The 55,242-nt window shown below is 69.0% G+C and carries 55 protein-coding genes and 3 pseudogenes (2 of these 58 cut by a window edge); 39 read left to right on the forward strand and 19 right to left on the reverse strand.

Translation table 11 applies throughout. From position 1 onward, the window contains the following. The 3 genes and pseudogenes from HJG44_RS00530 to HJG44_RS00540 all read left to right on the forward strand — a co-directional run. Positions 1-677, forward strand: the 3' portion of a protein-coding gene (locus HJG44_RS00530) for a Gfo/Idh/MocA family protein (protein WP_171216409.1). Its footprint begins 337 nt before the window's first position; 677 of the gene's 1,014 nt are visible here — the last part of the coding sequence; the start codon falls outside the window, past its left edge; its stop codon occupies positions 675-677. Between the two features lie 5 nt (positions 678-682). After that, complete coding sequence (gene dsdA / locus HJG44_RS00535) at positions 683-1,939, forward strand: D-serine ammonia-lyase (RefSeq protein WP_171216410.1); 1,257 nt, start codon at positions 683-685, stop codon at positions 1,937-1,939. A 92-nt stretch (positions 1,940-2,031) separates the two neighbouring features. Beyond that, positions 2,032-2,600: pseudogene (locus HJG44_RS00540) on the forward strand (hypothetical protein); the annotation flags it as partial. Between the two features lie 194 nt (positions 2,601-2,794). Here the strand turns inward: HJG44_RS00540 and HJG44_RS00545 are convergent. The 5 genes from HJG44_RS00545 to HJG44_RS00565 form a co-directional block, all read right to left on the reverse strand. Next, the gene (locus tag HJG44_RS00545) at positions 2,795-3,124 is read right to left on the reverse strand and encodes a hypothetical protein (RefSeq protein ID WP_171216411.1); all 330 of its coding nucleotides are present in this window, start codon (positions 3,122-3,124) and stop codon (positions 2,795-2,797) included. Further along, positions 3,121-3,699, reverse strand: a complete 579-nt coding sequence (locus HJG44_RS00550) for a Uma2 family endonuclease (RefSeq protein WP_171216412.1) — start codon at positions 3,697-3,699, stop codon at positions 3,121-3,123. The genes HJG44_RS00545 and HJG44_RS00550 overlap by 4 nt, the downstream gene beginning before the upstream one ends. 56 nt (positions 3,700-3,755) lie before the next feature. Then, entirely contained in the window at positions 3,756-5,252 is a 1,497-nt protein-coding gene (locus HJG44_RS00555; protein ID WP_171216413.1) for a CoA-acylating methylmalonate-semialdehyde dehydrogenase, read from the reverse strand. A 41-nt stretch (positions 5,253-5,293) separates the two neighbouring features. After that, positions 5,294-6,280, reverse strand: coding sequence for a complex I NDUFA9 subunit family protein (locus HJG44_RS00560; protein WP_246735983.1), 987 nt, complete (start codon positions 6,278-6,280; stop codon positions 5,294-5,296). A gap of 93 nt (positions 6,281-6,373) precedes the next feature. Continuing rightward, positions 6,374-7,357, reverse strand: a complete 984-nt coding sequence (locus tag HJG44_RS00565; RefSeq protein ID WP_171216415.1) for a Bug family tripartite tricarboxylate transporter substrate binding protein — start codon at positions 7,355-7,357, stop codon at positions 6,374-6,376. Between the two features lie 296 nt (positions 7,358-7,653). Here HJG44_RS00565 and rplU point away from each other — a divergent pair, with 296 nt between their 5' ends. From rplU to proB, 7 genes are all read left to right on the forward strand, one after another. Next, positions 7,654-8,040, forward strand: a complete 387-nt coding sequence (gene rplU / locus HJG44_RS00570; protein WP_171216416.1) for a 50S ribosomal protein L21 — start codon at positions 7,654-7,656, stop codon at positions 8,038-8,040. A gap of 28 nt (positions 8,041-8,068) precedes the next feature. Then, positions 8,069-8,335 (forward strand): 50S ribosomal protein L27, encoded by a 267-nt coding sequence (gene rpmA, locus HJG44_RS00575; protein ID WP_171216417.1) that lies wholly within the window; start codon positions 8,069-8,071, stop codon positions 8,333-8,335. Positions 8,336-8,516: 181 nt separating this feature from the next. Then, complete coding sequence (locus HJG44_RS00580) at positions 8,517-9,152, forward strand: GNAT family N-acetyltransferase (RefSeq protein WP_171216418.1); 636 nt, start codon at positions 8,517-8,519, stop codon at positions 9,150-9,152. A 67-nt stretch (positions 9,153-9,219) separates the two neighbouring features. Then, on the forward strand, positions 9,220-10,257 hold the full coding sequence (gene obgE / locus HJG44_RS00585; RefSeq protein ID WP_171216419.1) for a GTPase ObgE: 1,038 nt from the start codon (positions 9,220-9,222) through the stop codon (positions 10,255-10,257). A gap of 50 nt (positions 10,258-10,307) precedes the next feature. After that, complete coding sequence (locus tag HJG44_RS00590) at positions 10,308-10,586, forward strand: type II toxin-antitoxin system VapB family antitoxin (protein WP_171216420.1); 279 nt, start codon at positions 10,308-10,310, stop codon at positions 10,584-10,586. Then, entirely contained in the window at positions 10,583-10,981 is a 399-nt protein-coding gene (locus tag HJG44_RS00595) for a PIN domain-containing protein (RefSeq protein ID WP_171216421.1), read from the forward strand. The genes HJG44_RS00590 and HJG44_RS00595 overlap by 4 nt, the downstream gene beginning before the upstream one ends. After that, entirely contained in the window at positions 10,978-12,129 is a 1,152-nt protein-coding gene (proB, locus tag HJG44_RS00600) for a glutamate 5-kinase (protein WP_171216422.1), read from the forward strand. Before HJG44_RS00595 ends, proB begins: the two co-directional genes overlap by 4 nt. Here the strand turns inward: proB and HJG44_RS00605 are convergent. Beyond that, entirely contained in the window at positions 12,116-12,859 is a 744-nt protein-coding gene (locus HJG44_RS00605; protein ID WP_246735984.1) for a DUF72 domain-containing protein, read from the reverse strand. The genes proB and HJG44_RS00605 overlap by 14 nt on opposite strands. A 132-nt stretch (positions 12,860-12,991) precedes the next feature. On the opposite strand from HJG44_RS00605, the gene HJG44_RS00610 reads away from it, so the two are divergent. The 8 genes from HJG44_RS00610 to HJG44_RS00645 all read left to right on the forward strand — a co-directional run bounded on the left by HJG44_RS00610 (position 12,992) and on the right by HJG44_RS00645 (position 20,432). Next, positions 12,992-14,233, forward strand: coding sequence for a glutamate-5-semialdehyde dehydrogenase (locus HJG44_RS00610; protein WP_171217226.1), 1,242 nt, complete (start codon positions 12,992-12,994; stop codon positions 14,231-14,233). Continuing rightward, the gene (locus HJG44_RS00615; RefSeq protein ID WP_171216423.1) at positions 14,233-14,859 is read left to right on the forward strand and encodes a nicotinate-nucleotide adenylyltransferase; all 627 of its coding nucleotides are present in this window, start codon (positions 14,233-14,235) and stop codon (positions 14,857-14,859) included. The genes HJG44_RS00610 and HJG44_RS00615 overlap by 1 nt, the downstream gene beginning before the upstream one ends. Before the next feature lie 168 nt (positions 14,860-15,027). After that, positions 15,028-15,360 carry a ribosome silencing factor gene (rsfS, locus tag HJG44_RS00620; protein ID WP_430395029.1) on the forward strand — a complete coding sequence of 111 codons (333 nt, stop codon included), beginning with the start codon at positions 15,028-15,030 and terminating at the stop codon, positions 15,358-15,360. An 18-nt stretch (positions 15,361-15,378) separates the two neighbouring features. Further along, on the forward strand, positions 15,379-15,870 hold the full coding sequence (rlmH, locus tag HJG44_RS00625) for a 23S rRNA (pseudouridine(1915)-N(3))-methyltransferase RlmH (protein ID WP_171216424.1): 492 nt from the start codon (positions 15,379-15,381) through the stop codon (positions 15,868-15,870). Between the two features lie 11 nt (positions 15,871-15,881). Continuing rightward, positions 15,882-17,213 carry a murein hydrolase activator EnvC family protein gene (locus tag HJG44_RS00630; protein WP_171216425.1) on the forward strand — a complete coding sequence of 444 codons (1,332 nt, stop codon included), beginning with the start codon at positions 15,882-15,884 and terminating at the stop codon, positions 17,211-17,213. Beyond that, positions 17,213-18,556 (forward strand): S41 family peptidase, encoded by a 1,344-nt coding sequence (locus HJG44_RS00635; protein WP_171216426.1) that lies wholly within the window; start codon positions 17,213-17,215, stop codon positions 18,554-18,556. The genes HJG44_RS00630 and HJG44_RS00635 overlap by 1 nt, the downstream gene beginning before the upstream one ends. Before the next feature lie 146 nt (positions 18,557-18,702). Further along, positions 18,703-19,893 carry a divergent polysaccharide deacetylase family protein gene (locus HJG44_RS00640; RefSeq protein WP_171216427.1) on the forward strand — a complete coding sequence of 397 codons (1,191 nt, stop codon included), beginning with the start codon at positions 18,703-18,705 and terminating at the stop codon, positions 19,891-19,893. After that, positions 19,890-20,432, forward strand: a complete 543-nt coding sequence (locus tag HJG44_RS00645) for an RNA pyrophosphohydrolase (protein WP_346767054.1) — start codon at positions 19,890-19,892, stop codon at positions 20,430-20,432. Before HJG44_RS00640 ends, HJG44_RS00645 begins: the two co-directional genes overlap by 4 nt. Position 20,433: 1 nt before the next feature. Here the strand turns inward: HJG44_RS00645 and HJG44_RS00650 are convergent, their stop codons facing one another. Further along, positions 20,434-21,066, reverse strand: coding sequence for a LexA family transcriptional regulator (locus tag HJG44_RS00650; RefSeq protein WP_171216428.1), 633 nt, complete (start codon positions 21,064-21,066; stop codon positions 20,434-20,436). A 106-nt stretch (positions 21,067-21,172) separates the two neighbouring features. Here HJG44_RS00650 and HJG44_RS23315 point away from each other — a divergent pair. Both HJG44_RS23315 and HJG44_RS23915 read left to right on the forward strand, forming a co-directional pair. Next, a pseudogene (locus HJG44_RS23315) lies at positions 21,173-21,502 on the forward strand (DUF952 domain-containing protein); the annotation flags it as partial. A gap of 99 nt (positions 21,503-21,601) precedes the next feature. Beyond that, positions 21,602-21,931 (forward strand): PaaI family thioesterase, encoded by a 330-nt coding sequence (locus HJG44_RS23915; protein WP_281411469.1) that lies wholly within the window; start codon positions 21,602-21,604, stop codon positions 21,929-21,931. Positions 21,932-21,936: 5 nt separating this feature from the next. On the opposite strand, the gene HJG44_RS00660 is transcribed toward HJG44_RS23915, so the two are convergent. After that, entirely contained in the window at positions 21,937-22,203 is a 267-nt protein-coding gene (locus HJG44_RS00660; protein WP_171216430.1) for a DUF6460 domain-containing protein, read from the reverse strand. Then, positions 22,200-23,393, reverse strand: a complete 1,194-nt coding sequence (locus HJG44_RS00665) for a glycosyltransferase family 4 protein (RefSeq protein WP_346767055.1) — start codon at positions 23,391-23,393, stop codon at positions 22,200-22,202. Before HJG44_RS00665 ends, HJG44_RS00660 begins: the two co-directional genes overlap by 4 nt. Positions 23,394-23,510: 117 nt before the next feature. Between HJG44_RS00665 and HJG44_RS00670 the strand changes: the two genes are divergently transcribed. Beyond that, positions 23,511-24,296: an alpha/beta hydrolase gene (locus HJG44_RS00670; RefSeq protein ID WP_171216431.1), complete on the forward strand. Its 786-nt coding sequence runs from the start codon at positions 23,511-23,513 to the stop codon at positions 24,294-24,296. Here the strand turns inward: HJG44_RS00670 and HJG44_RS00675 are convergent. The 4 genes from HJG44_RS00675 to HJG44_RS00690 all read right to left on the reverse strand — a co-directional run bounded on the left by HJG44_RS00675 (position 24,289) and on the right by HJG44_RS00690 (position 28,046). Then, positions 24,289-24,552 (reverse strand): BQ00720 family protein, encoded by a 264-nt coding sequence (locus tag HJG44_RS00675; RefSeq protein WP_171217230.1) that lies wholly within the window; start codon positions 24,550-24,552, stop codon positions 24,289-24,291. The two genes, HJG44_RS00670 and HJG44_RS00675, sit on opposite strands and share 8 nt — an antisense overlap. Before the next feature lie 38 nt (positions 24,553-24,590). Then, positions 24,591-25,019 (reverse strand): Hsp20 family protein, encoded by a 429-nt coding sequence (locus HJG44_RS00680; RefSeq protein WP_171216432.1) that lies wholly within the window; start codon positions 25,017-25,019, stop codon positions 24,591-24,593. Positions 25,020-25,109: 90 nt separating this feature from the next. Next, positions 25,110-26,825, reverse strand: a complete 1,716-nt coding sequence (locus HJG44_RS00685; RefSeq protein WP_171216433.1) for a sensor histidine kinase — start codon at positions 26,823-26,825, stop codon at positions 25,110-25,112. A gap of 186 nt (positions 26,826-27,011) precedes the next feature. After that, positions 27,012-28,046 carry a cysteine synthase A gene (locus HJG44_RS00690; protein WP_171216434.1) on the reverse strand — a complete coding sequence of 345 codons (1,035 nt, stop codon included), beginning with the start codon at positions 28,044-28,046 and terminating at the stop codon, positions 27,012-27,014. 114 nt (positions 28,047-28,160) lie between these two features. On the opposite strand from HJG44_RS00690, the gene HJG44_RS00695 reads away from it, so the two are divergent. The 5 genes from HJG44_RS00695 to HJG44_RS00715 all read left to right on the forward strand — a co-directional run bounded on the left by HJG44_RS00695 (position 28,161) and on the right by HJG44_RS00715 (position 33,599). Further along, positions 28,161-28,472, forward strand: a complete 312-nt coding sequence (locus HJG44_RS00695) for a polyhydroxyalkanoic acid system family protein (RefSeq protein WP_171216435.1) — start codon at positions 28,161-28,163, stop codon at positions 28,470-28,472. 39 nt (positions 28,473-28,511) lie between these two features. After that, entirely contained in the window at positions 28,512-29,573 is a 1,062-nt protein-coding gene (locus HJG44_RS00700) for a malate/lactate/ureidoglycolate dehydrogenase (RefSeq protein WP_171216436.1), read from the forward strand. A gap of 174 nt (positions 29,574-29,747) precedes the next feature. Then, positions 29,748-30,269, forward strand: coding sequence for a translation initiation factor IF-3 (gene infC / locus HJG44_RS00705; protein ID WP_246735985.1), 522 nt, complete (start codon positions 29,748-29,750; stop codon positions 30,267-30,269). Positions 30,270-30,504: 235 nt separating this feature from the next. Further along, the gene (locus tag HJG44_RS00710) at positions 30,505-32,292 is read left to right on the forward strand and encodes a type I secretion system permease/ATPase (RefSeq protein WP_171216438.1); all 1,788 of its coding nucleotides are present in this window, start codon (positions 30,505-30,507) and stop codon (positions 32,290-32,292) included. Further along, positions 32,289-33,599, forward strand: a complete 1,311-nt coding sequence (locus HJG44_RS00715) for an HlyD family type I secretion periplasmic adaptor subunit (RefSeq protein ID WP_171216439.1) — start codon at positions 32,289-32,291, stop codon at positions 33,597-33,599. The genes HJG44_RS00710 and HJG44_RS00715 overlap by 4 nt, the downstream gene beginning before the upstream one ends. Positions 33,600-33,603: 4 nt before the next feature. Here HJG44_RS00715 and HJG44_RS00720 read toward each other — a convergent pair whose 3' ends face one another. Beyond that, the gene (locus HJG44_RS00720; RefSeq protein WP_171216440.1) at positions 33,604-33,930 is read right to left on the reverse strand and encodes an NIPSNAP family protein; all 327 of its coding nucleotides are present in this window, start codon (positions 33,928-33,930) and stop codon (positions 33,604-33,606) included. 118 nt (positions 33,931-34,048) lie between these two features. Here HJG44_RS00720 and HJG44_RS00725 point away from each other — a divergent pair, with 118 nt between their 5' ends. The 4 genes from HJG44_RS00725 (at position 34,049) to HJG44_RS00740 (ending at position 39,505) form a co-directional block, all read left to right on the forward strand. Beyond that, positions 34,049-35,206: a 2'-deoxycytidine 5'-triphosphate deaminase gene (locus tag HJG44_RS00725; protein ID WP_171216441.1), complete on the forward strand. Its 1,158-nt coding sequence runs from the start codon at positions 34,049-34,051 to the stop codon at positions 35,204-35,206. Positions 35,207-35,324: 118 nt separating this feature from the next. Further along, positions 35,325-37,199: an ATP-binding cassette domain-containing protein gene (locus tag HJG44_RS00730; RefSeq protein WP_171216442.1), complete on the forward strand. Its 1,875-nt coding sequence runs from the start codon at positions 35,325-35,327 to the stop codon at positions 37,197-37,199. Positions 37,200-37,250: 51 nt separating this feature from the next. Then, on the forward strand, positions 37,251-38,579 hold the full coding sequence (locus tag HJG44_RS00735; RefSeq protein WP_246735986.1) for an AmpG family muropeptide MFS transporter: 1,329 nt from the start codon (positions 37,251-37,253) through the stop codon (positions 38,577-38,579). Next, positions 38,579-39,505 (forward strand): class I SAM-dependent DNA methyltransferase, encoded by a 927-nt coding sequence (locus HJG44_RS00740; protein WP_171216443.1) that lies wholly within the window; start codon positions 38,579-38,581, stop codon positions 39,503-39,505. Before HJG44_RS00735 ends, HJG44_RS00740 begins: the two co-directional genes overlap by 1 nt. Positions 39,506-39,507: 2 nt before the next feature. Here the strand turns inward: HJG44_RS00740 and HJG44_RS00745 are convergent, their stop codons facing one another. Further along, positions 39,508-39,897 (reverse strand): type II toxin-antitoxin system VapC family toxin, encoded by a 390-nt coding sequence (locus HJG44_RS00745; RefSeq protein ID WP_171217232.1) that lies wholly within the window; start codon positions 39,895-39,897, stop codon positions 39,508-39,510. Continuing rightward, the gene (locus HJG44_RS00750; RefSeq protein WP_171216444.1) at positions 39,897-40,121 is read right to left on the reverse strand and encodes a type II toxin-antitoxin system VapB family antitoxin; all 225 of its coding nucleotides are present in this window, start codon (positions 40,119-40,121) and stop codon (positions 39,897-39,899) included. The genes HJG44_RS00745 and HJG44_RS00750 overlap by 1 nt, the downstream gene beginning before the upstream one ends. A 47-nt stretch (positions 40,122-40,168) precedes the next feature. Between HJG44_RS00750 and HJG44_RS00755 the strand changes: the two genes are divergently transcribed. The 3 genes from HJG44_RS00755 to HJG44_RS00765 all read left to right on the forward strand — a co-directional run bounded on the left by HJG44_RS00755 (position 40,169) and on the right by HJG44_RS00765 (position 43,883). Continuing rightward, positions 40,169-42,670, forward strand: coding sequence for a ligase-associated DNA damage response DEXH box helicase (locus tag HJG44_RS00755; protein ID WP_171216445.1), 2,502 nt, complete (start codon positions 40,169-40,171; stop codon positions 42,668-42,670). Positions 42,671-42,681: 11 nt separating this feature from the next. Continuing rightward, positions 42,682-43,377: a ligase-associated DNA damage response endonuclease PdeM gene (pdeM, locus tag HJG44_RS00760; RefSeq protein WP_171217233.1), complete on the forward strand. Its 696-nt coding sequence runs from the start codon at positions 42,682-42,684 to the stop codon at positions 43,375-43,377. 98 nt (positions 43,378-43,475) lie between these two features. Further along, positions 43,476-43,883, forward strand: coding sequence for a helix-turn-helix domain-containing protein (locus tag HJG44_RS00765; RefSeq protein ID WP_171216446.1), 408 nt, complete (start codon positions 43,476-43,478; stop codon positions 43,881-43,883). A 3-nt stretch (positions 43,884-43,886) separates the two neighbouring features. On the opposite strand, the gene HJG44_RS00770 is transcribed toward HJG44_RS00765, so the two are convergent. From HJG44_RS00770 to HJG44_RS00780, 3 genes are all read right to left on the reverse strand, one after another. After that, complete coding sequence (locus HJG44_RS00770) at positions 43,887-44,657, reverse strand: TIGR02186 family protein (protein ID WP_171216447.1); 771 nt, start codon at positions 44,655-44,657, stop codon at positions 43,887-43,889. Next, positions 44,654-45,574, reverse strand: coding sequence for a sulfite exporter TauE/SafE family protein (locus HJG44_RS00775; RefSeq protein WP_171216448.1), 921 nt, complete (start codon positions 45,572-45,574; stop codon positions 44,654-44,656). The genes HJG44_RS00770 and HJG44_RS00775 overlap by 4 nt, the downstream gene beginning before the upstream one ends. A gap of 152 nt (positions 45,575-45,726) precedes the next feature. Continuing rightward, positions 45,727-48,807 (reverse strand): SEL1-like repeat protein, encoded by a 3,081-nt coding sequence (locus HJG44_RS00780; protein ID WP_171216449.1) that lies wholly within the window; start codon positions 48,805-48,807, stop codon positions 45,727-45,729. A 259-nt stretch (positions 48,808-49,066) separates the two neighbouring features. Between HJG44_RS00780 and HJG44_RS00785 the strand changes: the two genes are divergently transcribed. The 6 genes and pseudogenes from HJG44_RS00785 to HJG44_RS00810 form a co-directional block, all read left to right on the forward strand. Further along, on the forward strand, positions 49,067-50,860 hold the full coding sequence (locus HJG44_RS00785) for an acyl-CoA dehydrogenase C-terminal domain-containing protein (RefSeq protein WP_171216450.1): 1,794 nt from the start codon (positions 49,067-49,069) through the stop codon (positions 50,858-50,860). Between the two features lie 70 nt (positions 50,861-50,930). After that, positions 50,931-52,139: an acetyl-CoA C-acetyltransferase gene (locus tag HJG44_RS00790; RefSeq protein WP_171216451.1), complete on the forward strand. Its 1,209-nt coding sequence runs from the start codon at positions 50,931-50,933 to the stop codon at positions 52,137-52,139. Further along, positions 52,136-52,735, forward strand: a complete 600-nt coding sequence (locus tag HJG44_RS00795; protein WP_171216452.1) for an isochorismatase family protein — start codon at positions 52,136-52,138, stop codon at positions 52,733-52,735. Before HJG44_RS00790 ends, HJG44_RS00795 begins: the two co-directional genes overlap by 4 nt. A 36-nt stretch (positions 52,736-52,771) precedes the next feature. Further along, positions 52,772-53,026 (forward strand): type II toxin-antitoxin system Phd/YefM family antitoxin, encoded by a 255-nt coding sequence (locus HJG44_RS00800; protein WP_171216453.1) that lies wholly within the window; start codon positions 52,772-52,774, stop codon positions 53,024-53,026. Positions 53,027-53,126: 100 nt separating this feature from the next. Beyond that, a pseudogene (locus HJG44_RS00805) lies at positions 53,127-53,468 on the forward strand (PIN domain-containing protein); the annotation flags it as partial. 69 nt (positions 53,469-53,537) lie between these two features. Continuing rightward, positions 53,538-55,242, forward strand: partial view of an FAD-dependent oxidoreductase gene (locus HJG44_RS00810; protein ID WP_171216454.1) — the 5' portion only. It continues 506 nt past the right edge of the window; the window shows 1,705 of its 2,211 coding nt (coding positions 1-1,705); it begins with the start codon at positions 53,538-53,540; its stop codon lies beyond the right edge, outside the window.

Here is a 55,242-nt window from a genome sequence, read left to right on the forward strand (position 1 = left end):
ACGCGGCGGCGAAGGCGGCCGGGCGCGTCCTCGTGGTCGGCCAGTCGCGGCGCCATTCGTCCGCGGTGGGCTACGTGCGGGACAACCTCGCGAGCTTCGGGCGGCTGCGCTCCCTTCAGGCGGCCTTTTGCATGTACTGGGACGGGCCTCAGGTGCCCTGGTGGGCGGAGCGGACGCCGGAGGAAGGGCTCGTCATCCCCCAGCTCGGATCCCACGCGCTCGACTTCGTGCAGCTCATCATGGGCGAGCGGCCGACGACCGTCTATTGCCAGACCCATCGCTGGCGCGACTGCTGGAAGGCCGAGGACGAGGTCATGATGCTGCTAACCTACCCGTCCGGCCGGCTTGCCACGGCGCTTCTCTCCTACAACCAGCGGCCCTTCTTCGAGCGGCACTTCCTCCTGTTCGACGATTGCTTCGTGGAGGTGCGGGATTCGAAGACGGTGCTGGTCGACGACCGTGTGGTCCTTGCGCCGCCGGAGGACGACCCCGACGGCGAGCTGATCACCAACGAGCTGTTCAAGAACCAGCTCCGGGATTTCGTCCTGGCGATCGAGGGCCGGCCGAGCCGCAGCGCCTTCGCGCCCGAGACGGCGCAGCAGATCGAGATCCTCGATGCGGCCCTGGCTTCCTCGCTCTCGGGCCAGCCCGTGCAGCTCGGGCCGCTGCCGGCGTGAGCGCCATGCTGTGGAAAGATGGCGTCCCGGCGGAGGTCCGCGCCGGGCGTCCGATCGTCTGGTGGAACGACCGGGGAGCGGCTCCCGCCCCGCCGACGGTGGATGTCGACGAAGCCTTGCGGGAGGTCGCGTGGGGCCGCCCGTTCCTGCGCGCCATCTTTCCCGAGCTAGAGGCGACCGAAGGGAGGATCGAATCTCCCTTGATCCCATTGGGTGGCGGCGGCTGGAGCGTTCCCGGCCCGCTCTATGCCAAAGCCGACCACGCCCTGCCACTCACCGGCAGCGTCAAGGCGCGCGGCGGCATGTACGAGGTCCTGGGACATGCGAAGGAGGTCGCCTGCGCGGCCGGATTGCTGCCGGAGGGGACGTCGTCCGAACTGCTCGCCTCGGACGCCGCCCGCACCCTCTTCGCGGCGCGCCGCATCGCCGTCGGCAGCACGGGCAATCTCGGCTACAGTATCGGCATCCTCGGCCGAGCGCTCGGCTTCGCGGTCGTCGTGCACATGTCGCGCGACGCGAAAGCCTGGAAGAAGGCCCGGCTGCGTGACATCGGCGCCACGGTGATCGAGCACGAGGGCGACTACGCTGCCGCCGTCGCCAGCGCGCGGGAGGCGAGCCGCGCCGACCCGTCGAGCTATTTCGTCGACGACGAGAGTTCCCTGCCGCTCTTTAAAGGCTACATGTGCGGCGGCTTGGAGCTTGCCGACCAGCTAGCCGCCTTCGGCCTCGTGCCTTTGCCGGAACGGCCGCTCGACGTGCTGATCCCCTGCGGAGTCGGAGGGGCTCCGGCTGGCATCGCTTATGGCCTGAAGCACGCTTACGGCGAAGCGGTCCGCCTTATCCTGGTAGAGCCGACGCAATCGCCCTGTGTGTTGATCCGGCTCGCGGGTCTTGGCGTCATGAAATCCGTCTACGATGTCGGGCTTACGAACGCCACCCTCGCGGACGGCCTTGCGGTTCCGAGCGCCTCCGAACTCGCCTGCGCGATGGCCGGCGCCCTGATCGGGTCCGTCGTTACGGTGTCGGACGAGAGCCTCCTCGCCGCCTGCCGGGCTGCCTGGAGGGATCATGGCCTCAAGCTCGAGCTGTCCGGAGCCGCGGGTCTTGCCGCGCTCGGCGCATTCTACAATGATCTCAGGAGGCGAGGTGGGCCGGATCCCACCGCAACCATTGTTTGGACGACAGGCGGGGCGCACCTTCCGGAATTTGAGTTTCGAGCAATGCTTGCCGCGGCTGGGACCTCGGCTGCGCAGGTCGACTAAGAGCCCGTCCCGAAAGGGTTGCGTGATCGGGCAGACTTGATTCCAGAAGGGTGCTGAAGCCTGACCTGGATGCGCCATGTGGCCCCCGAGACCTGCGTCTGTGCTGGCAGGAGGTGATTGACCAGGCCGTGGCGCTCATCGCGATCGAGGCGACGCACTGGACGGCCCGCCGCCATGGTCAAGGCCGTCGGGATCAGCGTCTCGTCGGTCCAGCGCATCTGGAAAGCGCACGGGCTCAGCGACGAGACGTTCTATACGCTATGGCGGGATGGAAGTCTCCGACGCTCGGCGGCTGAAGGCGCTCGACGAGGAGAACCGCAAACTGAAGAAGCTCCTGGCTGAGGCGATGCTCGACGCGGCGACGCTGCGCGAGGCTCTCGGAAAAACTTCTGATGCCGGTGCGCGGAGAACAGCCGTGACCTGGACGATCAAGGAGAAAGGCTATTCGCAGCGGCGCGCCTGCAGGCTGATCGGCATGGAGCCGAAGACGTCTCGCTACGTGTCGACCCGGCCTGAGGACGTCGGCTTGCGAGCACGCCTTCGAGCTCTGGCAGCGGAACGGCGGCGGTTCGGCTATCGACGGCTGCACATCCTGCTGGGGAGCGAGGGTGTCACTCTCAATCACAAGAAGCTCTTCCGGCTCTCTGCTTGCGGCGGACTCGAAAGGCCGGTTCGTCAATCTTGAGATCAAGCCGCACTTTCCAGCGACCCGCCTCAGCGCCCGATCAGGCTCCTCGCCACGATCAGCCGCATGATCTCGTTGGTGCCTTCCACCTGAGCCATGACGCAAAGCCCATGCTATCAGAACAGATAGCAAGCGGGACGCGTCGCGTCGAGCACGGCTTCGGCCCCAGGTCACCTAAGCGCATCCACCTCGCATTTGGCATAGGCGGCAGCAGCCGTGACATAGGCGTTCAGCTTGGCGACATAGGCTTCGGCGGCGCTTTTGAAGGCCGGCACCTGCGCATTGTACGCCGTCACCTCGTCGTTGAACTTGTATGCCTCCCAGCCGAGGCAGCCAGGCGTGCCGGGCTGCTTGTCGACGCAGGGTCCCTTGACGGGCGCAGGCAGCTTGGCCGGGCGGGCGGCCGGGTCGGGAGGGGCCGGGGCGGTGCAGGCCGCAAGGGCAGGGGTTGCCGTGCAGCAGGCTGCCGCGAGCGCGAGGAGCGCGATCCGTCTTCTCATGTCCCCTCTGCACCGGACGGCGGCAGGAGATCCGCCACCGGGATCCGCAGGCCCGGCGGATCGAGGATGAGCTCGCCTGCCGAAAGGTCCTCCGATACGACCGCTCCGCCCTCGCCTCGTCGCCGGTGTGACACGATGCGGTCGTCCGGATCCACGACGAGATAGTGGGCGACGCTCTCGACCCGGAAGTAGTTGCGGGCCTTGCGACCCAGATCGCGATAGGCCGTCGAGGGCGACAGGATTTCCACGATCACGACCGGCCGGTCGACGAAGCGGGCATCGCCCGGCAGACGAGGGCCGCACTGGATGATGACGTCGGGCTGGTAGGAGGTGGCGCGATCGATCCAGATCCCGGGTCCCTCGACGAAGACTTCGCAGGGCAGACCGGCCCTGGCGACCGTATCCGCTAGCACCCGTGAGATGGCGAACTTGGTTCGGGCGTGAACGATACGCTCCGGCGCCATCGCAATGACGACGCCGTCATCGAGCTCGTAGCGGCCATCATCGTCCCGCGCGTCGGCCCAGTCGAGGAACTCCTCGACCGTCATCCGTGCGGGAGCGAGTTGCGCGGACATGCGACCTTCTCCGGGCGGAACCCGCCCTCAGCGTAGCAGGTCCCGCTTGCCGCGGCCTACTGCATGGTCGGGATGACGAACTCCGCGCCCTCCTTGACCCCGGAGGGCCAGCGCGAGGTAACGGTCTTCGTCTTCGTGTAGAAGCGGATGGAATCCGGGCCGTGCTGGTTCAGGTCGCCGAAACCGGAGGCCTTCCAGCCGCCGAAGGTGTAATAGGCGATCGGGACCGGGATCGGCACGTTGATGCCGACCATGCCCACATCGACCTTGGCGGCGAAGTCGCGCGCCGCGTCGCCGTCCCGGGTGAAGATCGCGACCCCGTTGCCGTATTCGTGCTCGGTCGGCAGGCGCAGCGCTTCGGCATAGTCCTTCGCCCGCACGACGGAGAGGACGGGCCCGAAGATCTCCTCCTTGTAGATGCGCATCTCGGGCGCCACCTCGTCGAAGAGGCAGCCGCCCATGTAGAAGCCGTTCTCGTAGCCCTGCAGCTTGAAGTTGCGGCCGTCGACGACGAGCTTCGCGCCCTCCTTGATGCCGAGATCCACGTAGCCCTTGATCCGGTCCAGCGCGGCCTGGGTCACGACCGGGCCGAAATCGGCGGAGGGATCGGTGGACGGGCCGACCTTCAGGCTCTCCACCCGCGGGATCAGCTTCTCGACCAGCTTGTCGGCGGTCGCCTTCCCGACCGGCACCGCGACCGAGATCGCCATGCAGCGCTCGCCCGCCGAGCCATATCCCGCGCCGATCAGCGCGTCGACGGCCTGATCCATGTCGGCATCCGGCATGATGATCATGTGGTTCTTGGCGCCGCCGAAGCACTGCGCGCGCTTACCCGTGCCGGCGGCCCGGTGGTAGATGTACTGCGCGATCGGCGAGGAGCCGACGAAGCCGACAGCCTTGATGTCCGGATCGTCCAGGATCGCGTCGACGGCCTCCTTGTCGCCGTTGACGACGTTGAGGATGCCGGCCGGCAGGCCCGCCTCGATCATCAGTTCGGCCAGCCGCATCGGCACGCCGGGATCGCGCTCGGACGGCTTCAGGATGAAGGCGTTGCCGCAGGCGATCGCCGGGCCGAACTTCCACATCGGGATCATGGCCGGAAAGTTGAACGGCGTGATGCCGGCCACGACGCCGAGCGGCTGGCGCATCGAGTAGATGTCGATGCCGGGGCCGGCGCCCTCGGTGTACTCGCCCTTCATCAGGTGCGGGATGCCGCAGGCGAACTCGACGACCTCGAGGCCGCGCTGGATGTCGCCCTTCGCGTCCGGGATCGTCTTGCCATGCTCGCGGGCGAGGAGCTCGGCGAGGGAATCGTATTCGCGCTGCACGAGGTCGAGAAACCGCATGAGGACGCGGGCGCGGCGCTGCGGGTTGGTCGCCGCCCAGGCGGGTTGCGCCGCTTTCGCATTCTCGACCGCGGCCCGAAGCTCGGCCTTGCTGGCGAGCGCAACCCGGGCCTGGACCTCGCCCGTCATCGGCTCGAACACGTCCGCATGGCGGCCCGACGTGCCCGCGACGGCCTTGCCGCCGATGAAATGCCCAATGTCACGCATGAGCGTGTCTCCCTATGGTCTGATGATGGCGCGTCGGCGGCTCAGGCCGCGCGCTTGAGGTCGAACTGGCCGGTCTTGCGGAAACGCGTGAGGTAGGCCGGTACGATCGCTTCCATGGCGCGCGGCGTCATTCCGATGCCTTCGAGCGTCCTGGCTTCGGCCCTGGCCCCCTCGGACACCACGTTGTCCTGCCGGAGCAGGACGAGCTGATCGCGGGTGAGCTTCAGTTCGTCCGGCAGGAGGCCGAAACTCAGCGCGTCGACGATTTCCATGACGCGGGCCTGAATTCGTGCGAGGCCCTCCGGCATGGCGATGATCATGCGCTTCCGCTCGGTCACCTGAAGGACGTATTCCACGAGCTCGCGCAACGTGCGGATCTCGGGCCCTCCGAACTCGTAGATCCGCCCGCCCAACACCCTGCCGTCGACCGCGAGCGCGATCGCCTCGCCGACATCGCCCGCCCAGACGGGCTGGAAGCGCGTCTCGGCGCCAGCGATCGGCAGGATTGGCAGCGCCCGCGCCAGTGCCGCGAAGCGGTTGAAGAAGCTGTCGCCCTGCCCGAACAGGACCGAGGGCCGGACGATCACCGCGTCGGGTCGGGCCGCCAGGACGGCCGCGTCGCCCTGCCCCTTCGTACGAGCATAGGCCGATGCCGAATTCGGGTCGGCTCCAATCGCCGAGACCTGGACCAGGGGCAGGCCCGCGGGGGTGCCTTCCGCGATCACCCGCGCGCCCTCCGCCTGGACCGGGCCGAAGCTCTGGCGCCCGCTCTCGCTCAGGATGCCGACGCAGTTCACGACCGCATCCGCCCTGTCGAGCGCGCGCCTCACCGTGTCGGGATAGCGCAGGTTCGCCTGGACGAGCTGGATCTGCCCGACGACGCCGAGCGGCTGCAGGAAGAAGCCGAGATCCGGCCGGCGCACGGCGACGCGCACGCGATAGCCGCGCTTGGCCAGCGCGCGCACGACATGGCGGCCGAGGAAGCCCGAGCCGCCGAAGACGGTCACGAGCTTCGGGGATTGACGCATCGCGTCCATGGAGCGGAGACCCTGAACTCTCTTGCGGGCTCCCTTACGGCAACGGCGACCCGCCTGGGAAGCGGCGCGAGCGGCGAAAACGTCTCACTCGAGCTTCGCGCCGGAGACCCGCACCATTTCCTGCCACATCGGGCGCTCCTTGTGGGCGAGCCTGGTGACATCCTCCGGCGGCGAGCCGAGGACGCGCGCACCCGCCGTCTGGAAGCGCTCCTGCACGGCCGGCTCCTTCGCGATCTGCTGCAGCGCCTGCGAGACCTTCTGCACGATCGCCGCAGGGGTTGCCTTGGGCACCACGAAAGCCGCCCAGGAGGTGACCACGAAATCGTCCATCCCGGCCTCCTTCATGGTCGGCACGTCCTTCATGGTCGGCCAGCGCGTCGGCGACGTCACGGCCAGCGCCCGCATCTGCCTGGATTCGATGATGCTCGTGTAGGACGCGAGATTATCGATTGCGAACTGGATGTCGCCCTTCAGCATGGCCGGGATGGTCGCGGCCGCACCCCGGAACGGCACATGCGTACCCCTGATGCCGTTGCGCGTGCAAAACAATGCGCCCGACAGGTGCGGCGTGGTGCCGACGCCCGGGCTGCCGTAAAAGATGCCGCCCTCGCGCGCCTTAGCCCAGGCGATAAACTCCCCGAGCGTCTTCGCCGGGACGTGCTCGGAGGGCACCACCGCGACGTTGGGCAGCTCCCAGGTCATCGATACGGGCGCGATGTCCCGGTCCGGGTCCCAGGACATCTTGGCGTAGAGATACTGGTTGATCGAGAAATGGCCCACGGTCGCGGAGCCGATCGTGTAGCCGTCGGGCTCGCTCTTGGCGACGGCATCGATCCCGATATTGCCGCCCGCGCCGGGCCGGTTCTCGATGACCCAGGTCCCGCCGAGCCTCTCCTTCAGCCGCTCCGCCAGGATTCGGGTGAGGACGTCCGTCGAGCCGCCCGCAGGGTAGGGCACGATGATGCGCACCGGCTGCCGCGGCCAATCCGCCTGCGCGAGCGCCGGCCGGGCGAAGCCTGCCGCTCCCAATCCCGCGAGCGCGATCCTGCGTGTGATCGAGAACCTCATCCTGGCGTGTCTCCCGGGCGTCTTGCAGCGCCTGGAGGGAACACTACTCAGGCCGAAAGCGCGTGGCTACCGCCGCCGGGGAGATGAACAGCCATGGCGGCAGGGATGCCGGACCGCGCTCGCTCATTGACAATCGCGTCCGGCGCACCTATTCACCACGAGTTCACGCGTGGGCAGGTCTGCCCACGCGTTCGTCGTTTTGGCGCTTCGCTCCGCTTGGCCGCCGAGACATCCCGCAACTGCAAAGAAGCCGGACACGCGCAAGCGGAGATCCGGTTGGAACACGGATCAGAACGATGTTCGCAGTGATCAAGACCGGCGGCAAGCAGTACCGCGTCGCCGCCAACGACGTCATCACGGTCGCCACGCTTCCGGGCGAGGCGGGCTCGGACGTGACCTTCGACCAGGTCCTCACGCTGTCCCATGCGGGCGGCGTGGAGGTCGGCGCCCCCGCGGTTGCCGGCGCGACCGTCTCCGGGACCATCGTCGAGCATGCGCGCGGCCCGAAGGTGATCGCCTTCAAGAAGCGCCGCCGCCAGAATTCGCGCCGCAAGCGTGGCCACCGTCAGGACCTCACGGTCGTGCGGATCGGCTCCTTCTCGCTGAACGGGAAGACGCTGTCCGCCCCGGCGGCGGCTGCCGCATCCGAACCGGCCCTGGCCGAATCGGCCCCGGTCGAGTAGAGTCGAGACAAGTTCAGGAACACGCGTCATGGCACATAAAAAGGCAGGCGGCTCGTCCCGCAACGGCCGCGACTCCGAAGGCCGTCGTCTCGGCGTCAAGAAGTTCGGCGACGAGTGCGTCATCGCCGGCAACATCATCGTGCGTCAGCGCGGCACCAAATGGCACCCGGGCGTGAACGTGGGCATGGGCAAGGACCATACCCTCTTCGCGACCACGGACGGCCGCGTCCGATTCCTCACGAAAGCCGGCCGAGCTTTCGTATCGGTCATTCCCGCCCAAGAGGCGGCCGAGTAGCGGCGGAGAGTCCGACTGGAGCTCCGCCAATGTTCCCACGGAACCGGCGGGCGAAGCTCCGGACAGGCCCTTAAACGGCCGAGCTTCGATCCTAGGGGGAGGTGGGAGACCACCTCCCCCTAGTCGTTTGGGCCCCATGTCCCGGCGCAGCCGGACAGCCCATCAGGATCGGAGCAGGACGATGTTTCCCGACCTCACCCGTGACGACGTGTTCCGGCTCGAGACCCGCCGGCTGTGGCTCCGTTGGCCGCGCCAGGCCGACGCCGCCGCCATCGTCCGTCTGGCCGGTGAGAAAGTCGTAGCCGACATGACGGGGATCATTCCGCATCCATACCCTCCGGACGAGGCCGAGACGTTCGTCTTCGCCGCCAGGCAAGCCAATGCCGACGGACGCAGGCTCGTCATGGCGATCACGCCGCGCTCGAAACCGAACCAGCTGATCGGGGTGGTCGAGATCCGCTGCGACGTGCCCTCCGCCCCGGTCCTCGGCTACTGGCTCGGGGCGCCGCATTGGGGCCAGGGCCTCGCGACGGAGGCGGCGCGCTCGCTGATCGACGCCTTCTTCGCCTATACGGAGGGCAAGGAGCTGACTGCCTCCGTCCGGGTGATCAACCCGGAGGGACAGCGGGTCCTGGAGAAGTGCGGCTTCTCGGCCGTGGGATCTGGCCTGGAGGCCTTCCCGGCGCGGGGCGGGCTCCTGCCGGTCGAGAGATATCGGCTCGACCGGCGCAAGTGGCAGAGCTTCAAGACCTGGAGTGCCTCCGACTACGTCCCGCAGCGGCCGGAGGAGCCGGCGGCGCTCGCTGCCGCGCATTGAGCGAGGCCGCCCCGATCCTATCTTGGATATGCCGCCGGGGTCGGGGCGGCCGAGAGTTGAGTCCGCGATGAAGTTCCTCGACGAGGCGAAGATCTACATACGCTCCGGCGACGGCGGGAACGGCATCGTCGCCTTCCGGCGTGAGAAGTTCATCGAGTTCGGCGGGCCGAACGGCGGGGACGGCGGCAAGGGCGGCGACGTCTGGGCTGAGGGCGTCGAAGGCCTGAACACGCTGATCGACTACCGCTACCAAGTGCATTTCAAGGCGCAGCGGGGCCAGCACGGCATGGGCCAGAACCGGGCCGGCGCCAAGGGCGACGACATCGTCCTCAAGGTTCCGGTCGGGACGGAGATCCTCGACGAGGACGGGGAGGAGCTCATCGCCGACATTTCCGAGCCGGGGCAGCGCGTGCTGCTCGCCCGCGGCGGCAATGGTGGCTTCGGCAACGCCCATTTCAAGACCTCGACGAACCGCGCTCCCCGCCATGCCAATCCGGGCCAGGAGGGCCAGGAGCGCTGGATCCGCCTCAGGCTGAAGCTGATCGCGGATGCCGGCCTGGTTGGGCTGCCGAATGCGGGGAAGTCCACCTTTCTCGCCGCCGTCACGGCCGCCAAGCCGAAGATCGCCGACTATCCATTCACCACGCTCCATCCGGGGCTCGGCGTGGTGCGCAGCGCCGGCCGCGAATTCGTCCTCGCCGACATCCCGGGCCTGATCGAGGGGGCGCATGAGGGCGCCGGGCTTGGGGACCGCTTCCTCGGCCATATCGAACGCTGCCGTGTGCTGCTGCATCTGGTGGACGGCACGAGCGAGGAGCCCGGCCGGGCGTACGAGACGGTCCGCCGCGAGCTGGAGGCCTATGGCCACGGGCTTGCGGAAAAGCCCGAGATCGTCGCGCTGTCCAAGGCCGATGCGCTCGACGGGGAAACGCTTGCGGGGCGTGTCGCCGACCTGGCGGCTGCCGCGGCGCGGAAGCCGCTCGTGATCTCCTCCGCCTCCGGGCTTGGGATCGAGGATGCGCTCGGCCGGCTGGCCGATGTGATCGGGGCGAAACGGACGGAGGAGAAGGCGGAGGCGGAGCCCGCACCGGCCTGGCGGCCTTGATTGGCCTAGAGGCGAGCCTCGTGCTAGCACAGCACTCTTGGAGCTAGCACATGGCGCAACGTCAGCTGAACATCCGGAGCGACGAGGCCGCCGAGCGTGCCAGCGCGCTCGCCAAGCGCTTGGGCAAGACCACGACCGAGGTCGTGGTCGAAGCTCTCCGGTCCTATGACGCAAGCGCTCGACCGGTCGACGAACTCGGGATGACGCCGGAGAAGCGGCGGCGTTATGAGTCCATCCTCGAGATCGCTCGCGAAACGCGAAAGCGGATCAGGCCGGAGGCGACCTTCGACGAGAGCTGGATGTACGATGAGAACGGCCTGCCGAAGTGATCGCGGTCGACACGTCGGTTCTCATCGCCATCGCCAAGGAGGAGCCTGAGCGCAAGCGCTTCGGCAGCTTGCTGGCCGAGGGTGACGCCGTGATTGGTGCGCCCATGATCGTCGAGACGAAGCTCGTTCTGTCGTCCATCCTCGACGCCCACGATATCGACGAGATGACGCGTCGGCTGGTCCGGGAGGGCAGCTTGAGGATCATCGACTTCACGGGCGACATGGCGGACGCGGCGGTCGAGGCCTTTCGCCGCTACGGCAAGGGTCAGGGCCATCCGGCCCAGCTCAACTTCGGCGACTGCTTGTCTTATGCTGTCGCCAAGACTCTCGACGTGCCGCTCTTGTACAAGGGCGACCACTTCGCCCACACGGACATCCGGTCCGCCCTCGCATGATCCCGTCGCTCACCCAGTTCCGACGCATCGTCGTCAAGGTCGGATCGGCGCTGCTGGTCGACCGGACGCGCGGGCGGCTGAATCATGCCTGGCTCGCCGCCCTCGCCGAGGACCTCGCCGAGCTGCACGGGCGCGAGGCGGACGTGCTCGTGGTCTCCTCCGGAGCGATCGCGCTCGGCCGCAGCGTGCTGGGGCTCGGGACGCGGGCGCTGAAGCTGGAGGAAAGCCAGGCGGCGGCGGCCGTCGGGCAGATCGCGCTCGCCCGGACCTGGTCGGAGGTGCTGGCGCATCACGGCATCACGGCCGGCCAGATCCTTCTCACCCTGTCCGACACGGAGGAGCGGAGACGTTATCTCAACGCGCGCGCGACTCTCTCGAAGCTCCTCGAGATGCGGGCGGTCCCGGTCGTCAACGAGAACGACACGGTCGCCACGACCGAGATCCGGTACGGCGACAACGACCGGCTCGGCGCGCGCGTCGCCACCATGATCGGGGCGGACCTGCTGATCCTTTTCTCGGATATCGACGGGCTCTATACGGCCCCGCCGAGCCTCGATCCCTCGGCACAGCACATCCCGCTGGTGCGCCAGATCACGCCCGAGATCGAGGCGATGGCCGGGGAGGCTGCCTCGAACCTTTCCCGCGGCGGCATGCGCACCAAGATCGATGCGGGCAAGATCGCGACCGCGGGCGGCACGCACATGCTGATCGCGGATGGTCGCCCGAAGAACCCGCTGCGGCGGGTCTTGGAAGGGGCCCGGTGCACCTGGTTCCTGACGGGATCGTCGCCCGCGACGGCGCGGAAGACCTGGATCGCCGGTGCGCTCGAGACGAAGGGTGCGCTTGCGGTCGATGCCGGCGCGGCACGCGCGCTCCTCGGGGGCGCGAGCCTCCTGCCGATCGGGGTGACGGGGCTCGAAGGCGCCTTCGCCCGGGGCGATGCCGTCCTCGTGCGGGATCCGGACGGGCGGATCCTGGGGCGCGGGCTCGTCGCCTACGATGCCGAGGAGGCAGGTCGCATCCTCGGCCGCTCGAGCCGCGAGATCGAGGCGATCCTCGGCTATCCGGGACGGGCCGAGATGATCCACCGGGACGATCTTGCGCTCGCCGTCAATCTCCGCGACGCGGAGGCCGCTACCGCGGCATGAGGCTCGCGAGGCGCTGGGCGTCGGCCGGCGCCGCCGCCTTCACGTCGTTGTCGAAGAACGAAAACACGTCGCGGCCTTCCTGCCGCCAGGCTTCCGCCTTCCGCGCCCATTCGGCCAGCGCGGCGTCGTCATAGCTGCCATGGTAGCGCCCGCTCGGGCCGTGACCGCGGATATAGACGAAGTCCGCCGTCGCGACCCACGGCGCCGGCGCGTGCGCGTGGTCGGAGATGCAGAGCGCCGAGCCGGTGTCCCGCAGGACGTCCAGGATCGCGTCCTCGTACCAGCTCGGATCGCGGAACTCGAACACGTAGCGCCCGCCTTTCGGCAGGGCGCCGATGAAGGAGGCGAGCCGCTCACGGTTCGCCTTGAAGCGCGGCGGGAGCTGGAACAGCACCGGCCCGCCCTTGCGGCCGAGACCGCTCATCCGGCCGAACACGTTCCCGATCGGCTCCTCGGGATCGGTGAGCCGGCGATAATGCGTGATCACTCGATGCGCCTTCCAGGCGAAGACGAAGCCGTCCGGCGTTGTGTCCCGCCACGAGGCGACCGCCGCTTCGCTCGGCAGGCGGTAGAAAGACAGGTTGATCTCGGTCGCGGAGAAGGTGCCCGCGTAGAATGCCAGCAGCTTCGGCTTCGGACAGCGCTCCGGATAGAAGGGGCCGAGCCAGGACTCGTAATGCCAGCCCGAGGTGCCGATGTAGCGCCTGCCCGTCATCTCCGTCCCGAACATGGCGCGTCCCGCCCCGGGAGGGTAAGATGACCGGCCCCGCCACTAGGTTCCCGACAGATCATGAGCGCCGCCATCACCGCCGACAGGACCCATGGACAGTCCCGTGCGGCCGAGCCGCCGCTTGCGGAGCTGATGGCCGATATCGGCCGGCGTGCCCGGGCCGCCGCGCACGCTTTGGCGCTCGCCTCGACGGAGCGGAAGCGCCGCGCGCTGTCCGCCGTCGCCGAAGGAATCCGGGCGGCGGAGCGGACCGTTCTCGCCCAGAATGCGCTCGACCTCGCCGATGCGCGGTCCGCCGGTCGGCCCGCTTCCTTCGTCGACCGCCTGACGCTCGACCCCGGGCGCGTGGAGGCGATCGCTAAGGCGGTCGAGGAGATCGCCGCGCTTCCCGATCCGGTCGGGCGTGTGCTCGCGACCTTCGAGCGGCCGAACGGCCTGAGGATCGAGCGCGTCTCGACGCCGCTCGGGGTGATCGGGGTGATCTTCGAAAGCCGGCCGAACGTCACGGCCGATGCCGGCGCGCTCTGCCTGATGGCCGGGAACGCCGCCATCCTGCGCGCCGGCTCGGAGAGCTTTCGCACATCCTCGGCCATCGCGGCCGCGATGGCCGAGGGGATCGCCCAGGCCGGGCTGCCCGCGGACGCGATCCAGCTCGTGCCCGTGCGGGACCGCGAGGCGGTCGGCCTGATGCTCACCGGGCTTGGCGGCGCCATCGACGTCGTCGTGCCGCGTGGCGGCCGCAGCCTCGTCGAGCGTGTCCAGGCGGATGCGCGCGTGCCGGTCTTCGCGCATCTGGAGGGCGTGAACCACGTCTATGTCCAGGCCTCCGCCGATCTCGACATGGCGCGGTCTGTCGTCCTGAATTCGAAGCTCCGCCGCACCGGGGTGTGCGGCGCGGCGGAGACGCTGCTTCTGGATCGCGCCGCCGCCGGCACGCATCTCGCGCCCCTCCTCAAGGCGCTGCTCGATGCCGGCTGCGAGGTGCGTGGGGACGAGGCGGCACGCGCGGCCGACCCGCGGGTCCGCCCCGCCGCGGAGGCGGACTGGGCGACCGAATACCTCGACGCCGTCATCGCCTGTCGCCTCGTGGACGGGCTCGATGCCGCCCTCGACCACATAGCCCGTTACGGTTCGCACCATACCGACGCGATCCTGACGGCCGATGCCGCGGCGGCCGAGCGCTTCCTGGCCGAGGTCGATTCCGCCATCGTGCTGCACAACGCCTCGACACAGTTCGCCGACGGGGGCGAGTTCGGGTTCGGGGCCGAGATCGGCATCGCGACCGGCCGCATGCATGCGCGCGGCCCCGTCGGGGTAGAGCAGCTGACCTCGTTCAAGTACCGCGTCCGTGGCTCAGGGCAGACGCGGCCCTGATGGAGCCAGCTGAGCGGGGAGGGCTCATCCGCCTTCCCCCGACGGCTGCGGGGCTGCGGATCGGCCTTTACGGCGGCAGCTTCGACCCGCCTCATGCCGGCCACCGGCATGTCGCCATGGCGGCGCTGCGCCGGCTCGGGCTCGATCGGGTCTGGTGGATCGTCGGACCGGGCAATCCCCTGAAGGACACCACCCGTCTGCCTACGGTGGCAGAGCGGCTGGCCGCGACGCGCTCGCTCGCGGGCCACCCGCGGATGGTCGTGACCGGGTTCGAGGCGGAACTCGGCGCGCGCTACACGGTGGACACGCTGCGGTTCCTGACCCGGCGCTGCCCCCGTGTCCGCTTCGTCTACATTCTGGGAGCGGACAGCTTCGCCAATCTTCACCGCTGGCGTGCCTGGCGGGAGATAACGTCGCTGGTGCCGCTCGCGGTCGTGGATCGCCCCGGCTGGACCCTGCGCGCTCTCCGGAGCCCGGCCGCACGGACGCTGCCCTTGTTCCGGGTCCCCCCACAGACCCTCGCCGGAAGCGGCCCGCCCGCCTGGACCTTCCTGACCGGGCCCAGATCGAACCTCTCGTCAACAGCTCTTAGGGATAAGCTCCTGAAAACGCTTGACCGGCGTTGAAAACGGCTCGTGTCGCATTATCTTCTTGAGACACGGGCAAGGCTCGCAAGCCAAGAGCTTGGCCGTGGCGAAGAGGGGAACCTGGCACTGGATCACGTTTCTATCCGCGAGGCGGATATTCCTCCGCTTCACCTCGTCGCCGCAGCGCAGCCTGCGGCGCGCGAGAGCATCGCCTGCGTGGCGCGCGCTTGTCTCGAGGACATGAAGGCCGAGGAGACGGTCGAGATCGACCTCGTCGGCAAGACCTCGATCGCCGACACGATGATCATCACCACGGGCCGCTCCAACCGGCATGTCGGCTCGATCGCCGAGCGCCTGATCCAGGCCTTCAAGGATCAAGGCTACGGGCGCGTGCGGGTCGAAGGCGTTCCGGCCTGCGATTGGGTGCTGATCGACGCCGGCGACCTCATCATCCACATCTTCCGGCCCGAGGTGCGCGGCTTCTACAATCTCGAGAAGATGTGGGGCGCGGACCGTCCGACCGAGCGCGCCGCCGGCTGACCATTGCTGGCGTAGCCTGTGAGGTGGCAGCTCCTCGCGGTCGGCCGGCTGAAGGCCGGGCCTGAGCGCGAGCTGGTGGAACGCTACCGGGTCCGGGCCGATGCCCTGGGCCGGAGTTCCGGCTTCGGGGCTCTGGACATCGTCGAGCTGCCCGAAGCACGCGCCCGAACGGCTGCCGAACGTATCGCGGCCGAAGCGGCAGCCGTCCTGGCGCGCACGGCCGGCACGAAGCTCGTTGCCTTCGACGAACGGGGGCAATCCATCTCCAGCGACGAATTCGCCGGGCGTCTGCGGGACTGGCGCGACGGCGGCGCCCCTATGTCCTTCGTCATCGGCGGCTCCGACGGACTGGACGATTCGGTACGCCGCCGGGCGGATTTCCTCGTCTCCTTCGGCCGCCTGACGCTTCCGCACCAGATCGTGCGCATCCTTGCAGCCGAGCAGATCTACCGCGCTTTGACCATCCTGGCCGGCCATCCCTACCATCGGGGCGAACCCGGCGGAGAATGATGCGACCTGCCATGGTCAAGGCCGCCATCCCGGGCATGGCGCTTCTCGTCGCGCTCGCCGGATCCTGCCAGCAGGGCGTGGCGCAGGACCGCTCGTCCGAGATCGAAGCGAGAGCGGCCGCGAAGGAGGCCGAGCGCCTGCGTCGCGAGGAGGCGCTGCGGGAGCTGGACCGGCGCGCCGCCGAGAGCCGCGAGGCCGGCCGAAAACTCGCATCGGAGATCGAGGCGCTCCGCACGGACAACGCCCGCCTGAGCTCGGCCCTGGTCGCCACGGCTGCGCGAATCAGGGACACGGAGGCGAGCATGCGGGCGCTCGAGGCCGAGCTCGCGACGATCGAGGGGAGCGAGACGGCTCTCAGGGACTCGCTGGAAAGCCGGCGAGCCGTCATCGCGGATGTTCTCGCCGCGCTCCAGCGCCTCGGACGCGGTGCGGCGCCCGCCATGCTCGTCCGGCCCGAGGATATCCTCGCCGCGATCCGCAGCGCGATCCTGCTCGGGGCGGTCGTGCCGGGGCTCAGGGACGAGGCCCAATCGCTCGCGACCGATCTCGGCGAGCTGGTGCGCCTGCGCGACTTGAGGCAGGCGAATCGGGCGGCGCTCGAGCGGGAGCTCGATCTGCTGAGGCAGGATGACGAGCGGCTCCAGGTTCTTGTCCGGCTCCGATCCGACCGGCTCAAAGCCGCCGAGGCTTCTCTCGGCGAGGAGCGTGCCCGAAGCGCCGCGCTAGGAGCTGAGGCCCGGAGCCTGAAGGAGCTCGTCGACAGGCTCGACGGCGAGCTCGGGGCGGCGCGCCGGGAGGCGGAGGCGGAACGTCGGCGCGCCGAGGCGGAGGCGCGCCAGGTCCGCGAACGCTTCGCGGCTGCCTCGAGCCGCGATCCGGCCAGGCTCGCGCCCAAGATCCCCTTCGCTGAAGCGCGCGGCACGCTGGCGCGGCCGGTGATCGGGCCGGTGGCCCGGGAGTTCGGCGCCCCGGACGGCCAGGGCGGCACGATGCGCGGAATCGTGATCGCCACCCGTCCCAAGGCGCTCGTGACGTCCCCTGCGGACGGCTGGGTCTCCTATGCAGGACCGTTTCGGTCCTTTGGCCGACTCTTGATCATCAATGCCGGCGACGGATACTATCTCCTTCTCGCCGGGATGGACCGGATCAGCGTTGAGACGGGACAATTCGTGTTGGCCGGAGAGCCGGTCGGACAGATGGGCGAGGGCGCCTCGTCATCTGCGGCCTTGAGCGTCGTTGAGGGGAATGGTCCCGCCCTCTATGTTGAGTTCCGGAAGGATGGTGGGCCCGTCGACCCCCGTCCTTGGTGGGCGAAATCGCAGAGCGAAAGGGTTCGCGGCTGATGCGCAGATTGTCTCTCGTTCTGGTCGGTGCGCTCATCGGAGCCGGCGCCGCGACCCTCACCACCCAGACGCGCCTCCTCTCCAGCACGAGTGCGATCGCGGCCTCGGCGGAGACCTACCGGCAGCTGTCGCTGTTCGGCGACGTCTTCGAGAAGGTCAGGACGGACTACGTCGAGAAGCCCGAGGAGGCCAAGCTCATCGAGGCCGCCATCAACGGCATGCTGGCCTCGCTCGATCCACACTCATCCTACATGGACCCGAAGAGCTTCCGGGACATGCAGGTCCAGACGAGCGGCCAGTTCGGCGGGCTCGGCATCGAGGTCACGATGGAGGAGGGCCTGGTCAAGGTCGTCACGCCGATCGACGACACGCCGGCCGCCCGGGCCGGCATCATGGCGAACGACGTCATCGTCCAGATCGAGGAAGACCAGGTCCAGGGCCTAACGCTGAATCAGGCGGTCGACAAGATGCGCGGCCCCGTGAACACGCCCGTGCGTCTGAAGCTGCAGCGGCCCGGTCAGAAGGACCCGATTACGGTCACGCTGACGCGGGACATCATCCGCATCCGTCCCGTCCGGTCCCGGGTCGAGGGCGAGATCGGCTACCTGCGCGTCACGCAGTTCAACGAGCAGACCTACGAGGGCCTGCGCGCGGCCATCGAGAAGCTCACGGGCGAGATCGGGCAGGATAAGCTCAAGGGCTTCGTGCTCGACCTGCGCAACAATCCAGGCGGGTTGCTGGACCAGGCGATCCTCGTGTCGGACGCATTCCTGGACCGGGGCGAGATCGTGTCCACGCGCGGCCGCAACTCGGACGAGAACCAGCGCTTCAACGCGAAGAGCGGCGACCTCACGAAGGGCAAGCCGATCGTGGTGCTGATCAACGGCGGGTCGGCCTCCGCCTCCGAGATCGTCGCCGGCGCGCTGCAGGACCACAAGCGGGCGCTGCTGATGGGCACGCGCTCCTTCGGGAAGGGCTCGGTCCAGACCGTGATTCCGCTCGGCGGGAACGGCGCCGTCCGCCTCACCACGGCGCGGTACTACACCCCGTCCGGCCGCTCCATTCAGGCCAAGGGAATCGAGCCGGACCAGGAGGTCCTGCAGGACATCCCGGAGGAGCTGAAGGGTAAGGACGAGACGAAGGGCGAGGCGGGGCTCCGCGGCCACCTCAAGAACACCGAGGAGAAGGGCGGCTCCTCCGCCTATGTCCCGCCGGATCCGGCGAAGGACAAGCAGCTCATCGCCGCGTTCGACCACCTTCGCGGCGTGCGCAAGGGCGCCGAGAATACGGCGACGCCGCCGGGCGGCGGCGAGAAGTCGGCCTCGAGCAGCGTTCCGAACTGAAGCGGCGCGCGGGTGGGCCCGCGCTCGTCTCATCGGCCCGTCGGGGCTTGAAGCCCCCGCGCGGCCTGACATCATGGGCGCGACCGATTCGTCCGAGCCGCCGCCGGCTGGCGCGATTCTCCACCCGCCGCTCAGGTCCATCGCGTTTGGGCACGACCTCCGACGAGCTGACGCGTCCGCTGGGAAGGCCCCGCGCCGAGCCGAAGACGGGCTCGGGCCTGGCAGCCATCCGCATTGCCGGGGCGGTCTGCGCCGGGCTCCTCGTCGCGGCTGGCGGTTATGTCTACGTTGCGGGCGATCCGCAGGGCGGCATTCCCCGGATCGCCGTGGAGATCGGGGCCAAAGCGCCGGCCCGGCAAAGCTCGACCTCGACCTTGCCCGACGTACCCGTGGGATCGGGGCCGCAGACGGCCGAGAGCGTCGAGGGCGCATCTGGGGTCTCGGTCGTCCGGCCTGACGGTACTGCTGCCCCGCAATCCATCATCGTCCGGATTCCGGACGAGGCGATCCTCGCCCTCAACCCCGCTCCCGACAGGCGGCTGGTGGAAGCGACCCGGTTCGGCACCCTGCCACGAATCGGCCCGGACGGGTCCCGTCCCCTCGACGTGTATGCCCGGGCCGCGACCGGCCTTCCCGGCGGCGCCCGTCCTGTCGCACGGGTCGCGATCGTGGTCGGCGGGCTTGGGATCAGCCAGAGCGGCACGCTGGACGCCATCGCCAAGCTTCCCCCGGCCGTGACGCTCGCCTTTGCGCCCTACGGCCAGGATCTCGACCGGCTGGCCGCCCGCGCCCGGGAGGACGGGCACGAGATCATCCTCCAGGTGCCGATGGAGCCCTTCGACTATCCGGACAGCGATCCCGGACCCCACACGCTCCTCGCCGCTGCGCGACCGGCGGAGAATATCGAGCATCTCCACTGGGCGATGGGCCGCCTCTCCGGCTATGTCGGGCTGATGAACTACATGGGCGGCAAGCTGACGGCGGATGCGCGGGCCATCGCGCCGATCCTCCGGGAGATCGGAGCGCGCGGGCTCGGCTTCCTCGACGACGGCTCCTCGCCGCGCTCGGTCGCGACCTTGGTGAAGGGAGACACGCCCATGGCCCGGGCCGACGTGGTGGTCGACGCGAGCGGCAGGCCGGACGGGATCGACCGCGCGCTCGAACGTCTCGAGACCGCGGCGAGCGGCGGCGGCATCGCGATCGGCACGGCGACTGCGCTGCCCCTCTCCGTCGAGCGCATCGCCCGCTGGGCCAAGGGGCTCGAGGCCCGCGGCATCCTTCTCGTCCCGGCAAGCGCCGCCTTGCGGTCCGCCGTTCGCGAGAGCGCCACGCGGTGAGGCGGCGGTCGCGCCAGGTCCCGACCCCGGCCGACCTGCCGTACCGGCCCTGCGTGGGCGTCATGCTCCTCAACCGCGAGGGACTCGTCTTCGTCGGGCGGCGCCGGCGCTCCGCCGGCCCGGAACATGTCGACGACAGCCATGCCTGGCAGATGCCGCAGGGCGGCATCGATCCGGGCGAGGAACCGCTTCAGGCGGCCCTGCGCGAGCTCTACGAGGAAACGAGCGTGCGCTCGGCCGAGCTCATCGCGGAGGCGCCGGACTGGTACGGCTACGACCTCCCGCCGGAGATCAGCGGCCGGGCCTGGCGCGGGCGGTACCGCGGCCAGATGCAGAAATGGTTCGCATTCCGGTTCACGGGAGAGGATCGCGAGATCGATATCGACCATCCCGGAGGCGGCAGGCACAAGGCGGAGTTCGACGCCTGGCGCTGGGAGAGGATCGAGAACCTCCCCGGACTGATCATCCCGTTCAAGCGGCCGGTCTACGAGAGCGTGGTCGAGGCCTTCCGGGAATATGCTCGGCCGGACCCGTCCTGAGCTACTGCCGGGCCCAGATCACGCGCGCCATCCAGTCGATCTCGTTCAGCGGAAGGACCCGGTCCGGGTGTTCCGGGTTCAGCGAAAGCAGCTCGACATTGCGCTGGGTCTTCCGCTTGAGCTCCTTGGCCATGACCTCGCCATCCCTGGTGCGGACGACCACGCGGTCGCCGCGCCGGACGGAGGCTGACGGCGAGACGATGATGATGTCGCCCTCGCGATAGAGCGGCCGCATGGAATCGCCCTGCACCTCCAGGGCGAAGACGCGTTCGTTCGAGAATTCCGGGAACTCGATCTCCTCCCATCCGGGGCCGCCGGTCGGCATGCCGTCCTCGTTGAAGAGGCGCCCGGCACCCGCCTGTGCCATGCCGATGAGCGGCACCTTCGGCCGGCCGGACCGGTCCCCGTCGTCGATCAGGCGCATGAACTCGTCGAGGCTCGCGCCCGTTGCGGCCAGGATCTTGGCGACCGATTCCGTGGAGGGCCAGCGGTCCCGGCCGTCGGGGCCCTGGCGCTTCGACTTGTTGAAGCTGGTCGCGTCCAGCCCAGCCTTGCGGGCGAGGCCCGAAGCCGATAGCCCGTAGCGCTCGGCCAGCCGGTCGATGGCGGCCCAGATTCGTGCGTGGGAAAGCATTGGCGTGCTCGCAGACCGTGAGAACATCGGCCTAAGCTAGGAAAATAAGGCAGCTCTCGGGCGGATGCAACAGCCATTCTGCCGTTTCTGAAAGACCACCCCGACCATGCGGCTCATCTACAAGATCTGCCCGGAGGATCTGTGGCGCGCCGCGGAGCAGGCCGGCGTGTTCGCCGGAGCGCCGGTCGATATCCAGGACGGCTTCATCCACTTCTCGACCGCGGAGCAGCTTCCCGGCACGGCCGATAAGCATTTTCGCGGCCAGAGCGGCCTCATGCTCCTGTCCGTCGATGAAGCGGATCTCGGGTCGGCACTCCGCTACGAGCCTTCGCGTGGCGGGGCTCTGTTCCCGCACCTCTACGGCCCGCTTCCGCTGGCCGCGATCCGCAAGGTCGAGCGGCTGGCGCTCGGGCCGGACGGTCGCGTCGTCCTCCCGCGCCTCGGCTCAGAGCCGCAGGTGCCGTTCGATCCATCCGCGGATGGCTGGACCACGCGACCGGAAACCGGTCTCATGGAACTGCTCGGGCCGGTCTGGATGAAGCGGGAGGGAGAGGACCGTCTCTATGGGTTCCTGGCGGAGGCGCGACATCTGAACCGCGGCGGCGTCGTGCATGGCGGCATGCTGATGGCCTTCGCGGACCAGACGCTCGGGATGGCGGCCTCCCGGGCGAATGGAGGCCGCCGGCAGGTGACGGTGCAGCTCGACACCCACTTCCTCGCCACCGTGCGCCAGGGGGAGTTCGTCGTCTCGCATTGCACGGTGGAGCGGCTGACGCGCTCGCTCGTCTTCATGCGGTGCGAACTGAAGGCGGGCGCCCGCACGGTCGCAACCGCGTCGGGAATCTGGAAGCTGCTCGGGGCGTGAAGCGCTTAGCGCTTCCCGCCCATGAAGCGCATGAGCAACCAGATCGGAACGACCACCATCGCGCCCGTCAGGATGTAGGCGCCCGCGTTCCGGAGCGCCCCGAAGCCGAGGTTCCAGAGCGAGCGGGCCGCCGCGGCGATCCGGGACGGGAGCGTCGTCGGCGTGAAGCCGAACCCCGCCATGATCGCCCCGATGACCAGCGACAGGAACAGGAGCTTGAAGAGGACGAGCAGCGGCGAGCCGCCGAACAGGCGCTGGATCGCGGAGCTCATGTGCCTTCCTTGACGGTGCGGCCCGCGAGGAGCTTGCCATAGACCGACAGCGTCCCGGCGATCATGGTCTCGAGCGAGAAATGCTGCTCCACATGGGCCCGCGCACGCCGCGCCAGTCCCTCATGGGCGCTGGCCCCGAGCCCGAGCACCTCGTCGAGCGCCTCAGCCAACGCGGCGGGATCGCCGGCAGGCACGCGCCAGCCGGTTCGGCGCGAGGCCGGCGTTTCCGGCGGCGCGAGCACGGTTTCCGGAACGGCGCCGAGATTGGAGACCACAACTGGTGTCCCCATCGCCTGTGCCTCGACCGCGACCCGGCCGAAGGCCTCGGGCTCGGTGGACGGGACCGTCACGACCGACGCGGCCAGATAGGCGGCCGGCATGTCCGTGCAATGTCCCACCCGCCGGACGATCCCGGCAAGGCCGCGCTGCCCGATGAGCCTGTCCAACTCCTTCACGTAGCCGTCCCGGCCCTGATGGTCGCCTGCCAGGATGTAGACGATGTCACGCCGGCCGCGGTCGCGAAGGCGCGCCGCAGCTTCGATCAGGATCTTCTGGCCCTTCCAGCCGGTCAGGCGCGCCGCCAGGAGGACGATCCGTTCGTGCGGCGCGACCTCCCATTTGCGGCGCAGCGCGTCGACCCGCTCGGCCGACACTGCGGCGGGCGAGAACTCGGTCAGGTCCGTGCCGCGCTGGAGCGTGACCACCCGCTCCGCCTCGGCCCCGTAGGCGGATCTCACGAGGTCGGCCGTGAAGGCGGAGTTCGCGATGACGATGTCGCCGCGGGCCATGACGGAATTGTAGAGCCGCTTCGCCGCGGATCGTCCGGCATAGCTGCCGTGGAACGTGGTCACGAACGGGATCCCGAGCGCGCGGGCGGCGCCGAGCCCGACCCAGGCCGGAGCGCGCGAGCGCGCATGGATGATGTCGGCCCGTTCGTGATAGGCGATGCGGGCAAGCCGGCGGACGTTGGCGAGCATCGCGAAGGGGTTCTTCGTGCGGGCCGGAAACGGGATCCAGACGCCTCCGTGAGCCTGCAATTCGCCGACGAGCCGCCCGCCCTCGCTCGCGACGAGCGCGCGCGCGCCGACCTCGGCCAGCCCGGCCGCGACGTCGATCGCCGTGCGCTCGGCGCCGCCCGCCTCGAGCTCCGGAATGATCTGGAGGATCGTCCGGCCGGCGAGCGGATGCACGCTCGCCCGAGGAAAGGCCGAGGCCGGTCGCAAGGCGGTGATCACGGGTGTAGGGGAACGACGGCTGCGGCCATGGGACAGGCACCCTGGCCACCACGGGTTGAGGTTCGGTTAACCATGACGTCCTGGATCGAGGTCGGAGAGGGAGACGAGGCGCGGCGAATTGCCGTGCTCGCGCGGGACGGGGCGGAGCCGCCGGTGGTCTGGTTCGGCGGCTTCCGGTCCGACATGCGGGCGACCAAGGCGGAAGCCCTCGATGCCTGGGCGGCCGAGACGGGCCGCTCCTTCGTCCGGTTCGACTATTCGGGACATGGCGAGTCGGGCGGCTCCTTCGCGGACGGGACCATCTCCCGCTGGCTCGAGGAGGGGCTCGCGGTCCTCGGCGCCTATGCGCCGAAGAGACCCGTCCTCGTCGGCTCGTCCATGGGTGCCTGGATCGCGACCTTGGCGGCGATCCGCCTAGCTGCGGAATGTGGCGATCGCGGGCCGGCCGGTCTCGTCCTGATCGCGCCGGCGATCGACTTCACCGAGCGCCTGATGTGGGACGCGTTCCCGGCCGATATCCGCCATACCATCGAGACGGACGGGGTCTATTACCGCCCGTCTCTTTATTCGGACGAGCCCTATCCGATCACGGCGAAACTCATCTTGGATGGCCGTCGCCACCTCATCCTGGATGGCCCGATCACCACGCGGGCTCCGATCCACATCCTGCAGGGGATGCGCGATCCGGACGTGCCCTGGGAGCACGCCCTCAGCTTCGTCGAACGACTGCCGGGCGAGAACGTCCAGCTCACGCTCATCAAGGACGGCGATCACCGCCTGTCTCGCCCGGAGGACCTCGACCGGCTCGTCCGAGCCGTCGAGGCCGTGCTCCGCCGCGAGACATCCGGCGTCAGTTGAGGCCGACGGTGCGCAGATCCTGCGCCCAGGCATTCGCCAGAGCCGCATCGCGGGAATCCGTCAGCAGGATCGGCGTGCCGCTCGCGGACAGAAGGGCGAACAGCTCGAGATCGGGCGCGAGTTCGGGGGCTTGCGGAAAGAGGCGCTTCACCTCGTCCGAGCGCATCGGCTTCACGTAGGCGATCTGGCCCTCGCCGAGCGCCGCGAAAGCGCGTGGATCCAGCCGTGCGGCGGGGTTCGTGTTCTCGTTGTTCATCGACATATTTGCCTCCATGACGAACGGCTGGGCTTCGCTCAGTCGCGCGAGATGATCTCGATACGACGAGCGACCCGCGCCGGTTCCGGCCTGGCGAGATCGATCGAGAGAAGCCCGTTCGAAAGATCCGCGCCGAGCACCTCCATTCCGTCCGCCAGGAGGAATGTCCGCTGGAACTGGCGAGCCGCGATACCGCGGTGCAGGAACTGCCTCGTCTTATCCTCGACCTGCCGCCCGCGGACGACGAGCTGGTTCTCCTCCACTTGGATGTCCAGCTGGTCCGGCGCGAAGCCCGCGACCGCCAGCATGATGCGCAGTCGCTCCGGAGACTCGGCCGTGCGGGGGATCCGCTCGATATTATAGGGAGGGTACCCGTCGTTCGCGGCCTTGGCGATGCGATCGAGGGTCTGCTCGATCTCGTCGAAGCCGAGAAGGAAAGGATGCCCGAAGGGCGAAGGACGAGACATGGCGTGAAGCCCAGTGTGGCACTTCGCGGATGCGGACCCTGACGGCGCCCGATCTCCGCAGGCCAGATATGTGCAGCGCCGGGCGCCGCATCAAGCCATGGCGCCGAGCCGCATGTCCTTGAGGTTGCCGCGTTCCACATGGTCCAGGGGGAAGCGGACGAGGAAGGAGGAGGAGCCGTCCTGCGGCTCCTCGATCGCGCCGCCGATCTGCTGCACGAGCTTGCGCACGATCGTGAGGCCGAGCCGACGCTTCATCAGGGCCGAACGGTCGAGGCCGACGCCGTTGTCGGCGATCCGCAACGCCCCGAATGGCTCGTCCTTGCGGACTTCGACCGTGATGCGGCCTCGGCGGCCCTCGGGAAATGCGTGACGGTAGGCGTTGGTGAGAAGCTCGACCGCAATGAAGGCAAGCGGCACCGCGGTGTCGAGAGGAACGCGCATCGACTCGGCGTCCAGGACGGCCTCGATCCCGCGCTCCTCGCCGCCGAAGGCCTCCGACATCTCCTTGAGCAGCTCGTCGAGATAGACCTTGAAGTCGATCGAGGCGAGGTCGGGCGAGTTGTAGAGGAGGGTGTGGACCCGCGCCATCGCTCCGATCCGCCGGACGGCATTCTCGAAGGGCTCCCGCTGCTCGGGGTTGAGCTCGCGCGATCCGAGCCGCAGCAGGCTTTGCACGATCTGGAGATTGTTCTTCACCCGGTGATAGATCTCGCGCAGCAGCACCTCCCGCTCGGACGACGCCTTGCGCTGCTCGCCGAGCGCCTCCTGGGTGGTCTTCAGGAGCCGGGCATCGAGCTCGCCGAGCGCGCGGGATGCGGCGAGCCGCTCCTCGCTCACGCGACGCTCCATCACGGTGTGCACGATGAACACCGCCAGGATGCCGGCCAGGATGAGGCTGAGGGCTCCGGCCGCGATCGTCGCCCAGACGGAGCTTCTGGAGAACTTGTCGATCTGCCGGCGATCGATGGCCGCGGCCGCCACCCATCTCGTCAGGTCGGAGCGGACGAAGGCGCCGGATATCTCGTCGCCCTCGCGCGAGGGGCCGTGGAACAGCCCCGAATCCCTGTTCTCGATCTTCTGGCGGAAATGCGCCGTGATCTCGCGCCCGATCGCCGTCTCCGGCGCGCGGGAGCGGGCCAGAACCGTGCCGGCCTGGTCGGCGAGCGTGAGCAGAAGTCCGGAATCCTGGCTCTCCGCGGAGACGATCCGCAGCAGTTCCGACGCGTCGTAGCCGCTCACCAGTACCCGTCTTGCCTCCCCGTTCCGCACGACCGGAACGGAGAACACGATCACGCCCGGCCGGAGGCTTGGTCCGACCAGGGCGGCTATGCTGGGTTTGCGCGTGCTCCTGAGCGTCGGAACAGCCCCAAGCGCCTGCGGGGGAGGCCATTCGGGCCGGGTGGAGGCGAGGACCTGACCCGTTCCCAAGTCGACCAGCGCCAGCCCGGTCCAGTTCGGCACGTCCGACGCGACGCGGTTTGCGGCCTCCTCGAACTCGGAGGCGGGCCCGTCGAGGGCCGGGAGGGCGGCGATCGCCTTCAAGGCGAGGATCTGCTGCTCGAGCAGCGCATCGACGCGGCGCGACAGCATCGATGCGCGCGACGAGAGATAGCTCTCGATATCCCGCTCGCTCTTGTTGAGCTCGGATCGAACCCAGAACCCGGCGAACAGGATCAGCGGCACGAGCGCGGCAAGACCCGCGGCCGCCACGACGTAGAGCCGCTGCAGCCGTCTGCGGCCCTGCTCGGCATCCGCGAGCCAGGGTACGACGCCTGTATCCAGTGCCGTGCGCCGCGACAACCTCATCAAACCCCGACCCGAACCCATGTGGCCGCGGGCCCGGCCGGAAATGCCGGGTCCCCAATCCCCGCCAGGCAGACCGTCAGGCCTCCGGAGCGTGGCATCCCTTCAGCCCCGGTCCGCGGGCGCGGAGGCCAAGAACCAGGTTCGACGGTCAAGTCGAAACTCCCATGCCTGATGCGGGTTCCTGACCTACCGCACCTGCGGCCGGGTGCCCTTGTCGCCTCGCGCCATCCAGTCCGGGACAGGAAGGCCCTTCGCCTCAAGAAACGCCGGATTGAACAGCTTGGATGCGTAGCGCGTCCCTGAATCGCAGAGAACGGTTACCACCGTCGAGCCGGGACCCAGCTCGCAGGCGAGGCGGATCGCGCCTGCGACGTTGATGGCGGAGGAGCCGCCGAGGCAGAGGCCCTCGTGCCGCACGAGGTCGTAGAGCAGCGGCAGCGCCTCCTCGTCGGGTATCTGATAGGCGTGGTCCACGCCCAAGCCCTGCAGGTTCCCGGTGATGCGGCCCTGGCCGATCCCTTCCGTGACCGAGCTGCCGGAGGACTTCAGCTCGCCCGTCGTGTAGTAGCTGAAGAGCGCAGCTCCCATCGGATCGGCGAGGCCGATCGCGATGTCCGACTTGCGCTCGCGCAGTCCTTCCGCCACGCCCGCGAGGGTTCCGCCCGTCCCGACCGCGCAGATGAAGCCGTCCAGCTTGCCCCCGGTCTGCCCCCAGATCTCGGGCGCTGTCGTCTCGGCATGCGCCTGCCGGTTCGCGACGTTGTCGAACTGGTTCGCCCAGATCGCGCCGTTCGGCTCCGTCCGGGCGAGCTCGGCCGCGAGGCGGCCCGAATAGCGGACATAGTTGTCCGGGTTGGAATAGGGCACGGCCGGGACCTCGACGAGCTCGGCGCCGACAAGCCGCAACGCGTCCTTCTTCTCCTGGCTCTGAGTTTCCGGAATGACGATGACGGTGCGGAACCCGAGGGCGTTGCCGACAACCGCGAGCCCGATGCCGGTATTGCCGGCCGTGCCTTCCACGATCGTGCCGCCGGGCCTGAGCTCGCCGCGGCGGATCGCGTCCCTCACGATGCCGAGTGCGGCGCGGTCCTTCACCGAGCCGCCCGGGTTCATGAACTCGGCCTTGCCCAGGATGGTGGCGCCCGCCAGCTCCGAGGCGCGGCGGAGCCGGATGAGCGGGGTTCGGCCGATCGCACCGAGTACGTCCTCCCTGATGTCCAATGCGGGCTCCTGCTCAATCCGGAAAAGCTCGCGTGTCCTTCAAGTCGTGCTCCCGCGCAAGCGGGCGAACCTGCCCCGCGCTTCCTAGATTGTAGAGACCATCGGGAGACCTGCATGTCGAAGCCGCTGATCGTCGAGATCCCCCACCAGCTCGGCCGCGAGGAGGCGCGCCGCCGCCTCGAGACCGGCATCGGCCAGCTCAAGACGAAGTTCGGGCAGCATGTGAGCTCCGTGGACGAGAGCTGGACCGGCGATCACCTCGACGTCACCATCCGGGCGCTGGGTCAGGGCATCACGGCGGGACTCGACGTTGAGGCCGATCATGTCCGGCTGGAGGTGCAGCTGCCCTGGATGCTTGCAATGCTGGCCGAGAAAGCCAAAGGGTTCATCCGGAAGGAGGGGAAACTCCTCCTCGAGAAGAAGTAGCGCTGCGGCCGGGCCGGCCGCGCCCGGAGGACGCTCCCCTTGCTCATCGCCGTCGACCGTCTGCTCGCCCTCGTGACGGACATCTTCGCCGCAGCGGGCTGTGCGCCCGAGGAGGCGCGGCGGGTGGCCGAGGGCCTCGTCGACGCGAACCTCACCGGCCACGACAGCCACGGCGTCGTGCGGGTGCCCCGCTACGTGGAATGGCTGGAGGCGGGCGAGGTGGAGGCCGGCCGCTCGATCGCCGTCCTGAGCGAAGCCGGCGCGCTCGCGGTGGTAGACGGGCAGTACGGCTTCGGCGCGACGGTCGGGCGCCAGGCGGTGGAGTTCGGCATCCGCCGTGCGCTCGATCAGGGAACGGCCATCGTGGCGCTGCGCCATGCGGGCCATCTCGGCCGGATCGGCCAGTGGGCGGAACTTGCCCTCGAGCACGGGCTCGTCTCCATCCATTTCGTCAATGTGGCCGGCAGCGTGCTGGTCGCGCCCTTCGGGAGCGTCGACCGCCGCTTCTCGACGGCGCCGATCGCGTTCGGGTTCCCGCTCGAGGGCGAGCCGCCCGTCGTCCTCGACTTCGCCACCTCGGCGGTCGCGGAAGGAAAGGTGCTGGTGGCCGCCAACGGTGGAAAGCCGGTTCCCCCGGGGAGCCTCATCGATCCGGACGGGCGGCTCAGCACCGATCCGGCGACACTGTATGGTCCCCTGGAGGAGACGGCGGAACGCGATCACCGCAAGGGCGCAGGCGCGATCCGGGCCATGGGCGAGCACAAGGGGTCCGGTCTTGCGCTGATGTGCGAGCTCCTGGGCGGCGTCCTTGCCGGCTCGGGCACCTCCGGGCCGGAGAAGCACCGCTTCGCCAACGGCATGGTGTCGATCTACATGGCGCCGTCCGCCTTCGGCCGGAAGGAGGATATGGTCCGCGAAGCCCGCAAGTTCGTGGCCTGGCTTCGCAGTTCTCGCCCCGCCGTCGCCGGCGAAGCCGTCATGCTTCCGGGCGACCCCGAGCGCCGGACGAGGGAGGAGCGTCAGGCGGCAGGGATTCCGGTTGCCCCCGGCGCCTGGGCGGCGATCCGCGCGACGGCCGAGCGGCTCGGCGTCACGATCTGATCGAGGGAGGGTGACGAAACGTCAGCCGAACCGTCTGTTGACGCCGCAAGCGGATTGACTCGTCAGCCCAAGTTACCACATGTCGCAGGTGGTCGCCCGTGCGCTCGCGCCGAGCCCTTGCGGCTACCCTGAATCGGAAGAGGAGTTCGCCCCATTCGCAGACCTATGAGAGCCATGCCGGTCCCGCAGAAGGAGGGACCTCGCGCCAATCGCGACATTCGCGGCGTACGCGAAGTTCAGCTGATCGATCAGGACGGGCAGAACCGTGGCGTGGTGCCCTTCTTCGATGCGCTGAAGGTGGCCGAAGAGGCTGGCCTCGATCTCGTCGAGATCGCCCCCAATTCCTCTCCGCCGGTCTGCAAGCTTCTCGACTACGGCCGGTTTCGCTTCCTCGAGCAGAAGAAGCAAGCCGAGGCCCGCAAGCGCCAGAAGACCGTCGAGGTCAAGGAGATCAAGCTCCGGCCGGGCATCGACAAGCACGATTACGAGGTCAAGATGAAGGCCGTGCAGCGGTTCTTCGAGGAAGGGGACAAGGTGAAGGTCACCCTGCGCTTCCGCGGCCGCGAGATGGCACACCAGGATCTTGGGCTGAGGCTGCTCGAGCGCGTGAAGGCGGAAACGGCCGAAATGGCGAAAGTCGAAAGCGAGCCGCAACTGGAAGGCCGCCAGATGGTGATGATCCTGGCGCCTCGTTGAAGAATTAGGGCTGCTTCGGGCGGCCCTTTTCGTCTGGATGCTTCCCCGGGCGGCGCCATCGCCGCCCGCAGGACTAGACCGTTCGTAGCGTGTCGACTTGACGCCTCGCTGGATACGCGCCTGAAACCTATTCCTGCGAAATGGACGGGCGCGGTCCTAACGCGATTAGAGGCGAGGCCCGCCGGTTCCGACGGCGGTGTTCGAAGCCGGGCGCGGGTCGCGAGACGGGGGTCAGATGCAGGTACTCGGCGGGAGCGCGCCTACCTTCGGGCGCAGTGCCGGAGGTGTGGCTGGCTCCCGGCTGGGCTTCGCGCGCTCGGCCTTCATCGGCATCGGTCTGATAACGGCGACCATCAACGTCCTCTACCTGACCGGCTCCATCTACATGCTGGAGGTCTATGATCGGGTGATCCCGAGCCGGAGCGTGCCGACGCTGGTCGGGCTCTCGCTCCTGGCGCTCGCCCTGTATGCCTTTCAGGGCGTGCTCGACATCCTGCGCGGGCGCATTCTCGTCCGCATCGGGTCGGGACTGGACGGCGCCCTGGCCGGACGGGTCCACGACGCGCTTGCCCGCCTCCCGCTGCGCACGCGCCAGGCCGGGGATGGGCTGCAGCCTCTGCGCGACCTGGACCAGGTGCGTAGCTTCCTGTCCGGCATGGGCCCCGCCGCCTTCTTCGATCTGCCCTGGATCCCGCTCTATCTCGCGATCTGCTTCATGTTTCACACCTGGATCGGGATCGCGGCCGTCGTCGGCGCCCTGGTCCTGGTCGGGCTCACGCTCCTCGCCGAGCTGAAGACGCGCGAGCCGGCACGCGAGACGGTCGCGCTCGGACAAAGGCGGAATGCGCTCGCGGAGGCCACGCGGCGCAATGCCGAGGTGTTGCAGGCACTCGGCATGCGCAGCCGCTTCGGGGCGATCTGGGGCGAGGCGAACGACCGCTACATGGCCAGTCAGCAGCGGACCTCCGATGCCGCGGGCGGGCTGGGGGCGGCCTCGAAGGTCGTTCGGATGGCGCTGCAATCGGCCGTTCTCGGGGTAGGGGCCTATCTGGTGATCCGGCAGGAGGCGACGGCCGGCGTCATCATCGCGAGCTCGATCCTGACCGCGCGGGCTCTGGCGCCGGTCGAGCTCGCCATTGCGAACTGGAAGGGCTTCGTGGCCGCACGCCAGAGCTGGAAGCGCCTGCGCGACCTGCTCTCGGCCATTCCTCCGGATGACGGCCGCATGTCGCTGCCCCCGCCGGCGGCCTCCATCGCGGTGGAGGGCGTCTCCGTCGCGCCTCCCGGCGTGCAGCGGCTCGTCGTATCTGATGTGAGTTTCACGCTGCAGGCCGGCCAAGGTCTCGGCATCATCGGGCCGAGCGCCTCCGGCAAGTCCTCCCTCGCTCGTGCCATCGTGTCGGTATGGCCGCCGGTCCGGGGCAAGATCCGGCTGGACGGGGCGGCGCTCGACCAGTGGTCGTCGGACGATCTCGGCCGCCATGTCGGCTATCTTCCGCAGGACGTCGAGCTTTTTGCCGGCACGGTGGCGGAGAACATCGCGCGCTTCGACCCGGATGCGAAATCGGCCGACGTCATCGCTGCCGCGACCGCCGCGGGCGTGCACGACATGATCCTGCGCCTGCCCGACGGCTACGAGACGCAGGTCGGAGAGGACGGCGGGATGCTTTCGGCCGGCCAGCGCCAGCGGGTCGGTCTTGCCCGGGCACTCTATCGCGACCCGTTCCTGATCGTTCTGGACGAGCCGAACTCCAATCTGGACGGCGACGGCGAGCAGGCGCTCACCCAGGCGATCCTGGGGGTCAGGGCACGGGGCGGCATACCGATCGTGATCGCGCATCGGCCGAGCGCACTGGCCGGGGTGGACCGCATGCTCGTCCTGGCCGAAGGCCGCATGCAGGCCTTCGGGCCCAAGGAGGAGATCCTGGCGAGGCTCATGCGCCAGCCGCAGAAGCCTGCGGCGGCGGAGGGGGGCGCTGCGACCCCGCTCAGGGTCGTGACTGACGGGCAGGTGCGGGCATGAGCCGGATGGAGATGACGACCCGCTCGCTGCGGAACCATCTCGCGGCGGGTGTGGCGGTCGCGACCTTCCTGGTCGCGGGCGTCGGCGGCTGGGCCGCCACGACGGAGCTTTCGGGCGCCGTCATCGCGCCGGGGATGCTGGTGGTCGATTCCAACGTGAAGAAGGTCCAGCATCCGACAGGCGGGGTCGTCGGCGAGCTCAGGGTGCGCGACGGCGACCGCGTGAAGAGCGGTGACGTGCTCCTGCGTCTCGACGAGACGGTGACACGGGCGAACCTCGCCATCGTCACCAAGAATCTCGACGAGCTTGCGGCCAGGCAGGCGCGCGACGAAGCCGAGCGGGACGGCGAGGACAAGATCACCTTCCCGCCCGACCTCCTGGAGCGTGCCGAGACCTCGCCCGAGGTTGCGCGCCTCATTGCCGGGGAGGCCAAGCTCTTCGAGCTCCGGCGCAGCTCGCGCGAGGGCCAGCGCGCGCAGCTCCGGGAGCGCATCGCCCAGCTCAATCAGCAGATCGACGGACTGATCCAGCAGACCCGCGCCAAGCAGACCGAGATCGACCTCATCCAGCCCGAGCTGGAGGGTGTCCGGGAGCTCTGGAAGAAGGGGCTCGTCCAGATCAACAGGGTGACGAGCCTGCAGCGGGACGCGGCCCGGCTCGAGGGCGAGCGCGGCCAGCTCGTGGCCGCAACCGCAGAAGCCCGGGGCAAGGTGGTGGAGACGGAGCTTCAGATCCTGCAGATCGACCAGGACATGCGCTCGGAGGTGGGCCGCGAGCTCGCCGAGATCCGGGGCAAGACCTCGGAATTCGTCGAGCGCAAGGTCGCGGCCGAGGATCAGCTCAGGCGCGTCGAGATCCGCGCGCCGCAGGACGGGATCGTCCACCAGCTCAGCGTGCACACGGTGGGCGGGGTCATCACGGCCCAGGGCGAGCCCATCATGCTGATCGTGCCCGAGGCCGACGCGCTCAGGGTCGAGGCGAAGATCCCGCCGCACGACATCGATCAGCTTCATGTCGGGCAGCGCGCGGTCCTGCGCTTCTCGAGCTTCAACCAGCGCACCACGCCGGAGCTGAACGGCGAGGTGACCCTCGTCTCGGCCGACGTCAGCCAGGACCAGAAGACGGCCGCGACCTTCTACACGGTCCATATCCGCATCCCGCCCGAGGAGATCCGAAGGCTCGAAGGCCTGCGGCTCGTACCCGGGATGCCGGTCGAGGCCTTCGTCCAGACGACGCCCCGAACGGTCATGTCCTACCTCGTCCGGCCGCTCCAGGACCAGCTCATGCGGGCATTCCGGGAGAAGTAGGCGGCTACTTCACGGACGAGAAGGCGGTCGGCTGGAGGAAGCTGTTCGAGATGTTGGCTACGATCGCCCCGTCGCGCTCGCTTTCCGCCCTGGCCGCGATCCATTCCGGGTCGCTCTGAAAGGCGTTCCAGCGCTGCTCCCGCTCGCCCATATCCGTCCAGGCGAGGAGATAGGTGAGGTCCTGGTTGGACTCGCCCACGAGCGTCGTCCAGAAGCCGGCCTGCCGGATGCCGTGCTTCTCCCACATTCTCAGCGTCACGGTCTCGAACCGCTTGATGAGCGCCGGCAGCCGGCCGGGAACGCAGCGATACACCCTCATCTCGTAGATCATCGTTTCCTCGCCCGCTCGGCCGGATCGCATGCCGGCAGGGCTGGTTAGGGCGGACTCGCGGCCGAATCCAGCACCCGAGGCTGGAGAAAACCCGAGGGCTCCAGTAGCGTCCGGCGCCATGAACCACGCGCCCGATCCAGTCCTCGCCGCGGCTCGGTGGCAGCCTGCCTCGCGTCCGGGTCTGCTGCCCCGGCAGGCCATCCGCTCGCTTGTCGAGCGCGGCTGCCTCCGCGCGGCGGTTCCCCTGGACGACGCGCAGTTCCAGCCGGCGAGCCTCGACCTGCGGCTCGGCGCCTATGCCTACCGCGTCCGGGCAAGCTTCCTGCCCGGGGCGAGGTCCCGCGTGGAGGACAAGCTCGAGGCCCTGCAATGGGAGCGCATCGACCTGAGCGGGGGGGCTATCTTCGAGCGCGGCTGCGTCTATGTCGTCGAGCTCTCCGAGCGCCTCGATCTTCCGGCGCACGTGTCCGCGGCGGCCAATCCGAAGAGTTCGACCGGGCGGCTGGACGTCTTCACCCGGCTCATCACGGACCGCAGCGAAGCCTTCGACGCGGTCGAGCCCGGCTATTCGGGACCGCTCTATGCCGAGGTGTCGCCCCGGACCTTCAGCATCAAGGTCCGCCAGGGCACGCGCCTGAATCAGATCCGCTTCCGGCAGCACGGGCGTGGGGCGGACGAAGCCGGTACGCTAGGGGATCAGGCCCTGCGCGAGCTTCATGCGCGGTCGCCCCTCGTCGATGCGGACGAGCTCGCGGTGCGCAACGGCCTCGTGCTCCGCATCGAGCTCGGCGGGCTGGGGCCGCAGAACCTCGTGGGGTACCGGGCGCAGCGCCACACGGACGTGATCGACGTGGAGCGGATCGGCGGCTACCGGCCGGAGGATTTCTGGGAGCCGATCCCGGCGCGGCCGGATGCGCGCCTCATCCTCGATCCGAACGAGTTCTACATCCTCGCCTCGAAGGAGCGGCTTCACATCCCGCCCCATCTTGCGGCCGAGATGGTCCCGATCGACCCCGCCATGGGCGAGTTCCGGGTCCACTATGCCGGGTTCTTCGATCCCGGTTTCGGCTATGCGCCTTCGGGGCACCCGGGCAGCAGGGCCGTCATGGAGGTGCGCAGCCACGAGGTGCCGTTCAACCTGGAGGACGGCCAGATGGTCTGCCGGCTCGCCTACGAGCAGATGGCCGAGGAGCCGGACGCGCTCTATGGCGCGATCGGGACGTCCAACTACCAGGGCCAGGCGCTGAAACTCTCCAAGCAGTTCATCCAGCCTTAAGGTGGCGCACGGGATCGTGTTCCCCGGGATGCAGCGCCGGGGAAGATCCCGGCCCGCCTGTAGACGTTAGGGCCCGGCGACGGCGGATGGGGCCCCGTTCGCGCGGAGACCTTGCGACGTGACGACGCCCGACCGGTCGGATCCGGCCAGCGCGGAACAGAATACCGAACCCTCCCCGGTTGCGATCGCCCGAGCCTTCCGCAGGCTGGCGAGCGGCTTCTGGCGCGGGACGACGGCCAGGCAAGCCTGGGGCCTGACCGCTGCCGTGTTCGCGCTCGTGCTCCTCAATGTCGGGGTGGCGCTCCTCATCAATCGCTGGAACAAGTTCTTCTTCGACGCGCTCGAGCAGAAGGATGTCGGCTCGGTCACGCTGGGCGTGGGCATCGTGCTCGGCCTCGCCCTCGCGGCGGCGGCCGTCGCGGTCCTGTTGGTCCATGCCCGGATGCGGCTGCAGCTCGGCTGGCGCCGCTGGCTGACCCACCGCTTGATCGACCGCTGGCTCGCCGAGCGCCGCTTCTACCAGCTCACGATCGTCGGCGGCGAGGGAGCGCATCCGGAATTCCGCATCGCCGACGACGTCAGGCTCGCAGTCGAGCCGCTCGTCGACTTCGCCATCGGGCTCGCCAACGCCGTCCTGGCCGCGGGCGCCTTCTTCGGGGTGCTCTGGGTCGTCGGCGGCGCGCTCCAGGTCGGGCCGGTCGTCATCCCCGGCTACATGGTCGTATCCGCGGTCGTCTACGCCGCCCTGACCTCCGCGGCCATGATCCTGGTCGGGCGCCCGCTCATCCGCGGCGTCGAGCGAAAGAACGCGGGCGAGGCGCAGCTTCGCTACGAGCTGACCCGCGTGCGGGAATCCGCCGAGAACATCGCGCTTATCGGCGGCGACGACGACGAGCGGGAGCGCCTGAAGGAGACTTTCGCGGAGCTGGCCAGGCGCTGGCTCAGGGTCATCGCCCGGCAGGCGCACATGACCTGGATCTCGAACGCGAATTCCGTGCTCGCACCCGTGGTGCCGCTCCTCCTCGGCGCGCCGAAATACCTGCAGGGCGAGCTGAGCCTCGGCGAGCTGATGCAGATCGCGACCGCCTTCACGCAGGCCCAGATCGCGCTCAACTGGCTGATCGACAACGCGATCCGGCTTGCCGAGACGCTCGCCTCGGCGCAGCGCGTCGTCGAGCTGTCGCAGGCCATGGACGCGCTCGATGCGACGATCGGGCGGGGCGGGCCTGACGAGACGATCGTGCTCGGGTTCAGCCCGGACGACGCGATCCATATCGCCGATCTCTGCATCAAGCAGCAGAACGGGGTCGTCATGGTGGAGGGCGCCTCGACCACCATCCAGAAAGGCGAGAAGGTCCTCGTCAGGGGCGATTCGGGGACGGGAAAGTCGACCCTCATCCGGGCGATGGCGGGCCTGTGGCCTTGGGGCTCGGGCACGATCCTGCGGCCGCGCCGGGCGAGCGTCACCTTCATGCCCCAGCGCCCCTACCTGCCGCTCGGGACGCTGCGGCACGCGCTCCTCTATCCGCACCCGGATGACGGGCGCGTTCCGGACGACCGTCTGCGGGATGCGCTGGCACGCTGCGGTCTGTCCCACATGGCCGATCGGCTCGACGCCGAGGAGAATTGGGACGCCATTCTGTCGGGCGGGGAGAAGCAGCGCCTGGCCTTTGCCAGGCTCCTCGTCCATCCGCCGGACATCGTCATCATGGACGAGGCGACTTCGGCTCTCGACGAGGTAAGCCAGGCGAGGATGATGGAGTTCTTCTCCAACGAGCTGGCCGCCGTGACGCTCCTCAGTGTCGGACACCGCCCGGGCCTTGAGCACTATCACGACCGCGAGATCCACCTCGTGCGCGAGAACGGCGAGGAGAGCGCCCATGCCCGTGATCGGCGCTACCCGTTGATATGGCAGATCTGGAGTCGGTTCCGCCGGTCCGGAGGGGACGGGGCCGAGCCGGCCGGCGCGGCGGGAGAACGCGGAGGCCGTTAACGCTTCCTCAGCTATGATCGGCGGGGATTCCTCCCGGCCGAGGTCGACCGCATGGCGTCACCCTTCGAGAGCCTCAAGAGCTACGCAGACCGGCGCGTCGCGCTGATGCTCCTGCTCGGCTTCTCGTGCGGTCTTCCCTTCCTGCTGGTCGGCGGCACCTTCACGGCCCGGCTCGCGACCGCCGACATCGACATCAAGGCCATCGGGCTCTTCGCCTACCTGCTGCTGCCCTACAGCTTCAAGTTCCTCTGGGCGCCCGTCGTCGACGCCTTCGACGTACCCCTCCTGTCACGGCTTCTCGGTCGCCGGCGGTCCTGGATGGTGGTCGCGCAAGCCGGAGCCGGGCTTTCGCTCCTGATCATGTCGCTGACGGACCCGATCAGCTCGCTCCCGCTGCTCGGGCTAGCGGCCTTCCTGCTCGCCTTCTCGGCGGCCACGCAGGATATCGTGGTCGATGCCTGGCGCATCGAATCCGCCGGTCTCGAACGGCAGGGCTCGATGCTCGCCGCCTATCAGCTCGGCTACCGCCTGGGCCTGATCAGCGCCGGAGCCGGAGCCCTGTTCATCGCCGGATCGGCCGGCTGGCAGGCATCGTACCTGACCATGGCGGCCCTGATGGCGATCGGCCTTGCCGCCTCTCTCCTCGCGCCGGCGCCGGAGCAGATGCGAGGAGACGAGGAGAACGGGCCGCAGCGACCGCGCGAGCGCTTCTCCTTCGGACGCGCGGTCGCGGCTCCCCTCGCCGACCTCTACCGCCGGCAGGGGCCCCGCCTCGTCGCCGTGCTCGCGCTGGTCGCATTCTACCGCATGCCCGATTTCGTCTCCGGCGTGATGGCGAACCCGTTCTACATCCGCATGGGCTACACGCTGCCGGAGATCGCCGCCGTCTCGAAGCTCTACGGCATCTGGATCGGGATCCTCGGCGCCTTCGTCGGCGGCTGGTCGATCGCGCGGTTCGGGCTCTATCCGACGCTCCTTGCCGGAGCGGTGGCGGGCGCGGCCTCGAACCTCGCCTTTTCGTGGCTCGCGGCCGGTCCTCCCGAGGTCTGGCGCCTCGCGCTCGCCATCTCCATCGACAACTTCTCCGGCACTTTCGCCGGTACCGCGCTCATGGCCTACATGTCGGGCCTGACCGGGATCGGGTTCGCGGCCACGCAATACGCGCTTCTCTCCTCCCTGTACGCGCTTCCGGGCAAGCTCGTCTCGGGGTTGTCCGGCTTCATGGTGGCGGCCTACGGCTTTTCGACCTTCTTCGCCCTGACGGCCGCGATCGGCCTGCCCGTGCTGGTCCTCGCGATCCTGTTCGGACGGGTGGGCGAGGACCGACCCGAGACCGAGCCCGCAGCAGCGGACGATCTGGCGCCGGTCCGGGCCGGCTGATGCAGTCTTCCGGCGACCTCCTCGCCGACCGCCGCTACGCCTACGCGAAGTCCGCCTTCGACGAGGAGGATTGGGAGGCGGCGGCCGACCTCGCCCGGCAGGCGCTCGAGCTCGCGCCTGGCTTCGCGCCAGCCTGGTTCCTGCTCGGCGAAGCCTGCCAGAAACTTGCCGAACGAGACGAGACGTCCCGCGACGAAGCCGTCGCGGCCTTTTCCGCCGCACGCCGGTTCGATCCGGACGATGGGCTTGGCGCCGGCGTGAGGCTCGCGCTTCTGGGCGCCGAGGAGCCGCGACGCGCCATGAGTGCCGCCTATGTGCGCTCGCTCTTCGACGAATATGCCATCCGGTTCGATCGCCACCTGCGCCAGAGCCTCGCCTATCGCGGGCCGGAACTCCTGCACGACGCTGTCCGGCGAGCCTCCAGCCGAATTCTGCGCCCCTTCCGGTTCGACCTGATGCTCGATCTCGGCTGCGGGACCGGGCTCGCGGCCGAGGTCTTTCGGCCGCAATGCCGACGGATCGCGGGCGTGGACCTCTCGCCTGCTATGGCGCGCAAGGCTGAAGCGAAGGGCATCTACGACGAGGTCGAGATCGGTGAGCTGCTTCCCTGGCTCGAGGCTTGGCCGGAAGGGGCGGCCGATTTGGTGCTCGCCGCCGACGTGTTCGTGTACCTCGCCGATCTCGCGCCCGTCTTCGCGGCTGCCGCGAGAGCGCTCGACCGGGAGGGCCTCTTCGCCTTCACGGTCCAGCACCATGGCGGCGACGGAATCATTCTAGGGGAAGACCAGCGCTACGCGCACGGCGAAGCCCATCTGCGGTCGCTCGCGGCGGCATCGTCCCTCGATCCCGTGATCCTGGAACGCGTCTCGACCCGCCAGGATCGGGGGCAGGACGTGCCGGGGCTCCTGCTGGTGCTGGCGCGCTGAGTTCAGGCCAAATCGGTCTGGGAGAAATCGTCACCCTTGTAGAGCAGGCGCGTGCCGCGCAGCTTCGCGACAGCATAGGAGAAGCAATCGCCCATGTTCAGCTTGGCTGGGTGCCTTCCCTTGCTATAGCGGGCGAAGGCTTCGAGGGCGCCGATCGCCTCGGGCGTCTTCAGCGCCACGACCTCGAGTTCGAGCGCGCTCACGAGGGAGGCGACTTCGCCATAGGCGTCCGCGACGGAACACTCCTTGACACGCGCGACGGCCCCGGTCGCTTCGTAGAGCGATATCGCGTGCGTCGCACACGCTCCGGCGGCATCGATGCGCCCCAGCAACGCCTCCGCGTCCGCCTCCCGAAGGAGGATCGCCACAAGCGCTGAGGCGTCGACGACCATCACTCGCCCGACAGCTCGTCGAAGAACGCCTTGTCGGCCTTCAGTCCGGTGTCGCGCATGGCGGCAATCCGGTCCTGGATCGGCCGGATGCGCTCGGACAGTGGAACGCGTTTCAGCTCGTTCTCGACCGCGAGCTTCACGGCCTCCGTGAGGCCGAGCTTCTTGATCTCGGCCAGCCGGCGCACGAGTTGGTCGGTCTCGGCATCGCGGATGTGGAGCGCCATGCCTGTCTCCGTGTAGCTGCAAGTACAGGTAGCGTGTACACGGACGCATGACAACGGCGCCCCTCCTTCCCGCGCGCTTTCGCGAATGGTTCGCGTCTCGCGGCTGGGCGCCCCGGCGGCACCAAATCGAGCTTCTTGCGAAGGCGCGGGACGGCCGCTCGACGCTCCTGGTCGCGCCGACCGGTGCCGGCAAGACGCTGGCCGGCTTCCTGCCGAGCCTGGTTGATCTCGCGGAAACCGGGCCGGCCCCGCTGAAGGGAAGGGGGCTGCACACGCTCTATATCTCGCCGCTCAAGGCGCTCGCGATCGACGTCGCCCGCAATGTTGAGACGCCGGTGCGCGAGATGGAGCTCCCGATCCGCATCGAGAGTCGGACGGGCGACACCCCGGCGGCGAAGCGCAAGCGCCAGGTCGAGCGGCCGCCCGACATCCTGATGACCACGCCCGAGCAGCTTGCCCTGATGCTCGCGAGCCCGAGCGCATCGGAGCTCTTCGGCGGTCTCAAACGCGTCGTGCTCGACGAGTTGCACGCGCTCGTGACGTCGAAGCGGGGCGACCTCCTGTCGCTCGATCTCGCCCGCCTTCGGGCCATCGCGCCCACCTTCGCCGCTACGGGCCTCTCGGCGACGGTGCGCGAGCCGGATGCGCTGCGCCGGTATCTGGTGGGGCAGGGGCGCGGGGCGCCGGCTCTGGCGGACCTCGTCGTCGTGGAAGGTGGTGCGGAGCCCGACATCCGTATCCTCGATCTCGGGCACGACCTGCCGCTCGCCGGCCATCTCGGGCCGTCTGCGATGCCGGCCATCTACGGGCTCATCCGCGAGCACAAGACGACGCTCGTCTTCACCAACACGCGCTTCCAGGCCGAATACACCTTCCAGGAGCTCTGGCGGCTGAACGACGACGTCCTGCCGATCGCGATCCATCACGGTTCGCTCGATGTCGAGCAGCGCCGCCGGGTGGAGGCGGCCATGACGGCCGGCAAGCTCAAGGCCGTCGTCTGCACGGCGACGCTCGATCTCGGCATCGACTGGGGCGACGTCGATCTCGTCGTGAATGTGGGGGCGCCGAAGGGTGCCTCCCGCATCATGCAGCGCATCGGGCGCGCCAATCACCGCATGGAGGAGCCGTCCAAGGCCTATCTCGCGCCGACGAACAGGTTCGAGATCCTCGAATGTCAGGCGGCGCTCGACGCGATTGCCGTGGCTGCACAGGACACGCCGGACCCGCGCACCGGGGCGCTCGACGTGCTTGCCCAGCACGTGCTCGGCCGGGCCTGCGCGGAGCCCTTCGCCCTGGAGGAGCTCTACGACGAGGTGCGCCAGGCGGCACCCTACGCCGACCTCTCCTGGGAGGATTTCGGGGCGGTCGTCGATTTCGTCGCGACCGGCGGCTACGCGCTGCGCGCCTATGAGCGCTTCGCCAAGATCGTCCGTGGAGCGGACGGCCGCTGGCGCGTCCGCGACGGCCGGGTCGCGCAGCAATACCGGATGAATGTCGGGACGATCACCGAGGCGACGATGCTGAAGGTGCGGCTCTCCCGCTCCTCCCCCGGCAAGGCGGGAGCGGTGGCGCCCCGCCGTGGGCGCATCCTCGGCGAGGTCGAGGAGGGCTTCGTGGAGGCGATGAGCCCGGGCGACACCTTCATCTTCGCCGGCGAGATCCTCCGCTTCGAGGCGATCCAAGAGGACGAGGCGCTGGTCACGCGCGCGACGGCCGGCACGGACCCGAAGATCCCGGCCTATGCGGGAGCCAAGTTTCCCCTCTCGACCTTCCTGGCCGCGCGGGTCCGGGGCATCCTGGCCGAGCCGGCCGAGTGGCACCGCCTTCCCATGGGCGCGGGGGAATGGCTGGAACAGCAGCGGCGGCGATCTCTCATCCCGGCTCCCGGCGAGATGCTTGTCGAGACCTTTCCCCGGCAGCGCCGGCACTACCTCGTCGCCTTTCCGTTCGAGGGCAGGCTCGCCCACCAGACGCTCGGCATGCTCCTCACGCGGCGGCTCGAACGCGCGCGGCTGCGGCCGCTCGGCTTCGTGGCGAATGACTACGGGATAGCCACCTGGTGCATGGGCGATGTCGGAGAGATGGCCGAGCGGGAGCCGGGCTTTCTCGACACGCTGTTCGGCGAGGACATGCTCGGCGACGATCTGGAGGAATGGCTCGCGGAATCGGCCATGATGAAGCGCACGTTCCGCGATTGCGCCGTCATCGCGGGGCTGATCGAGCGCAATCATCCGGGCGAGCGCAAGACGCGGCGGCAGGTCACGGTCTCGACGGACCTCGTCTACGACGTGCTGCGGCGGCACGAGCCGGACCACATCCTACTCCGGGCCGCCCGGGCCGATGCGGCGACGGGTCTCCTGGATGTGAAGCGGCTCGGCGCGATGCTCGTCCGCATCAGGGGACGAATCAGGCATAAGGCGCTCGATCGCGTCTCGCCGCTCGCCATCTCGCTCATCCTCGAGATCGGGCGCGAGAGCGTGATCGGGGAAGCGGCGGACGAGATCCTGGCGGAAGCGGAGGCGATGTTGCTCGAGGAAGCTCTGGCGTGAATGCGGCCGCGATGGCCCTGCCGCAGAAGATCGCCGCGGCGGAGACGGAAATAGCCGGGCTCGCCTGCCTCCTCGATCCGTCCGGGGCGATGTTCTTCACTGCCGAGAAGGCGCTGGTCGTCGCTGACCTGCACCTGGAGAAGGGCTCGTCCTATGCGCGCCGGGGCTCGTTCCTGCCGCCCTACGACACCCGTGCCACGATCGCGTCTCTCGCCGGGGTGATCGGGCGGTATCTTCCGCGCAGGGTTGTCGCGCTCGGCGACAGCTTCCACGACCGCCGTGGGCCGGAACGGCTCGGCGAAGCGGAGCGCCGGGCGCTGGCCGAGGCCATGGCCGGGCTCGACTGGATCTGGATCACCGGCAATCACGATCCGGACCTGCGTCCCGAGATCGGCGGCGAGGTGCTGCCGGAGACGGAGCTCGGGCCGCTGCGGCTCCGGCACCATCCGGCTGCCGGCGCCTGCCGCGAGCTGGCGGGGCACCTGCACCCGGTGGCAAAGGTCGTCCTCTATGGCCGGAGCGTCCGGGCGAAGGCCTTCCTGAGCGACGGCGACCGCTGCGTCCTGCCGGCCTTCGGCGCCTATGCGGGCGGCCTGAATGCCTGCGACGAAGTCTTCGGGCCCCTGTTCCCGTCCGGCTTCACGGCGCATGTGATCGGTCGCAACCGCCTCTTCGCGCTCGCGCCCGCCGCCCTGTGCGGAGACTGAGCACTTGGCATTTGCACGCTTTGAGTGTGCGTGGCCGAGCGTATTTACAACCCGAATTCGGTACACAGGGCGGCGGCCCTCCGATACCCCGGAACCCCGTGGTACGGCAGCGAACAGCTAACGGTGGGCGCCAGGATCCCCGCCGCCCGACGGAGCAGGACCGCGAGGTCGGGGCTCGGCTGAAGGCGCTCCGCAACGCCGCCGACATCACCCAGGAAGCGCTCGCGAATGCGCTGGGCGTGAGCTACCAGCAGGTTCAGAAATACGAGAAGGGCACGAGCCGGATGTCCGGAGGCCGGCTGCGCCAGGCCGCGGGCCTGCTCCGGGTACCGGTCCAGGCCCTGATCGGCGAGGGCGCAACTGCCGCGCCCGGCTTCGAGGAGACCGGAGTGCCCTATGATGCGGGGCGTGAGGGAGCCGAGCTGATGAGGCACTTCGGATCGATCCGGGATCCCGCGGATCGCGACATGCTGCTCCGCCTCGCCCGCTTGCTCGCGAAGGGCTGAGGCTCAGTCGCGGCGGAAGATCACGCTCGCGAGCCAGCCGAAGAAGAGAGCCATTCCGGCCGCCGTGAAGCCGGACAGGACCGGGCGGTCACGCGCGAACTCCGTGATCTGTTCCTCCAGGCCCGTCTTTACCAGTTCGAAACTGGCATTGCGTCGCGCGACCACGATGCCGTCCGCAACCAGGCTCACCTCGACATCGTAGTTCCCGACCGGCGCCGTGGCGGGAAGCGGGATCGGTGCCCGGAAGAACTCGCCCGCCACGAAGGTCACCGCGCGCGGGTTCTCGAAATAGAGCCGCTCCCGCCCTTTCAGGCGCACGAGCGCGGTCCGGAAGGGATCGTCTTCGACCCCGCGCTCGATCGTGAATTCGGGTGCGCTCACCACGGCCTCGATGCCGAGCCGGAAGCGACGACGCATGATCTCGCTGGCCACCTCCGTCAGGGGGCGGGTCGACATGACGGCGAGAAATGAGGGAACCTGCACGAATTTCTGCTGTGCGCGGTTCAGCCAGATCGGGCCGAGCCGTTCCTTGCGCCGGATCGTGACCGCCTCCCGCGGGCCGCGAACGGTAACGACCACGTCGTAGGGTCCGGCCCGCGAGACTGTCTGGGCGTCGCGCTCGATTACCCCGAAGGCCACGAGCCGCGCGCCCGTATAGGTCGAGCCCACGGCGACCAGGTTGGTCGAGAGCGAAAGGACGAGGCGCTCGGCCGCGGCCGCAGCCGGCCAAAGCAGGCCGACGCAGAGAAGGACGAGGACGCGCCGCGTCCTCACCGCCGAATCTCCTGGATGGCGTAGGGCTCGGTCGGGCGCACCACGATCTCGATCATGAAGCGCAGCCCGACCGCGAGGATCAGGATGGCGAGGAGGAAGCGGAAGAGTTCGGCCCGGAGCGCGCGGCCGGCGCGGGCGCCGAACTGCGCTCCGAACACGCCGCCGAGGATGAGGAGGAGGGCCAGGATGATGTCCACCGCGCCGTTGAGCGCGGCCTGCAGCACGACCGCGAGGAGCGCGGTGCAGAGCACCTGCGCCTGCGACGTGCCTATGACCACGGTCGTGGGGACCCGGAACAGGTACAGCAGCGCCGGGACTATGATGAAGGCGCCGCCAATCCCCAGCACCGCGCCGATGAAGCCGACCGTGAGGGCAAGCCCGAGGATCGGGATGACGCTCGAATAGAGCCGCGAGCGCGGGAAGCGCATCCGGAACGGCAGGCCGAGATAGGCCGGATGCTCACCCGCGCGTCGCCGGGGGCGGGTCACGCCGCGGCGCGAGGACCAGAACTCGCGCAGGCTTTCGGCCAGCATCAGCGAGCCGAGCACGGTGAAGAGTGTCACGTAGGAGAGGACGATGACCAGCTCGAGCTGGCCGGCGCGGCGCAGCGCCGCAAAGAACCAGACGCCGAGCGAGGTGCCGACGAAGCCGCCGCCGACCAACACCAGCGCGAGCTTCACGTCGAGCGCGTCGCGCCGCAGCGCAGCGAGCGTACCGGTGGTCGAGGAGGCGGCGATCTGGGCCGATTGCGTAGCCACCGCGACCGCGGGCGGGATTCCGAGAAAGATGAGGAGCGGGGTCATCAGAAACCCGCCGCCGATGCCGAACAGGCCGGACACGAAGCCCACCGCCGCTCCCATCGCGAGCAGGAGCAGGATGCTGACCGGCATCTCCGCGATGGGCAGGTAAATCTGCAAGGCGGCAGTCCCAAGCGCCGCGCGGACAGGCGCGGCATGATCGCCCCGGCCGCAACCGGGTCGCGATCATCCTAGCGCCTTCGTTCTAAACCCGCGCTGAAGATCGAGCCCCCGCCGTGCTCGGGCTCGGCAGGGACGGCCCCGACGCGGCGCTACGCTCGCCCGGGCGCCTTGATCTGGGCATCGGTGGACCAGGTCGCGGGGGACGGGGCCTCGTTGGTGGCCTGGTTCGGCGGCGTCACCCGCCAGCGCTCGACGATGCTCTTGGCGCGGGCGAGGTCTGCCGGCTGGAGCCGCGCGCCGACCTCGTCGCGCTTGCGGCCTGCCTCATCGTCGCCCTGCGCGGCCGCGATCGCGAACCAGGCATAGGAGCGGACGAGGTCCGGCTGGGTGCCGAGGCCGCGCGCGAGCAGGACGGCCAGGTTGAACTGGCTGTCGCGGACGCCTTGATCGGCAGCCTTCTGGAACCAGGTCATCGCGCCCGCATAGTCCGGCTTGCCGCCTACGCCCTCGGCCATCAGCACGGCGAGATTGTGCATGGCGCGGGTGTTTCCGTTCTCCGCGGCGCGCTGATACCAGCGCCGCGCCGCCTCGACGTCGCGGGCGACCCCGATGCCCTTCTCGTAGGCATTGCCGGCTCGGTATTGAGCGATCGCCAGGTTCTTCTCGCCCGCCTTCTCGAAAAGAGCGACGGCCGCCCGCGGGTCGCGCGCCACCCCGCGCCCTTCCATCGTGCGGGAGGCGAGCTCGTACAGGGCGGCCGCGTCGCCGCCCGCCGCCGCCTGCCTGAGCGAGGACGGGATCCCGCTCGTGCCCTCTGGGGCAATCGGCGGTTTTGGCGGAGGCACGGTCGAGGCCGGCACGGGCGGAAGCTGCGAGACCTCCTTTTGGCCTAATCCGTCGATGGCGGGCGGCTGGCCGCCGGCGGCGCCGGCATTCGCCTGGGCCGCGGAGGAGGGCTCGGCCGCAACCCCCTGTTGCTGTTGCGAAATCGCCGGAACCTCGCGGGGCGGCGCGACGGATTGCGTTGTCGTCGGCTCCGGCGCTTCCGGCAGGGCAGCGACCTTCATGGGCGCGCCCGCCGTGATCACCGGCGCTGGAGCCTGGGACGCTGCAGGCGGCGGCTTCAGGGCGGCGATCTGCGACGGCTGCTCCGCCGTCAACTCGGCGAGCAGACGGTATCCGCCGATGGCCACCACGAGGGCTGCGGCGCTGACCAGCAGCGGACGGCGAAGGCGGTCCAGCACGCCCCGGATTCTGGCCTGTCCGGATCCCTCCTCGGCCGAGGCGAGCCTGTCGAGCGGCCGGCCCTTGCCCTTTTCGGCATCCGCCGCGGCCGCCTGAGCCGCGCGGCGCGCAGCCGCAATGAAGCTCGCCTTGATGTCGCGCGGATCTTCCGCACCGGTCTCGGGTGCAGGGGCCTCGGTGCCGGAACGGGGACGTCCCGCGCCAGGCTCGAGCAGGACCTCGTTCTCCGGCGCGCGGGGAAGCGGCCGGTCCGCATCCGAGAGGCCGGAGCTGAGGACCGCCTCGTTGAGGCGCCGCAAGGCCGTGTCGCTGAGCGGCGCGAGGCCGGCCGGAACCCCGACCGCCTCCTCGCCAACGGCGTGCCCGGGCGGCTCTTCGTGCCCCCCGGAAGCCCGGATGGGCAGGTCGGGAGAGGCGACGAGATCAGGCCGGTGCTCGTCGATATAGGCCTGAGGGGAAGCCGATGGGCCTGCAGCCGGCGCGCCCTCGCGCATGGCCTGAAGCGTGCGCTCGACGGCGCTGCGGGCCGCCTGCTCGGCAATGTCGATCGTGCCTTGGCGCCAGCTTGCGACCTCGCTCATGAGGTCGGTCATCGCCTGGCTCAGATCCGAGAGCGCCGGATCGCGCGAGGCGGTCGAGCCGATCGTGGCGGAGAGCCCGGCAATCTGCCGCTCGATCTGCTCCAGCATCTCGGGGTCGGAGGCATGCCGCTCGAGCCGTTCGATCTTCTCGATCAGCATCACGAGCATGGAGGCGATGGGCTGCAGCTCGTCCTTGGTCGCCTGCTGGATATCCGCCGCGCTCAGCTCCAGCCGTCCGGACGGCGCCCCCGACGAGAGGGCGTCGCGCATCTCTTCGAAAGCGACCCGGAGGGACGTGAAGTCGTCGGAATCGATCTGCCGGCTTCCGATGCGCGCGAGGTCGAGCTTCAGGTCGCCGAGCTGGTCGCTGAGCGCGCTGATGTCGGCTGGGACCGCCATGCCGCCGAGCATTCGCTTGACATCGGCCACCTCCCGCGAGAGCGCGTCAATGGCGGCCGGATCGATGCCGCTCGCGGCCACGATGTCCAGCTTGTGCGAGACGATGTCGATGTCCCGCGCGAGCTTGCCGATGCCTTCCGTCGGCATGCTGCCGGTCCCGGCAAGCCGCTTGACCTCGACCTGGAGCGCTTCGACCTCGGCCTCGACCGGGGCGAGGTTGCCGCCCCCTGTGCGAAGCTCCGCGATCTCCTGCGCCAGCATGCTGATGGAGCGCTCGAGCGTCCCGAGATCGGAGCGCGTGGCCAGCGCCGCCAGGGAGCCGTGCAGCCTGTCGACGTCCTGACGCAACGCCTCCAGACTGCTCGCCGGGGCGACTTTCGTCGGCATGGCGGACAGCTCCTCCGCCGCCGGCCGGCGTGAGGAGGACGGCGCAAGCATCCGCGCGGGCGCGGCCTCCGCGATCGGGGAGGGAGCGATTTCATCCTCGAGCGCGGCTTGGCGCGCGCGGATCTCGACCACCGCGTCTTCGATGTGCCGGGGCACGGGCTTGCGCACGGCGCCGCTTGGGGCTTCGAGGCGGCCCGCGATCTCGCGGATGCGGTTCTCCAGCTTCCGGAAGGCCTCCTCCTGCGCCGCGAGCGCCTCGGAGCGGGAGCGCTCTGCCGGACCGTGATCCAGCCGCTCGACCGCGCTCAGCGCATCGATGCCGCCCCTGGGCGGCTCGGGAGCTCTACCCGCCTCGGCCAAGTCCTCCTGCGCGCGTTCGATCCAGGCGCTCATCGAGCCGAGTGCCGTGCTCGATCGTGCGGCGGGAGCGTCGCGCTCGCGCACCGTATCGGGGGCTGGCGGCAGGTCCGAGCTCGCGCCTGTTCGGTTGTCACCCTCCCGGGAGCGGCGCGCCTGCTCGGCGACAGCTGCGTCCAGCCACTCGTCGATGCTGCGGCTCGCGCGGTCGGTTTCGCTCTCGACGGAGCCCGGCCTACGCAAAGGGACGTTCTGTCTCATCGATCGCTCATGCCGCGAGGGGGCGGTACGCGCGACCCGCCTTGCCCCTCGGGCGGACCGCTACGCCAACAGAGCGTCGGGCCGCCTTTCTTAAAGGGAAAGTTGACGAGCCACGTCGCTGATCAAGGATTTACGATCAAGGTAAACAGCACGTTAAGGTCCTGCCAGCGTGCTTTACACTTGCGCACACGAGCTTGTGCGGACGTGGCTTTGCGGTATCTGTCCGGGCCGTCGATCAGGCTGGACAGAAGGCGATCAGATGCCGAGCTACAAGGCGCCCGTCGAAGATGTGAAGTTCATACTCCAGGATGTTCTGGGGATCGACCGCTTCAACAATCTCGCGGGTTTCGCCGAAGCGAGTCCTGACGTGATCGACGCCATCCTTCAGGAAGGCGCGAAGTTCTGTGAGGAGGTCATCGCGCCGCTGAATCTGCCCGGCGACCAGGAGGGCTGCACGCGCCATCCCGACGGATCGGTGACCACGCCCAAGGGGTTCAGGGAGGCCTACAGGGCCTATGCCGCGGGCGGCTGGATGGGGCTCGCGGCGCCGGCGGAGTATGGCGGGCAGGACCTGCCGCACACCATCAACACCGTCATGCAGGAGTTCATCTCCTCGGCCAATCTCGCCTTCGGCATGTATCCCGGCCTGACCCAGGGCGCCATCGCGGCGCTCCTCGTGCATGGCTCGCCGGATCAGAAGCGGACCTTCCTGCCGAAAATGGTCGAGGGCGCCTGGACGGGCACCATGAACCTGACCGAGCCGCATTGCGGCACGGATCTCGGCCTCCTCAAGACGAAGGCGGTCCCGAACGGCGACGGCTCCTATGCGATCACCGGCACCAAGATCTTCATCTCGGCCGGCGAGCATGACCTGTCGGAGAACATCGTCCACCTGGTGCTTGCCCGGATCGAGGGCGCGCCGGCCGGAACCAAGGGCATCTCGCTCTTCGTCGTCCCGAAATTCCTGGTGAACGGCGACGGTTCGCTCGGGCCGCGGAACGGCGTCTCCTGCGGCTCCATCGAGCACAAGATGGGCATCCACGCGAACGCCACCTGCGTGATGAACTACGACGGCGCGAAAGGCTGGCTCGTGGGGCAGGAGAACCGCGGTCTCAACGCCATGTTCGTGATGATGAACGAGGCGCGCCTCGCCGTGGGCGTGCAGGGGCTCGCCCAGTCGGAGGTCGCCTACCAGAACGCCGCCTCCTACGCCAAGGAGCGCCTGCAGGGCAGGGCGCTCACGGGTGCCGCGGCGCCTGACAAGCCGGCCGATCCGATCATCGTCCACCCGGACGTCCGCCGGAACCTCATGCTCGTGCGCGCCTTCAACGAGGCGGCGCGCGCGCTGGTGCTCTGGGCGGCGCTGAGCTCGGACGTGGCGCATCGCTCCGAGGATCCTGCCGAGCGGCAGGCTGCGGACGACCGGCTCGGGCTCCTTACCCCGGTGGTCAAGGGCGTCCTGACCGATCTCGGCTTCGAGAACGCGGTGCGGGCGCAGCAGGTGCTCGGGGGGCACGGCTACATCGCCGAATGGGGCATGGAGCAGTTCGTACGCGACGCCCGCATCGCCATGATCTACGAGGGCGCGAACGGCATCCAGGCGATGGACCTCGTCGGCCGCAAGCTGCCCAAGGACGGCGGGCGCGCCCTGATGGCGTTCATGGGCGAGGTCGAGGCGTTCTGCCGGGAGAACGGCGCCGAGGACGGCATGAAGCCCTTCGTCGAACCTCTCGCGAAGGGCCTCGAGCAGCTCCAGGGTGCGACCATGTGGTTCATGCAGAACGCGATGGCGAAGCCCGACAATGCAGGCGCCGGCGCGACCGAGTACATGCACCTCATGGGGCTCGTGGCCCTGGGCTACATGTGGGGTAAGATGGCCAAGGCGGCGCTCGCCCGTAAGGCGGCGGGCGACGGCGCCGCGGCCCGCATGGACGCGAAGCTCGTGACGGGGCGCTTCTTCATGGAGCGCATGATGCCCGAGGCGGGCGCGCTCGCCCGGCGCATCCGGGCGGGGTCGGACGCGATCATGGCGCTGCCGGCCGAGATGTTCTAGCGCGGCGCCGCCCTATATAGCTGAAGAGCCTGAGCGCGGCCGGGCGGAACGAAGCGGCACCGGAGGCACGATGCCCGAAGCTTACATCTACGACCACGTTCGTACCCCGCGCGGGCGCGGCAAGCCGGACGGGGCGCTGCACGAGGTGACGTCGCTCCGGCTGGCCGAGACCGCCCTGCGGGCGATCCGCGACCGCAACGGGCTCGACACGAAGCTCGTGGACGACGTCGTGCTCGGCTGCGTCGATCCGGTCGGCGAGGCGGGCGGCGACATCGCCCGCGCTGCGGCGCTGGTGGCCGATTACGGCGATCACGTCCCCGGGGTCCAGCTCAACCGCTTCTGCGCCTCGGGCCTGGACGCCGTGAACTTCGCAGCCGCGCAGGTCATGGCGGGCCAGCAGGACATGGCGGTGGCGGGCGGCGTCGAATCGATGAGCCGGGTCGGCATCGGCGCGTCCGGCGGCGCCTGGCCCGTCGATCCCGCGATCGCGATCAAGTCCTACTTCATGCCGCAGGGAGTCTCTGCCGATCTGATCGCGACGAAGTACGGCTTCTCGCGGGACGACGTGGACGCCTATGCGGTGGAGTCGCAGAAGCGCGCCGCCCGGTCCTGGGAGGAGGGACGCTTCGCCCGCTCCGTCGTGCCGGTGCGCGACGTGAACAACCTCATCATCCTCGACCATGACGAGCACATGCGGCCGGGCACCGACATGCAGTCGCTCGGCGCGCTGAAGCCCTCCTTCGTGCAGATGGGCGAGATGGGTGGTTTCGACGCCGTGGCCGTGGACGCCCATCCCGAGATCGAGGGCGTGAACCACGTCCACCATGCCGGCAATTCGTCCGGCATCGTGGACGGCGCCGCGGCCGTGCTCATCGGGAACAGGGAGGTCGGGAACGCTGCCGGGCTGAAGCCGCGCGCCCGCATACGGGCCTTCGCCAATATCGGGTCCGAGCCGGCCATGATGCTGACCGGCCCCGTCGACGTGACCGAGAAGCTCTTCCGCCGCTCCGGGATGACGAGGGACGATATCGACCTTTTCGAGCTGAACGAGGCCTTCGCGTCCGTGGTCCTGCGCTATCGGCAGGCTTTCGACATCGATCCGGACAAGCTGAACGTCTGCGGCGGTGCGATCGCCATGGGCCATCCGCTCGGCGCGACCGGCGCGATGATCCTCGGGACGGTGCTCGACGAGCTCGAGCGGACGGACAGGACCACTGCGCTCGTCACGCTCTGCATCGGCGCCGGCATGGGCACGGCCACCATCATCGAGCGGGTGTGAGCGAGAACTCCCGCCTCGATCCGGCGAGGACGGCCCTTCTGGTCATCGACGTCCAGAAGGGGTTCGACGAGATCGCAGCGTCCGGCCTGCCGCGCAACAACCCGGGTGCGGAGGGCAGGATCGCGGAGCTGCTGGCCGCCTTCCGGGCGGCCGGGGCGCCCGTGATCCATATCCGCCACGCTTCGCGCGAGCCGAGCTCGGTGTTCCGTCCCGAGCATTCCGGCTACGCCGTCCAGGATCTTGCGCGCGAGCTGCCCGGCGAGCCCGTGCTCGTGAAGCACGTTAACAGCGCCTTCATCGGCACCGATCTCGACGAGCTTCTTCGCACGCGTGGGAGCGGGTCGCTGGTGATCGTCGGGGCGACGACCAACCATTGCGTCGAGACGACGACCCGCATGGCCGGCAATCTCGACTACGACGCCCGCCTCGTCAGCGACGCGGCCTGGACCTTCGAGCGCAGCGGGCCGGATGGCGACAGGTATCCGGCCGAGGCGATCCACGCGATGAGCTTCGCCAACCTCTCGGGAGAATTTGCGACGATCGTGAGGGCGGACGAGGTCGTCCGCGCGCTCTCGCCGGACCTCGCATCCGCCTGACTTGTCGAAAGTAGTGATGCTCACTACGCTCAGGCCATGCGCACTGTCTCCGCAGCCGATGCGAACCGGCATTTCTCCAAGCTCCTCCGGGAGGTGAAGGCGGGCGAGACGGTCGTGATCACCTCGCACGGTGAGCCTGTCGCCCGGATCGAGCCGGTCTCCGAGGAGGAGCAGGATCGCGCACGCAGGCAGGCGGCCCTGAAGAAGCTCTTCGACAGGCTTGAGTCGCAGCCTGCGATGAACATTCCGATTACCTGGACGCGGGACGACATCTACGACGACGACTTCTGATGGTCGCCGCCGATACGAACATCCTCATCTACGCGGAGCGCTTCGGCCACCGACGCCGAACCCAGCTTGCCACGACGTTTCTGAAGCAGCTACGTCGGCGGGGCTTGTTCTGCCGGCACAGGTACTCGCGGAGGCATATCGCGTTCTCTGCCGGAAAGGGCGGCTCAAGCGTGTGGATGCGCGTGAGCGGATTGGCGAATACGAGGATGCCGCCGAGGTAGCGCCGACGCTTCAAAGCACCTTGTCGGCCGCTCTCGATCTGGCCACCACGCATCGGCTCCAGATCTTCGATGCCATCATCCTTGCCGCTTCCGCAGAGGCGGGGTGCCGCATGCTGCTCACCGAGAACATGCAGGATGGCTTCGTGTGGCGCGGCGTCACGGTCGTGAACCCCTTCGCCGCGACACCTCACCCGCTCCTGGCCGACCTGCTCCGCCATTGAGCGCGGGTTCCCTGCTCACAAGGCGCGGCGTCTCTGCTAAGGCGAGGGCGAGCTGATCGAGGAACGCCCATGAACCTCCAGAACTTCCGCTTCGAGGTCGATGCCGACGGAATCGCGCTCGCGACCTGGGACATGGCCGGGCGTTCGATGAACGTCATCACGCCGGACGTGATGCAGGAGCTGTCCGCCATCGTCGAGAAGGTTGCGTCCGACGAGGCGGTCAAGGGATGCGTGGTGACGTCCGGGAAGGAGACCTTCTCAGGCGGCGCCGATCTCACCATGCTCCAGGGACTCGGGACCGAGTATGCCCGGCTCGCCGGCGAAAAGGGCGAGTACGAGGCGATGCGCTTCTTCTTCGAGGAATCGCGCAAGCTCTCGCTTCTCTACCGTCGGCTGGAAACCTGCGGGAAGCCCTTCGCGACGGCCGTCGCGGGCACCTGCCTCGGCGGCGCTTTCGAGCTCGCGCTTGCCTGCCACTACCGCGTGCTGGCGAATGACGACGCGACCCGCGTCGGCCTGCCCGAGATCAAGGTCGGGCTGTTCCCAGGCGCGGGCGGGACGCAGCGCATCGCCCGCCTCATGCCGACCGGCGACGCGCTCCAGCTTCTCTTTCGCGGCGACCAGCTTCGGCCGCTGATGGCCAAGAACATGGGGCTCGCGCACGAGGTGGTCCCCCGGGGCGAGATCGTCGAGAAGGCGAAGGCCTGGATCAGGGCCGGCGGATCGGCCGTGGCACCCTGGGATCTGCCGAAGTTCAAGGCCCCGTCCGGCAGGGTCTATTCGCCGGCCGGGATGATGATCTGGCCTCCTGCCAACGCCATCTATCGGCGCGAAACGCACGACAACTACCCGGCCGCGAAAGCCATCCTGCAGTCGGTCTACGAGGGCCTGCAGCTTCCGATGGACCTCGCGCTCAAGGTCGAGAGCCGCTACTTCGCGAACATCCTGAGATCGCGGGAGGCGGCCGCGATGATCCGCACGCTGTTCCTGTCGAAGAGCGAGCTCGAAAAGGGCGCACGCCGTCCCGCAGGCGTGCCGAGATCGGACCTGCGCAGCGTCGGCGTCGTCGGCGCCGGGTTCATGGGGGCGGGCATCGCCTATGTGACCGCGAGCGCGGGCATGAAGGTCGTGCTCGTCGACCGCGACCAGGAGGCTGCCGACAAGGGAAAGGCCTATTCGCACAAGCTCGTCACCGATCAGATCAACAAGGGCCGGGCGAAGTCGGCCGATCGTGACGCGCTGCTCGAGCGGATCACGGCTACGGCGGACTACGCGGCACTCGCCGAATGCGACCTGGTCATCGAGGCCGTCTTCGAGGACCCGAAGGTCAAGGACGAGGTGATCCGCCAGGTCGAGGCGGTGATCCGTCCCGACTGCATCTTCGCATCCAACACCTCCACGCTGCCGATCTCAGGCCTGGCCAGATCGGCATCTCGGCCGGGGCAGTTCATCGGCATCCATTTCTTCTCGCCGGTCGAGAAGATGATGCTCGTCGAGATCATCACCGGCCGCGAGACCGGAGAGGCGGCGCTCGCGACCGCGCTCGACTATGTGCGCGCCATCAGGAAGACGCCGATCGTCGTGAACGATTCCCGCGGCTTCTTCGCCAACCGCTGCGTCGGCGCCTACATCCTGGAGGGCCACCTGATGCTGGCCGAAGGGGTGCCGGCGGCCATGATCGAGAACGTGGCCCGCATCGCCGGCATGCCGGTCGGGCCGCTCTCGCTGAACGACGAGGTCGGCCTCGATCTCGCGCTCCGGATCGTCAAGGCCA

Source organism: Enterovirga aerilata (assembly GCF_013044135.1).
GTDB lineage: Bacteria > Pseudomonadota > Alphaproteobacteria > Rhizobiales > Beijerinckiaceae > Enterovirga > Enterovirga aerilata.

Bases quoted from the DNA above. Each gene is read 5' to 3' on its own strand.
- dsdA (WP_171216410.1), top strand. From the start codon at position 683: ATGCTGTGGAAAGATGGCGTCCCGGCGGAGGTCCGCGCCGGGCGTCCG.
- HJG44_RS00545 (WP_171216411.1), bottom strand. From the start codon at position 3,124: ATGAGAAGACGGATCGCGCTCCTCGCGCTCGCGGCAGCCTGCTGCACG.
- HJG44_RS00550 (WP_171216412.1), bottom strand. From the start codon at position 3,699: ATGTCCGCGCAACTCGCTCCCGCACGGATGACGGTCGAGGAGTTCCTC.
- HJG44_RS00555 (WP_171216413.1), bottom strand. From the start codon at position 5,252: ATGCGTGACATTGGGCATTTCATCGGCGGCAAGGCCGTCGCGGGCACG.
- HJG44_RS00560 (WP_246735983.1), bottom strand. From the start codon at position 6,280: ATGCGTCAATCCCCGAAGCTCGTGACCGTCTTCGGCGGCTCGGGCTTC.
- HJG44_RS00565 (WP_171216415.1), bottom strand. From the start codon at position 7,357: ATGAGGTTCTCGATCACACGCAGGATCGCGCTCGCGGGATTGGGAGCG.
- rplU (WP_171216416.1), top strand. From the start codon at position 7,654: ATGTTCGCAGTGATCAAGACCGGCGGCAAGCAGTACCGCGTCGCCGCC.
- rpmA (WP_171216417.1), top strand. From the start codon at position 8,069: ATGGCACATAAAAAGGCAGGCGGCTCGTCCCGCAACGGCCGCGACTCC.
- HJG44_RS00580 (WP_171216418.1), top strand. From the start codon at position 8,517: ATGTTTCCCGACCTCACCCGTGACGACGTGTTCCGGCTCGAGACCCGC.
- obgE (WP_171216419.1), top strand. From the start codon at position 9,220: ATGAAGTTCCTCGACGAGGCGAAGATCTACATACGCTCCGGCGACGGC.
- HJG44_RS00590 (WP_171216420.1), top strand. From the start codon at position 10,308: ATGGCGCAACGTCAGCTGAACATCCGGAGCGACGAGGCCGCCGAGCGT.
- proB (WP_171216422.1), top strand. From the start codon at position 10,978: ATGATCCCGTCGCTCACCCAGTTCCGACGCATCGTCGTCAAGGTCGGA.
- HJG44_RS00605 (WP_246735984.1), bottom strand. From the start codon at position 12,859: ATGTTCGGGACGGAGATGACGGGCAGGCGCTACATCGGCACCTCGGGC.
- HJG44_RS00610 (WP_171217226.1), top strand. From the start codon at position 12,992: ATGGCCGATATCGGCCGGCGTGCCCGGGCCGCCGCGCACGCTTTGGCG.
- HJG44_RS00615 (WP_171216423.1), top strand. From the start codon at position 14,233: ATGGAGCCAGCTGAGCGGGGAGGGCTCATCCGCCTTCCCCCGACGGCT.
- HJG44_RS00630 (WP_171216425.1), top strand. From the start codon at position 15,882: ATGGTCAAGGCCGCCATCCCGGGCATGGCGCTTCTCGTCGCGCTCGCC.
- HJG44_RS00635 (WP_171216426.1), top strand. From the start codon at position 17,213: ATGCGCAGATTGTCTCTCGTTCTGGTCGGTGCGCTCATCGGAGCCGGC.
- HJG44_RS00650 (WP_171216428.1), bottom strand. From the start codon at position 21,066: ATGCTTTCCCACGCACGAATCTGGGCCGCCATCGACCGGCTGGCCGAG.
- HJG44_RS23915 (WP_281411469.1), top strand. From the start codon at position 21,602: ATGAAGCGGGAGGGAGAGGACCGTCTCTATGGGTTCCTGGCGGAGGCG.
- HJG44_RS00660 (WP_171216430.1), bottom strand. From the start codon at position 22,203: ATGAGCTCCGCGATCCAGCGCCTGTTCGGCGGCTCGCCGCTGCTCGTC.
- HJG44_RS00670 (WP_171216431.1), top strand. From the start codon at position 23,511: ATGACGTCCTGGATCGAGGTCGGAGAGGGAGACGAGGCGCGGCGAATT.
- HJG44_RS00675 (WP_171217230.1), bottom strand. From the start codon at position 24,552: ATGAACAACGAGAACACGAACCCCGCCGCACGGCTGGATCCACGCGCT.
- HJG44_RS00680 (WP_171216432.1), bottom strand. From the start codon at position 25,019: ATGTCTCGTCCTTCGCCCTTCGGGCATCCTTTCCTTCTCGGCTTCGAC.
- HJG44_RS00685 (WP_171216433.1), bottom strand. From the start codon at position 26,825: ATGAGGTTGTCGCGGCGCACGGCACTGGATACAGGCGTCGTACCCTGG.
- HJG44_RS00695 (WP_171216435.1), top strand. From the start codon at position 28,161: ATGTCGAAGCCGCTGATCGTCGAGATCCCCCACCAGCTCGGCCGCGAG.
- infC (WP_246735985.1), top strand. From the start codon at position 29,748: ATGCCGGTCCCGCAGAAGGAGGGACCTCGCGCCAATCGCGACATTCGC.
- HJG44_RS00710 (WP_171216438.1), top strand. From the start codon at position 30,505: ATGCAGGTACTCGGCGGGAGCGCGCCTACCTTCGGGCGCAGTGCCGGA.
- HJG44_RS00715 (WP_171216439.1), top strand. From the start codon at position 32,289: ATGAGCCGGATGGAGATGACGACCCGCTCGCTGCGGAACCATCTCGCG.
- HJG44_RS00720 (WP_171216440.1), bottom strand. From the start codon at position 33,930: ATGATCTACGAGATGAGGGTGTATCGCTGCGTTCCCGGCCGGCTGCCG.
- HJG44_RS00725 (WP_171216441.1), top strand. From the start codon at position 34,049: ATGAACCACGCGCCCGATCCAGTCCTCGCCGCGGCTCGGTGGCAGCCT.
- HJG44_RS00735 (WP_246735986.1), top strand. From the start codon at position 37,251: ATGGCGTCACCCTTCGAGAGCCTCAAGAGCTACGCAGACCGGCGCGTC.
- HJG44_RS00740 (WP_171216443.1), top strand. From the start codon at position 38,579: ATGCAGTCTTCCGGCGACCTCCTCGCCGACCGCCGCTACGCCTACGCG.
- HJG44_RS00745 (WP_171217232.1), bottom strand. From the start codon at position 39,897: ATGGTCGTCGACGCCTCAGCGCTTGTGGCGATCCTCCTTCGGGAGGCG.
- HJG44_RS00750 (WP_171216444.1), bottom strand. From the start codon at position 40,121: ATGGCGCTCCACATCCGCGATGCCGAGACCGACCAACTCGTGCGCCGG.
- HJG44_RS00755 (WP_171216445.1), top strand. From the start codon at position 40,169: ATGACAACGGCGCCCCTCCTTCCCGCGCGCTTTCGCGAATGGTTCGCG.
- pdeM (WP_171217233.1), top strand. From the start codon at position 42,682: ATGGCCCTGCCGCAGAAGATCGCCGCGGCGGAGACGGAAATAGCCGGG.
- HJG44_RS00780 (WP_171216449.1), bottom strand. From the start codon at position 48,807: ATGAGACAGAACGTCCCTTTGCGTAGGCCGGGCTCCGTCGAGAGCGAA.
- HJG44_RS00785 (WP_171216450.1), top strand. From the start codon at position 49,067: ATGCCGAGCTACAAGGCGCCCGTCGAAGATGTGAAGTTCATACTCCAG.
- HJG44_RS00790 (WP_171216451.1), top strand. From the start codon at position 50,931: ATGCCCGAAGCTTACATCTACGACCACGTTCGTACCCCGCGCGGGCGC.
- HJG44_RS00800 (WP_171216453.1), top strand. From the start codon at position 52,772: ATGCGCACTGTCTCCGCAGCCGATGCGAACCGGCATTTCTCCAAGCTC.